The 56,753-nt window shown below is 69.9% G+C and carries 52 protein-coding genes, 1 rRNA gene and 1 pseudogene (1 of these 54 running past the window's edge); 31 read left to right on the plus strand and 23 right to left on the minus strand.

The window, feature by feature from the left end; genetic code table 11:
* The first annotated feature begins 157 nt into the window (after window positions 1-157).
* The 10 genes from rrf (at window position 158) to ABZ845_RS03400 (ending at window position 8,677) form a co-directional block, all read left to right on the plus strand.
* Window positions 158-274: ribosomal RNA gene (rrf, locus tag ABZ845_RS03355) — 5S ribosomal RNA — on the plus strand.
* Between the two features lie 72 nt (window positions 275-346).
* Window positions 347-991, plus strand: a complete 645-nt coding sequence (locus tag ABZ845_RS03360) for an HAD family hydrolase (RefSeq protein WP_360972476.1) — start codon at window positions 347-349, stop codon at window positions 989-991.
* Window positions 992-1,092: 101 nt separating this feature from the next.
* Window positions 1,093-1,788 (plus strand): VC0807 family protein, encoded by a 696-nt coding sequence (locus tag ABZ845_RS03365; protein WP_360972478.1) that lies wholly within the window; start codon window positions 1,093-1,095, stop codon window positions 1,786-1,788.
* Window positions 1,789-1,880: 92 nt separating this feature from the next.
* On the plus strand, window positions 1,881-3,101 hold the full coding sequence (locus ABZ845_RS03370) for an MFS transporter (RefSeq protein WP_360972480.1): 1,221 nt from the start codon (window positions 1,881-1,883) through the stop codon (window positions 3,099-3,101).
* Complete coding sequence (locus ABZ845_RS03375; RefSeq protein ID WP_360972482.1) at window positions 3,052-4,224, plus strand: acetoin utilization protein AcuC; 1,173 nt, start codon at window positions 3,052-3,054, stop codon at window positions 4,222-4,224. The genes ABZ845_RS03370 and ABZ845_RS03375 overlap by 50 nt, the downstream gene beginning before the upstream one ends.
* A gap of 572 nt (window positions 4,225-4,796) precedes the next feature.
* Window positions 4,797-5,612: a phosphatase gene (locus tag ABZ845_RS03380; protein WP_360972484.1), complete on the plus strand. Its 816-nt coding sequence runs from the start codon at window positions 4,797-4,799 to the stop codon at window positions 5,610-5,612.
* Between the two features lie 129 nt (window positions 5,613-5,741).
* On the plus strand, window positions 5,742-5,954 hold the full coding sequence (locus ABZ845_RS03385) for a helix-turn-helix domain-containing protein (RefSeq protein WP_015658719.1): 213 nt from the start codon (window positions 5,742-5,744) through the stop codon (window positions 5,952-5,954).
* Window positions 5,955-6,109: 155 nt separating this feature from the next.
* Entirely contained in the window at window positions 6,110-6,208 is a 99-nt protein-coding gene (locus tag ABZ845_RS03390; protein WP_003948845.1) for an AURKAIP1/COX24 domain-containing protein, read from the plus strand.
* A gap of 331 nt (window positions 6,209-6,539) precedes the next feature.
* The gene (locus ABZ845_RS03395) at window positions 6,540-7,601 is read left to right on the plus strand and encodes an NAD-dependent epimerase/dehydratase family protein (protein WP_360972486.1); all 1,062 of its coding nucleotides are present in this window, start codon (window positions 6,540-6,542) and stop codon (window positions 7,599-7,601) included.
* 14 nt (window positions 7,602-7,615) lie between these two features.
* On the plus strand, window positions 7,616-8,677 hold the full coding sequence (locus ABZ845_RS03400; RefSeq protein WP_360972488.1) for a lysophospholipid acyltransferase family protein: 1,062 nt from the start codon (window positions 7,616-7,618) through the stop codon (window positions 8,675-8,677).
* A gap of 91 nt (window positions 8,678-8,768) precedes the next feature.
* Here the strand turns inward: ABZ845_RS03400 and ABZ845_RS03405 are convergent, their stop codons facing one another.
* The 3 genes from ABZ845_RS03405 to ABZ845_RS03415 all read right to left on the minus strand — a co-directional run bounded on the left by ABZ845_RS03405 (window position 8,769) and on the right by ABZ845_RS03415 (window position 12,639).
* Window positions 8,769-10,013: a DUF5667 domain-containing protein gene (locus ABZ845_RS03405; protein ID WP_360972490.1), complete on the minus strand. Its 1,245-nt coding sequence runs from the start codon at window positions 10,011-10,013 to the stop codon at window positions 8,769-8,771.
* Between the two features lie 239 nt (window positions 10,014-10,252).
* Entirely contained in the window at window positions 10,253-11,029 is a 777-nt protein-coding gene (locus ABZ845_RS03410) for an ECF subfamily RNA polymerase sigma factor, BldN family (protein ID WP_360972492.1), read from the minus strand.
* 668 nt (window positions 11,030-11,697) lie between these two features.
* Window positions 11,698-12,639, minus strand: a complete 942-nt coding sequence (locus tag ABZ845_RS03415) for an HAD-IB family hydrolase (RefSeq protein WP_360972494.1) — start codon at window positions 12,637-12,639, stop codon at window positions 11,698-11,700.
* 320 nt (window positions 12,640-12,959) lie between these two features.
* Between ABZ845_RS03415 and ABZ845_RS03420 the strand changes: the two genes are divergently transcribed.
* From ABZ845_RS03420 to hemB, 6 genes are all read left to right on the plus strand, one after another.
* Window positions 12,960-13,178, plus strand: a complete 219-nt coding sequence (locus tag ABZ845_RS03420) for a glutaredoxin family protein (protein ID WP_360973047.1) — start codon at window positions 12,960-12,962, stop codon at window positions 13,176-13,178.
* 335 nt (window positions 13,179-13,513) lie between these two features.
* Complete coding sequence (locus ABZ845_RS03425; RefSeq protein WP_360972496.1) at window positions 13,514-14,269, plus strand: redox-sensing transcriptional repressor Rex; 756 nt, start codon at window positions 13,514-13,516, stop codon at window positions 14,267-14,269.
* Complete coding sequence (locus tag ABZ845_RS03430) at window positions 14,266-16,170, plus strand: glutamyl-tRNA reductase (protein ID WP_360972498.1); 1,905 nt, start codon at window positions 14,266-14,268, stop codon at window positions 16,168-16,170. Before ABZ845_RS03425 ends, ABZ845_RS03430 begins: the two co-directional genes overlap by 4 nt.
* Complete coding sequence (gene hemC, locus ABZ845_RS03435) at window positions 16,167-17,198, plus strand: hydroxymethylbilane synthase (protein ID WP_360972500.1); 1,032 nt, start codon at window positions 16,167-16,169, stop codon at window positions 17,196-17,198. Before ABZ845_RS03430 ends, hemC begins: the two co-directional genes overlap by 4 nt.
* On the plus strand, window positions 17,195-18,898 hold the full coding sequence (locus ABZ845_RS03440) for a uroporphyrinogen-III synthase (protein WP_360972502.1): 1,704 nt from the start codon (window positions 17,195-17,197) through the stop codon (window positions 18,896-18,898). Before hemC ends, ABZ845_RS03440 begins: the two co-directional genes overlap by 4 nt.
* Before the next feature lie 131 nt (window positions 18,899-19,029).
* The gene (gene hemB, locus ABZ845_RS03445) at window positions 19,030-20,022 is read left to right on the plus strand and encodes a porphobilinogen synthase (RefSeq protein ID WP_360972504.1); all 993 of its coding nucleotides are present in this window, start codon (window positions 19,030-19,032) and stop codon (window positions 20,020-20,022) included.
* A gap of 102 nt (window positions 20,023-20,124) precedes the next feature.
* On the opposite strand, the gene ABZ845_RS03450 is transcribed toward hemB, so the two are convergent.
* The 6 genes from ABZ845_RS03450 to lysS form a co-directional block, all read right to left on the minus strand.
* Window positions 20,125-21,057 (minus strand): aminoglycoside phosphotransferase family protein, encoded by a 933-nt coding sequence (locus tag ABZ845_RS03450; protein ID WP_360972506.1) that lies wholly within the window; start codon window positions 21,055-21,057, stop codon window positions 20,125-20,127.
* Between the two features lie 76 nt (window positions 21,058-21,133).
* Entirely contained in the window at window positions 21,134-21,952 is an 819-nt protein-coding gene (locus ABZ845_RS03455) for a DUF4253 domain-containing protein (RefSeq protein ID WP_360972508.1), read from the minus strand.
* A 137-nt stretch (window positions 21,953-22,089) separates the two neighbouring features.
* Window positions 22,090-22,620, minus strand: coding sequence for a hypothetical protein (locus ABZ845_RS03460; protein WP_360973049.1), 531 nt, complete (start codon window positions 22,618-22,620; stop codon window positions 22,090-22,092).
* A gap of 23 nt (window positions 22,621-22,643) precedes the next feature.
* The gene (locus ABZ845_RS03465; protein ID WP_360972510.1) at window positions 22,644-24,452 is read right to left on the minus strand and encodes an alpha/beta hydrolase; all 1,809 of its coding nucleotides are present in this window, start codon (window positions 24,450-24,452) and stop codon (window positions 22,644-22,646) included.
* The gene (locus ABZ845_RS03470; RefSeq protein WP_360972512.1) at window positions 24,449-24,934 is read right to left on the minus strand and encodes a hypothetical protein; all 486 of its coding nucleotides are present in this window, start codon (window positions 24,932-24,934) and stop codon (window positions 24,449-24,451) included. The genes ABZ845_RS03465 and ABZ845_RS03470 overlap by 4 nt, the downstream gene beginning before the upstream one ends.
* A gap of 290 nt (window positions 24,935-25,224) precedes the next feature.
* Window positions 25,225-26,967, minus strand: coding sequence for a lysine--tRNA ligase (gene lysS / locus ABZ845_RS03475; protein WP_360972514.1), 1,743 nt, complete (start codon window positions 26,965-26,967; stop codon window positions 25,225-25,227).
* A gap of 241 nt (window positions 26,968-27,208) precedes the next feature.
* Between lysS and argS the strand changes: the two genes are divergently transcribed.
* The 3 genes and pseudogenes from argS to ABZ845_RS03490 all read left to right on the plus strand — a co-directional run bounded on the left by argS (window position 27,209) and on the right by ABZ845_RS03490 (window position 30,049).
* Entirely contained in the window at window positions 27,209-28,972 is a 1,764-nt protein-coding gene (gene argS, locus ABZ845_RS03480; protein ID WP_360973051.1) for an arginine--tRNA ligase, read from the plus strand.
* Window positions 28,973-29,075: 103 nt separating this feature from the next.
* A pseudogene (locus ABZ845_RS03485) lies at window positions 29,076-29,186 on the plus strand (carboxymuconolactone decarboxylase family protein); the annotation flags it as partial.
* Window positions 29,183-30,049: an RNA polymerase sigma-70 factor gene (locus ABZ845_RS03490; protein WP_360972516.1), complete on the plus strand. Its 867-nt coding sequence runs from the start codon at window positions 29,183-29,185 to the stop codon at window positions 30,047-30,049. The pseudogene ABZ845_RS03485 and the gene ABZ845_RS03490, both read left to right, overlap by 4 nt.
* A gap of 2 nt (window positions 30,050-30,051) precedes the next feature.
* Here ABZ845_RS03490 and ABZ845_RS03495 read toward each other — a convergent pair whose 3' ends face one another.
* The gene (locus ABZ845_RS03495) at window positions 30,052-31,404 is read right to left on the minus strand and encodes a helix-turn-helix transcriptional regulator (protein WP_360972518.1); all 1,353 of its coding nucleotides are present in this window, start codon (window positions 31,402-31,404) and stop codon (window positions 30,052-30,054) included.
* A gap of 216 nt (window positions 31,405-31,620) precedes the next feature.
* On the opposite strand from ABZ845_RS03495, the gene ABZ845_RS03500 reads away from it, so the two are divergent.
* Window positions 31,621-32,352: a DUF4232 domain-containing protein gene (locus tag ABZ845_RS03500; protein ID WP_360972520.1), complete on the plus strand. Its 732-nt coding sequence runs from the start codon at window positions 31,621-31,623 to the stop codon at window positions 32,350-32,352.
* Here ABZ845_RS03500 and ABZ845_RS03505 read toward each other — a convergent pair.
* Window positions 32,342-32,770, minus strand: coding sequence for an ATP-binding protein (locus ABZ845_RS03505; protein ID WP_360972522.1), 429 nt, complete (start codon window positions 32,768-32,770; stop codon window positions 32,342-32,344). The two genes, ABZ845_RS03500 and ABZ845_RS03505, sit on opposite strands and share 11 nt — an antisense overlap.
* A 132-nt stretch (window positions 32,771-32,902) precedes the next feature.
* Between ABZ845_RS03505 and ABZ845_RS03510 the strand changes: the two genes are divergently transcribed.
* Window positions 32,903-33,730, plus strand: coding sequence for a helix-turn-helix transcriptional regulator (locus ABZ845_RS03510; protein WP_360972524.1), 828 nt, complete (start codon window positions 32,903-32,905; stop codon window positions 33,728-33,730).
* Window positions 33,727-33,969, plus strand: a complete 243-nt coding sequence (locus tag ABZ845_RS03515) for a DUF397 domain-containing protein (RefSeq protein WP_360972526.1) — start codon at window positions 33,727-33,729, stop codon at window positions 33,967-33,969. The genes ABZ845_RS03510 and ABZ845_RS03515 overlap by 4 nt, the downstream gene beginning before the upstream one ends.
* 102 nt (window positions 33,970-34,071) lie before the next feature.
* Here ABZ845_RS03515 and ABZ845_RS03520 read toward each other — a convergent pair whose 3' ends face one another.
* From ABZ845_RS03520 to ABZ845_RS03535, 4 genes are all read right to left on the minus strand, one after another.
* Window positions 34,072-35,568, minus strand: coding sequence for an IMP dehydrogenase (locus ABZ845_RS03520; protein ID WP_360972528.1), 1,497 nt, complete (start codon window positions 35,566-35,568; stop codon window positions 34,072-34,074).
* 248 nt (window positions 35,569-35,816) lie between these two features.
* Window positions 35,817-37,094 (minus strand): DUF2637 domain-containing protein, encoded by a 1,278-nt coding sequence (locus ABZ845_RS03525; RefSeq protein ID WP_360972530.1) that lies wholly within the window; start codon window positions 37,092-37,094, stop codon window positions 35,817-35,819.
* A 187-nt stretch (window positions 37,095-37,281) separates the two neighbouring features.
* A complete protein-coding gene (locus ABZ845_RS03530; protein ID WP_360972532.1) occupies window positions 37,282-38,190 on the minus strand; it encodes a DUF3558 domain-containing protein in 909 nt (302 codons plus the stop codon).
* Between the two features lie 125 nt (window positions 38,191-38,315).
* On the minus strand, window positions 38,316-39,167 hold the full coding sequence (locus tag ABZ845_RS03535) for a DUF3558 domain-containing protein (protein WP_360973053.1): 852 nt from the start codon (window positions 39,165-39,167) through the stop codon (window positions 38,316-38,318).
* 212 nt (window positions 39,168-39,379) lie between these two features.
* On the opposite strand from ABZ845_RS03535, the gene ABZ845_RS03540 reads away from it, so the two are divergent.
* Complete coding sequence (locus ABZ845_RS03540; RefSeq protein ID WP_360972534.1) at window positions 39,380-40,573, plus strand: RtcB family protein; 1,194 nt, start codon at window positions 39,380-39,382, stop codon at window positions 40,571-40,573.
* 40 nt (window positions 40,574-40,613) lie between these two features.
* On the opposite strand, the gene ABZ845_RS03545 is transcribed toward ABZ845_RS03540, so the two are convergent.
* From ABZ845_RS03545 to ABZ845_RS03555, 3 genes are all read right to left on the minus strand, one after another.
* Window positions 40,614-40,769 (minus strand): hypothetical protein, encoded by a 156-nt coding sequence (locus tag ABZ845_RS03545; RefSeq protein ID WP_360972536.1) that lies wholly within the window; start codon window positions 40,767-40,769, stop codon window positions 40,614-40,616.
* Complete coding sequence (locus tag ABZ845_RS03550; protein WP_360972538.1) at window positions 40,766-41,542, minus strand: SDR family NAD(P)-dependent oxidoreductase; 777 nt, start codon at window positions 41,540-41,542, stop codon at window positions 40,766-40,768. Before ABZ845_RS03550 ends, ABZ845_RS03545 begins: the two co-directional genes overlap by 4 nt.
* Window positions 41,543-41,684: 142 nt before the next feature.
* On the minus strand, window positions 41,685-42,020 hold the full coding sequence (locus ABZ845_RS03555) for a YnfA family protein (RefSeq protein ID WP_360972540.1): 336 nt from the start codon (window positions 42,018-42,020) through the stop codon (window positions 41,685-41,687).
* Window positions 42,021-42,129: 109 nt separating this feature from the next.
* On the opposite strand from ABZ845_RS03555, the gene ABZ845_RS03560 reads away from it, so the two are divergent.
* Complete coding sequence (locus tag ABZ845_RS03560) at window positions 42,130-42,630, plus strand: hypothetical protein (RefSeq protein ID WP_360973055.1); 501 nt, start codon at window positions 42,130-42,132, stop codon at window positions 42,628-42,630.
* Window positions 42,631-42,660: 30 nt separating this feature from the next.
* Here the strand turns inward: ABZ845_RS03560 and ABZ845_RS03565 are convergent, their stop codons facing one another.
* The gene (locus ABZ845_RS03565; protein WP_360972542.1) at window positions 42,661-43,467 is read right to left on the minus strand and encodes a helix-turn-helix domain-containing protein; all 807 of its coding nucleotides are present in this window, start codon (window positions 43,465-43,467) and stop codon (window positions 42,661-42,663) included.
* 132 nt (window positions 43,468-43,599) lie between these two features.
* On the opposite strand from ABZ845_RS03565, the gene ABZ845_RS03570 reads away from it, so the two are divergent.
* From ABZ845_RS03570 to ABZ845_RS03585, 4 genes are all read left to right on the plus strand, one after another.
* Window positions 43,600-44,703: an LLM class flavin-dependent oxidoreductase gene (locus tag ABZ845_RS03570; protein WP_360972544.1), complete on the plus strand. Its 1,104-nt coding sequence runs from the start codon at window positions 43,600-43,602 to the stop codon at window positions 44,701-44,703.
* Window positions 44,700-45,335: an FMN reductase gene (locus ABZ845_RS03575; protein ID WP_360972546.1), complete on the plus strand. Its 636-nt coding sequence runs from the start codon at window positions 44,700-44,702 to the stop codon at window positions 45,333-45,335. The genes ABZ845_RS03570 and ABZ845_RS03575 overlap by 4 nt, the downstream gene beginning before the upstream one ends.
* Window positions 45,336-45,460: 125 nt before the next feature.
* Entirely contained in the window at window positions 45,461-46,171 is a 711-nt protein-coding gene (locus tag ABZ845_RS03580) for a response regulator transcription factor (protein ID WP_360972548.1), read from the plus strand.
* 50 nt (window positions 46,172-46,221) lie between these two features.
* Window positions 46,222-47,721 (plus strand): HAMP domain-containing sensor histidine kinase, encoded by a 1,500-nt coding sequence (locus tag ABZ845_RS03585; protein ID WP_360973057.1) that lies wholly within the window; start codon window positions 46,222-46,224, stop codon window positions 47,719-47,721.
* Between the two features lie 20 nt (window positions 47,722-47,741).
* Here the strand turns inward: ABZ845_RS03585 and ABZ845_RS03590 are convergent, their stop codons facing one another.
* Together ABZ845_RS03590 and ABZ845_RS03595 are read right to left on the minus strand one after the other, a co-directional pair.
* Window positions 47,742-49,718 carry an amino acid transporter gene (locus tag ABZ845_RS03590; protein ID WP_360972550.1) on the minus strand — a complete coding sequence of 659 codons (1,977 nt, stop codon included), beginning with the start codon at window positions 49,716-49,718 and terminating at the stop codon, window positions 47,742-47,744.
* A gap of 146 nt (window positions 49,719-49,864) precedes the next feature.
* Complete coding sequence (locus ABZ845_RS03595) at window positions 49,865-51,889, minus strand: APC family permease (protein ID WP_360972552.1); 2,025 nt, start codon at window positions 51,887-51,889, stop codon at window positions 49,865-49,867.
* Window positions 51,890-52,203: 314 nt separating this feature from the next.
* Here ABZ845_RS03595 and ABZ845_RS03600 point away from each other — a divergent pair, with 314 nt between their 5' ends.
* On the plus strand, window positions 52,204-52,695 hold the full coding sequence (locus ABZ845_RS03600; RefSeq protein ID WP_360972554.1) for a hypothetical protein: 492 nt from the start codon (window positions 52,204-52,206) through the stop codon (window positions 52,693-52,695).
* Window positions 52,696-52,768: 73 nt separating this feature from the next.
* Here ABZ845_RS03600 and ABZ845_RS03605 read toward each other — a convergent pair whose 3' ends face one another.
* Window positions 52,769-53,245: a hypothetical protein gene (locus tag ABZ845_RS03605; RefSeq protein WP_360972556.1), complete on the minus strand. Its 477-nt coding sequence runs from the start codon at window positions 53,243-53,245 to the stop codon at window positions 52,769-52,771.
* Between the two features lie 77 nt (window positions 53,246-53,322).
* Between ABZ845_RS03605 and ABZ845_RS03610 the strand changes: the two genes are divergently transcribed.
* A complete protein-coding gene (locus ABZ845_RS03610; RefSeq protein WP_360972558.1) occupies window positions 53,323-54,720 on the plus strand; it encodes an FAD-binding oxidoreductase in 1,398 nt (465 codons plus the stop codon).
* A 54-nt stretch (window positions 54,721-54,774) separates the two neighbouring features.
* On the opposite strand, the gene ABZ845_RS03615 is transcribed toward ABZ845_RS03610, so the two are convergent.
* Window positions 54,775-55,374 (minus strand): GNAT family N-acetyltransferase, encoded by a 600-nt coding sequence (locus tag ABZ845_RS03615; RefSeq protein WP_360972560.1) that lies wholly within the window; start codon window positions 55,372-55,374, stop codon window positions 54,775-54,777.
* 148 nt (window positions 55,375-55,522) lie between these two features.
* Between ABZ845_RS03615 and ABZ845_RS03620 the strand changes: the two genes are divergently transcribed.
* Window positions 55,523-56,753, plus strand: the 5' portion of a protein-coding gene (locus ABZ845_RS03620; protein WP_360972562.1) for an APC family permease. 44 nt of this gene lie beyond the right edge of the window; 1,231 of the gene's 1,275 nt are visible here — the first part of the coding sequence; it begins with the start codon at window positions 55,523-55,525; its stop codon lies off the right edge, out of view.

The following is a 56,753-nucleotide window of genomic DNA, read 5'->3' on the forward strand; positions in this document are numbered from 1 at the left end:
GTTGATAGGCCAGATCTGGAAGCCCGGTGACGGGTGGAGGTGACTGGTACTAATAGGCCGAGGGCTTGTCCTCAGTTGCTCGCGTCCACTGTGTTGGTTCTGAAACCACGAACAACGCCATGTGCCACACATGGTCCGGTTGTCTGTTTCATAGTGTTTCGGTGGTCATAGCGTGAGGGAAACGCCCGGTTACATACCGAACCCGGAAGCTAAGCCTCACAGCGCCGATGGTACTGCAGGGGGGACCCTGTGGGAGAGTAGGACGCCGCCGAACAAATTTTGAGGGAAACCCCGCACCATACGGTGCGGGGTTTCCTGCGTTGTGGGGTCATCTAGGATCCCACTCATGCGCTACGACCTCGTCATATTCGACAACGACGGTGTGCTCGTCGACAGCGAGCCCATCTCCAACCGGGTGCTGGCCGCCTACCTCACCGAGCTCGGACACCCGACGACGTACGAGGAGTCGATCCGGGACTACATGGGGTCCGCCATGCACCGGATCCATGAACTCATCCAGGAGCGCACGGGTCGGCGGCTGCCCGAGGACTTCGACGACGTCTTCCACGCGCGCGTCTTCGCCGCCTTCGAGCGGGAGTTGAAGCCCGTGGCCGGTGTCGCTGACGTCCTGGAGAAGCTGTCCGCCGACGGAGTCCCGTACTGTGTGGCGTCATCCGGCAGCCATGAGCGGATCCGGGTGGGGCACCGTACGACCGGGCTCGACCGATGGTTCGAAGACGAGCGGATCTTCAGCTCGCAGGACGTAGGGAAGGGCAAGCCGGCACCGGATCTGTTTCTCCACGCGGCGGAGCGGATGGAGGTCGCGCCGGAGCGGTGCGTCGTAGTCGAGGACAGCCCGCTGGGCGTGCAGGCCGCCGTCGCCGCCGGGATGGACGTGTACGGGTTCACCGCGATGACGCCCGCGTCCAGGCTCGCGGGCGCCTCCCAACTGTTCACCGCTATGAGTGGGTTGGTGGACCGTCTGTTCTGACATCGCCCATGGCCGGGGCCACCGGGTGCTGACATTTGTCATGATGAGCTCCGGACGTTCGTTTCTACTGGCGGACCCCCTTCGGCGGCGAAGCTGAGGGCATGACGACGAACACGGTGTCTCAGGGCCGGACCAAGAAGAACGCCTTCGCTCCGCTGATCGTGGATGTGGCCCTTCCCCTCGGGGCGTACTACCTGTGCAAGGACGCCCTCGGGATGAGCACCTTCGCGGCGCTCGCCTGGAGCAGCGTTGTCCCGGCCGTTCGGACCGTCTGGAGCGCGGCGGTGGAGCGGAAGATCAACGCACTCGCCGGCCTCATCCTCGCCGTGAACACCGTCGGACTGCTCCTCGGCTTCGTCTCAGGTGACCCGCGGCTGATGCTCATCAAGGACAGCGCGGTCAGCAGCACGGTGGGTATCGGGATCCTGGTCTCCGTGGCGCTCGGGAAGCCGATGATGACCGAGGGTATGAAGCCCTTCCTGGTGAAGGGCGAGGCTGCCAAGGAGGCCGCGTGGGAGCGGCTGATGGCAGGGTCGCCGTCCTTCCGCCGCTCGGAGCGGCTCTTCTCCCTCGTGTGGGGTGTGGTGCTGCTCGGCGAGTGTGTGGTGCGGATCGTCGGCGCCTACACGCTGCCGGTGGACACGATGGTCTGGCTCGGCACGGTCATCATGATCGGAGCGATGGCGCTCGGGTTCGTGGTCGGCGGTGCCCTCGGCGCAGGTCCCATGCTGGGCCAGCTCGCCGCCGAGCTGAACGTCGCCGACGCCAAGGTGCCCGCCCTCGCGGTCGCCCGGTGAGGCCGGGCCGCCGGTCTCGGCAGCAGAGTTGAGCAGAATTCATCTTCTACTGGATCTACCCAGCAGTAGACCGGGGCCCTACGCTCGCCGCCATGACAGATGTGCTGCGGCGCGGCAGGGCCTCGCTGGCGTTCAGCTTCTTCGCGCAGGGCGCGACCTTTGCCCTGCTGGTGACCCGGATCCCGGCCATCCAGGACCGGTACGGGATATCCGACGCGCTGCTGCCCGTCTTCCTCGCCGCGGTGCCGATCCTGGCGGGCGTCGGCAGCGTCACGACCGAGCAGCTCGTCAAGCGCGTACGCCCCAGTCGGCTGCTGCGCTGGTCGCAGCCCGTCGTCCTGCTCGCCCTCCTAGGGGCGGGAGCCGGGGCGCAGATGATGGGACTCGCCGTCGCGCTGGCCGCGTTCGGACTGACCGTCGGTGCTCTCGACGCCTCCATGAACATGCTGGGAGTGAGCCTCCAGCGCACGTACGGGCGCAGCATCATGCTGGGTTTCCACGCCGCTTACAGCCTCGGCGGGATCGTGGGTGCCTCGCTCGCCTGGGTGGGTGCGCACTGGCATCTGGCGCTGTGGGTGTCGTATCTGCCGGTGGTCGCGGTCCTGCTCCCGGCCACCCTCATAGGCAGCCGGTGGTACGTCGACGGGAGCGCGGCCGTTCCTGGGGCCGAGGAAGCCCAGGGGGCCGAGGCGGGGCCGGTGATATTCCGACTGCTCCTGCCGCTGTGCCTGGTGATGACCTTCGCGTACATCGGGGACTCGACCGTCTCCAACTGGAGCGCCAAGTACCTTCAGGACACTCTCGGCAGCTCGGAGCAGCTCGCCACGGTTCCGTACAACGTCTATATGGTCACCACGCTGCTCGGACGGTCCCTCGGTGACTTCGGTGTACGGCGGTTCGGGGCCGCGGCCGTAGTACGGCTCGGCGCGCTGCTGGCGGCGCTCGGGTTCGCGGTGGTGGCGGGGGCGCCGGAGCCATGGGTCGGGATGCTCGGGTTCACCCTGCTGGGTCTGGGGCTGTGTGTCCTCGTACCGCAGACGTTCGCCGCCGCGGGTCGGCTGTTCCCGGGGTCTTCGGACACGGCCATCGCGCGCCTGAACATCTTCAACTATGTGGGTTTCCTGATCGGTTCGCCGCTCGTGGGCGCGCTCGGGGACGCCTGGAGCTACCGGGGCGCCATGCTGGTGCCGATGGTGTTGGTGCTGGTGACGCTGGTGTATGCCCGTTCGTTCGCGGCCGGAGCCGACCGATACGGTGACGGGCATGAGCGGCCGCGCACAGTTGATGTGGGACGAGGCAGTAACGGGCTATGACTTCGGTTCGGACCATCCGATGGATCCGGTCCGGCTCGCGCTGACCAGGAAACTCGTCGAAGCCTTCGGGCTGGACCGGGACCTTGAGGTGGTCGCGGCGAAACCCGCGGGTGACTCGACGCTGCGGCTGGTGCACCGCGAGGACTACGTCCAGGCCGTGAAGGCGGCGTCCGCGGACCCCGCCTCGGCCGACGGGGCGTACGGGCTCGGGACCGTGGACGATCCCGCGTTCGCCGGGATGCACGAGGTGTCCGCGCTGATCGCGGGCCAGTCGGTGGGGGCGGCGGAGTCGGTGTGGCGGGGGGACGCCCTGCACGCCGTGAACTTCGCGGGCGGGCTGCACCATGCGATGCCGGGCGGAGCCGCGGGGTTCTGCATCTACAACGACGCCGCGCTCGCCATCGCCCGGCTGCTGGAGCTGGGGGCCGAGCGGGTCGCCTATGTCGACGTGGACGTGCACCACGGGGACGGGGTGCAGGCGGCGTTCTGGGACGACCCGCGGGTCCTGACCATCTCGCTGCACGAGGATCCGCGCACGCTTTTCCCGGGGACCGGATGGCCGCAGGAGACGGGCGATCCGGGCGCGGAGGGCAGCGCGGTGAACGTGGCGCTGCCGGCCGGCACGGGGGACGCGGGGTGGCTGCGGGCCTTCCATGCCGTCGTGCCGGAGCTGATCGCCGACTTCCGGCCGCAGGTGCTGGTCACCCAGCACGGGGCCGACACCCACTTCGAGGACCCGCTCGCGCATCTCGCCGTGTCGCTGGACGCGCAGCGGGCCGTGCAACTGGCGTGCCATGAGCTGGCGCACGAGCATGTCGGTGGGCGCTGGGTGGCGCTGGGCGGGGGCGGGTACGCGGTGGTGGAAGTGGTGCCTAGGTCGTGGACGCATCTGGTCGCCATCGCGGCGGGGCGGCCGGTCGAGCCGACGGCGACGATTCCGGAGAGCTGGCGGCAGGAGGTCTACGCGCGGACGCGGCAGTTGGCGCCGGGGCGGATGACGGATGGGCGGTGGCCGGTTCCTTTCCAGGACTGGGAGTCCGGGTACGACCCCGCTGACCGCGGTGATCAGGCGGTGCTCGCTGCGCGCAAGGCGGTGTTTCCCTTGCGGGGGATGCTGGCCTGACGGTGCGCTGACGGGTGCGGGTGCGTTGTGCGTTTTTGCGCAGTTCCCCGCGCCCCTGTCAATCGGTCCGTCGTCGGCCGCGGGCCCGTTGCGGCTTGTCGCGCAGTTCCCCGCGCCCCTACAGGGGCGCATCCCACCGCGTCGTCACCTGCGGGTGACCCGAAAACCACATTCGACAACGCCCCGCGCGAGCGGACAGAAGCGGGAGCGGACAGGGGCGTGGGGAACTGCGCAAATCCCACCCACGTACCCGCAGTCGCCGATGTACGGACGCGAGTGGATCAGGGGCGCGGGGAACTGCGCAAAGAACCCGCCACGTACCCGCAGTCGCCGATGCACGGGCGCGAGTGGATCAGGGGCGCGGGGAACTGCGCAAAGAACCCGCCACGTACCCGCAGTCGCCGACGCACGGGCGCGAGTGGATAGGGGCGCGGGGAACTGCGCAAAACCCGCCACGCACCCGCAGAGGGCAACGCTCCGCGCCCCATCCACCCCCTGGGCGTTACGCCGACTGTGCGGTGTTTTCCGCGTTCCGGGCGCGAGCCCGAGTCGAGTGGGCCAGCATCGCTGTCGTGTTGAGCACCGGAGCCCTGCGCGCGCATCTGCTGGCTGCCCGGCTGGCCGGACCCGTGGCCACGTCGCGCGAGCGCAGCCTGCGCAGTTATCGGCTCTTCGCCGCCCGCGACCCCCGCGCACTGATCGGACTCGATCCCGAATGGACCTGGGGCCAGCGGGATCTGATCGAGCTGATGGCGGACAAGTGTGGGGTTTCGGCCGATCCTCGATGTGTCACCGGGCATGATGTGATCGACCCGGAGCGCACACTGGAAGGCCTGGACGCCTTCGCCGATCGGATCGGCAGAGCCGCCCGCGAGGGTGCGGCGGTCCTCCTCGGCACCGGACATCCGCACAGGCTGCTCGGCTTCTACGCCGCGTTCGCGGACGCCTTGTCGTCAGCGGGATGTACTGTCCTCACCCCGGCGCAGGGTCGCTGTGTCGACATATTGACCCGGTTCGGACTACGCACGTACAACCTCGACTACGTACGAGGAGTCGCTTTCGTGCGGAGCCCGAAGCCCGGTGGAGCCGGTTGTGAGCCCGGCGCACACACGCACTCACCGCTGCCGGTCCGCACCGCGCTGGCCGGTGCCGCGGAGGCCGGCGGCCCGCTGCCGGATCTGGTGATCGGGGACCATGGCTGGGTCTGCGGGGCAGGTCAGCTGGGGTTCGACGCGATCGGTCTGGCCGATACGGACGACCCCGCGCTCTTCGTCGGGGAGGCGGAGGGGCGCGTGTCGGTCGTCGTGCCCCTGGATGACGCTGTGCGGTCTGATTACTACCGACCGCTTACGCGCTATGTACTCAATCGAGCGTGTCTGCCACAGTAGGCCGCCGATGCCATCCCCTCTTCCCCACTCGCATCACCCGCCCCTACATTGGGGAGTGAGCACGCAACGACGAAGAGTCACCGGAAGGGGAAGCCGGTGGCCGTCGAGTGCGGAAGGTTCAGGTGTGTCATGGGTGCAGCTGGCGAGAGGCCTCTGAACGAGGTTCAGTTCCTGACCGTGGCGGAAGTCGCCTCGGTGATGCGCGTGTCGAAGATGACCGTGTACCGGTTGGTGCACAGCGGTCATCTGCCGGCGATCCGGGTGGGGAGGTCCTTCCGGGTGCCGGAGCAGGCGGTTCACGAGTATCTCCGCGAAAGCTATGTGGGGGTGGAGACGGCCTGACGGAGGCCCGGCGGGGTCCTTTCGGACCTCGCCGAGTCACCTCCGGGTCACCTCGATTACGACCTCAGCTCTCGGGCGGGTAGGCTGACCCCTCGTAGGTCGTATGGGCCCATGGCGCCCAGCACCGAGTGATGAGAAGTGAGCGAGGGTAAGTCGTGGGCTCTGTTATCAAGAAGCGGCGTAAGCGGATGGCCAAGAAGAAGCACCGCAAGCTGCTCAAGCGCACTCGCGTTCAGCGTCGTAACAAGAAGTAGGACGCGGCACGGGACGTCGGACGCGGCCCCTTTCGGGGGCTGCCTCTGCTTCTCCGTGCGTGAATGCGTGCTGTGGCCCCCTACCGTCGGTGGGGGGCCATTGCCTTCTCCGGGTGCCTGGCGCCGGTTGTTGGATGCCGGGTGTCTGTACGCCACATGGCGTGGTCTGGCCGTATGTTCGTGGCTGTGGTCACTTCGTGCATCGGGTGGTCATCACAGCGCAACATCGAACCGCTAAGTTGGCCCCTACGGGGAACGCGGCAGTCTGACGGGCAGAGCCACGTCCACTTGTGGACGGGTACTGGACGGGACGGGAAGAGAGGCGCTGATCTTGGGCAAGGTCGTGCTCGTGACCGGGGTGGCCCGCCGCCTCGGTGGCCGGTTCGTACGACGGATCCAGCGTGACCCGGAGGTCGATCGCGTCATCGCGGTGGATGCGGTGCCTCCCGAGCACCATTTGGGCGGTGCCGACTTCATCCGGGCCGACATCCGCCAGCCCGCGATCGCCCGTGTGCTCGCCGAGCACTCCGTGGACACGGTCGTCCACATGGACGTGACGGGCACCCCGCTGGGCAGCGGCAGCAGGGCCACGGTCAAGGAGACCAACGTCATCGGCACCATGCAGTTGCTCGGCGCGTGCCAGAAGTCCCCGACCGTGAAGCGGCTGGTGGTGAAGTCCAGTACGAACGTGTACGGGTCCGCGCCCCGGGATCCGGCCGTCTTCACCGAGACGACCCCGCCCAAGTCCCTGCCGAGCGGCGGCTTCGCGAAGGACACGGTCGAGGTCGAGGGATACGTGCGGGGCTTCGCGCGGCGCCGCCCCGATGTCGCGGTCTGCGTCCTCAGGTTCGCCAACATCCTCGGCCCTGGTGCCGATTCGCCCCTCGCCTCGTACTTCTCGCTGCCGGTGCTCCCCACTGTCTTCGGCTACGACCCACGGCTGCAGTTCGTGCACGAGGACGATGTGATCGAGGTGCTGCGGATCGCCTCGCACGAGCCTCAGCGCGGCACGCTCAACAGCGGCACGTTCAATGTGGCGGGCGACGGGGTGCTGCTGCTGTCGCAGTGCGCGCGGAGACTGGGGCGGCCCACCGCGCCTCTGCTGCTGCCCGCGGTGACCTGGGTCGGCTCCGCGATGCGCACTCTGGGCATGACGGACTTCTCTCCCGAGCAGATCCGGCTGCTCACCCATGGCCGGGTCGTGGAGACTAAGCAGATGCGGGAGACCCTCGGCTACGAGCCGAAGTGCACGACCGCACAGACGTTCGCGGACTTCGCGCGCAGCCGCGGTCCCGGACTGCTGCCGCCGGAGGCCCTCGCGGGGGCCGTCGACCGGATCGCCGCACTGCCCGTTCTGGGCGGTGGTCACCCCCCGACGCCGAGCGCCAACTGAGGAGCGCATCAACGATGGCGGACGCCAAGGTCATTCCGTTCGACGACGACCGGTCCCGCGGGGCTGCCGTGCAGCGGCCACCGCGCCGCCGGAGCGCGGGGAGCAGGCGTAAGAGCGAGCCCGCGGTGGTCCGCGAGGTCCAGCCCCTGCCCGGCCCGGGGATCACGCAGGACGATGGTCCGGTGACACGTGAGACCACGATGCGGGAGGAAGAGACGCCGGCCGGCTCCCCGGAAGGGGGTCTGGAGCAGCGCGTCGCCGCCGGGCTGGCCTTTCTGCGGCGCCGTCTGACGGGCGACTACGAGGTCGACGAGTTCGGGTACGACGAGGAGCTCACCGACCAGGTCCTGATGTCGCTGCTGCGACCGGTGTACGAGAAATACTTCCGGGTCGAGGTGAAGGGCATCGAGAACATCCCGTCGAAGGGCGGGGCGCTGATCGTCGCCAATCATTCCGGCACCCTGCCGATGGACGGCCTGATGATGCAGGTCGCCGTGCACGACAACCATCCCGCGGGCCGCCATCTGCGGCTGCTGGCGGCCGACTTGGTCTTTGTGCTCCCGGTGGTCAACGAACTGGCCCGCAAGGCCGGTCACACCCTGGCCTGCGCGGAGGACGCCCAGCGCCTGCTGGAGCGCGGCGAAGTGGTCGGGGTGATGCCGGAGGGCTTCAAGGGCATCGGCAAGCCGTTCAGCGAGCGTTACAAGCTCCAGCGCTTCGGACGCGGCGGTTTCGTCTCCACGGCCCTGCGCGCCGGGACGCCGATCATTCCCTGCTCGATCGTCGGGGCGGAGGAGATCTACCCGATGATCGGCAACGCGAAGACCCTCGCCCGGCTGCTGGGATTCCCGTATTTCCCGATCACCCCGACGTTTCCCTGGCTGGGCCCGCTGGGAGCGGTCCCGCTGCCGACGAAGTGGACGATCCAGTTCGGCGAGCCGATCCCCACGGACGGCTATCCGCCGGAGGCGGCCGAGGACCCGATGCTGATGTTCAATTTGACGGACCAGGTCAGGGAGCAGATTCAGCACACGCTGTACAAGCTGCTGGTGCAGCGCCGGTCGGTGTTCTTCTGACCCTGCTCTTCTGGCTTTTGACCCACGAGCACGAGCATGAGCACGAATACGAGGTTGGGGCGCCCCGCTGAGCAGGGGCGCCCCAACCTCGTTATTTGTTCTCCTCGCTGTTGATGCCCAGTCCCGGCAGAAGACCCGGCAGCAACGGCGGCAGCGTCACGTTCGGCCCGGAGGACGGGCTCTTGCTCGTGGACGGGGAGCTACTGGCGCTGTCCTTCGGCGGGTCGAGCAGACCGCCCGTACTGCCGCCGAGCAGGCCGTCGTCCTCGCTCTTGGACGTGGACGGCTGGGGTTCGCCGCTCCCGCTGCCGCTCCGGTCGCCGGTGGCGGAGCCGCCGGTGGCGCTGGGAGCGGGTTCGTTCGTGCCCGCGGAGCCGGTGGCGCCAGGAGTGGAACTCGGGGACCGGTCGGAGCCGCTACGGGACGGGGGTCCCGGAAGCAGCGACTGGAGAGGAGCGACCTCCTGGTCTATGGCATTGAAGACCGACGTCACCTGCTGACTGACGTCGCCGAGCTGGACGGGCAGCCGCTCGCGCAGGGTGCCCCATGCCTCGCGGTGGGACTGGGAGAAGGCGGAGAGGGCCTGGATGGGGGCGAGCGAGCCGTTCTGCTCGTATGCCTCGTGCAGCAGGCGGTGGCCTTCGGACGCGTCGTGCTGCACGCCGGACAGGGTGCGGCGGATCTCACCGAGGGACTCGTGGTCGAGGTGACCGCTGCGCCCGCGTTCCATGAGCCGACGGGCCTCGCTCAGCCGGGTCGACGCCTGGTCGAGGTAGATCTGGCCGCGGTCGTCGTCCCCGTCGGCCATGCCGAGCTTGACGTCCTCGATGCCGCGTTTGAGGCCATAGAGCGAGTCACCGGGCAGGGCACTGGAGCTGGCCGCCGCCACCCCGCCGAAGGAGGCCGCCGCCACGCCGACGCTGAGTCCCCCCGCGGCAAGGCTCTTGGTGAGCCGTGTCCGTGGTCGCAGCTTGCCGAGCGGACTCGCACGGTGAGCGCCGCCCCGGGCCCGGTGGGACCGCTGGCCGGGCACCGAGGGGTCCGCTGCCTCGCCCCCTGCGATGGTGCCCTCCTGCAACATGGCCTCCATCGCGGCCACCAGCCGCGCGCGCTGGACGACCTTCACCTCGGGATCGAGCCCTGGCCTCGGCAGTTCGTCGAGCCGGGTCGCCAGGGCCAGCAGAAGGCCCTGCTCGGTCCGTTCCGCGGCAGCCGGGTCCGGATCCGGTCCTCCGGGTCCGGGCTGCTCGGCCGCCGTGCCCCGGTCGTAGGACTGGTCCTCCAGGGCCTGGGCGAAGGCGTTCGCCCGCCGGTGCGCCGATACGTTCGCGATCACTGGCGGCACCTCCTCTCATCATGACGGTCGACTCCCCAGGGGATCCTGAGGGTTGCACTCCTTGACCGCATCCACACGATCGAGTGGCAGGGGTCGGCCAAGGGTGACCACAGGGAGCCTGTATCCCGCACAACGAGCGGCTCGGCACTTGGGTTACGGACGGCGGATGATCGGACCGCAAACTCAACAGTCATGTACGGAAGGTGAGTTGAAGTAGCAGAGAGTGTGCGCCCCGGGGCTCAGCGGGCGTCTTCGGGCAGGAGTCGGGCCAGGGTGCGGACGGCCCGGTACTGCAGGGTCTTGATCGCGCCCTCGTTCTTGCCCATCACCCGGGCGGTCTCCGCGACGGAGAGCCCCTGGAGGAAGCGGAGCGTCACACACTCCTGCTGCTGGGGGTTGAGCCGTCGTACGGCGTCGAGCAGCGCGGCGTTGGAGAGGGACTCCAGGACGGAGTCCTCCGGGGACCGCTCCACCTCGTTGGCGTCGAGCATCTCGCCTGTGGTGACCTCGAGGCGGAAGCGGCTCGACTTGAAGTGGTCGGCGACGAGGTTGCGGGCGATGGTGACGAGCCAGGCGCCGAAGTCGCGGCCCTGCCAGGTGAAGGTGCCGATCCTGCGCAGGGCGCGCAGAAAGGTCTCGCTGGTGAGGTCCTCGGCGGTCGCCCTGCCCCCCACCCGGTAGTAGATGTAGCGGTAGACGGTGTCGCTGTACTGGTCGTACAGGCGTCCGAAGGCGTCGGCCTCGCCGGCCTGGGCGCGCTCGACCAGTTCCATCATGCGGGCGCTGTCACTGTCTGCGGCCGGCCGGCGCGCGGTGGTGGCGGCCGAGCCGGAGCGCCCCCGACGGCCGCCGACCGCGGCGCGACCGTCGGCCAGTGCGTAGCACGGGCCGACGGGGGCGGCGGTGGCGAAGGCGGGGACGTCGTACGCGGTGGGGACGAAGCCGCGCAGCAGGTCGAGGACCGTTGCGCGCAGCGTAGCCAGGCCCGAGGCGTCAACCCCGACATGTGGGTACACGAGACTCCCAGAGGCAGAGCTTCCATCACGTGCAGTGCGGGACCTTTCACCCGTCGTAGCGACGGAGGGGTACCGGTTTGCGTCTGAGGAGAATAACGCTTAGTACAGGCAGCGATACACCCAGTTGCTCAAATCATCGATTACGACGCCTCTATGGTCGATTGATGCTCGCTCAAGTTCCGCAGAGTGACCGATTGTTGAACGGTTCGTTCCGTGTTCCGTTTGGGTGCGGGGCGTGTTGTGGCCGGGTGGGTGCGGGGTGAGTGGTGGGGAGGGGAAGGGGGTAAGACCCGGAGAATGCGGGCGTACTCCGGGCGGGTTACACGCGGGCACACGAACGGCGCGGCGACGATGAGATCCGGCCGCGGGCGCACGCCGGGAGAACACTGCAGACGGTTACGCAGCGTCACATGAAGAGGGCCACCCCCGACAGAGGCCCAACACGACGAACCCGCAGATACCCACGGACGAGCCCCCTTCGACAGGGGCGCGGGGAACTGCGCAAATCCCACGACGGGCCCGCGGCTGCCCACGGGCGAGAGCCCCCTTCGACAGGGGCGCGGGGAACTGCGCAAATCCCACGACGGGCCCGCAGCTGCCCACAGACGGGACCCACCTCGACAGGGGCGCGGGGAACTGCGCAAAAACCCCGCACCCGGCGGCAGCCCTCAGCGTCGGCGGCGATGCAGCGCGATGGCCGCAGCCGTACCCCCCGCCACCGCGCCCACGCCGGCCGCCGCAGGAAGCCCCACCTTCGCCGCCTTGCGCGCCGTACGGTAGTCACGCAGGCGCCAGTCGTGGGTGCGGGCATGCTTGCGCAGCTTGGCGTCGGGGTTGATGGCGTAAGGGTGGCCCACCAGCGACAGCATCGGGATGTCGTTGTGGGAGTCGCTGTACGCCGCGCAGCGCGCGAGGTCCAGGCCCTCCGCCGTCGTGAGGGCGCGCACCGCCTCCGCCTTGGCCGGGCCGTGCAGCGGCTCGCCCACCAGCCTGCCCGTGTACACGCCGTCGACGGACTCCGCGACCGTGCCGAGGGCCCCGGTCAGGCCCAGCCGGCGCGCGATCACCGTGGCGATCTCCACGGGGGCGGCCGTGACCAGCCACACCCGCTGGCCCGCGTCCAGGTGCGCCTGTGCCAGCGCCCGCGTACCCGGCCAGATCCGCTCGGCCATGTACTCGTCGTAGATCTCCTCACCGATCGACATCAGTTCGGAGACACGGTGGCCCTTCACGATCGACAGCGCCGAGTCCCGCGCGTCCTGCATGTGCTCGGGGTCCTCCACCCCGGCCAGCCGGAACCACGCCTGCTGCCAGGCGAACTTCGCCAGGTCGCGCGTCTCGAAGAACTTCCGCTTGTACAGGCCCCGTCCGAAGTGGAACAGCGCGGCGCCCTGCATGACGGTGTTGTCCAGGTCGAAGAACGCCGCGGCCCTGTCGTCGCCGAGGACCGGGAACTCCGGTTCCTGTCCCTGGACGCCGAGGTCCGTGTCGTCGCGCGGGGCGGTGTCCTGCGAGGACTTGCGCGCAGCCTCCGCCGAGGCCTCGCCTGCCAAAACGCTCAGCGCCGTGGCGGAGCGCCTACGGGGAGTGAGCCATCCGAGAGCGGCCATGTCGTGAGCATAGCCAGTCTGTTCGGTGGTTCCGGAGTCGAGAGGTTTGGTGGCTGTGAACTCTCTGCGACCGTGTCGTTAAACAAGCGGTCCGATCGGCGCGCCGTACGGGCGGGGGCCAGTGGTGCCGGGGTATGGCCGCTCGGTCCCCTCCCAGGTCCGGCGGGGTGAGAATGGCCGACATGAGTCCCATCTTCCGCCGCAAGGCGGCCCCGGAAGCCCACGAAACCCACGAAGCCCACGAAGCCCACGAAGCCCGGGGAACCCGGGAGAACTCGGAAGTCCGGGCTGCCCGGAGCCCCCAGGACCGGCTCGTCACCCTGATCCGCAAGCCGGGGTGTCATCTGTGTGATGACGCACAGACGGTCATCCAGAAGGTATGCGGTGAGCTCGGCGTGCCCTGGGAGCAGAAGGACATCACCCAGGACGAGGAGCTCAACCGCCAGTACTGGGAGCAGATCCCGGTCGTGCTGGTCGACGGGGCGCAGCACACGTTCTGGCGGGTGAACGAGGAACGCCTTCGCAAAGCCCTGAGCTGAGCCGTGCGGGCCGGCGGGCCCGCACGGGCGCCCCGCCGAAATCTGACCGACCAGTACAAGTGGCTGGAAAAGTCGCTTAGGATCGTTGGCGAATGCTCGTGGGGGCGGGGATCGTTAGAGGAGAGTGTGCGGCTTTGCCCCCAGAAGAAGAGGAACGGCGGCGCGGGTGCGCCGGTTCCCGATCAGCGCGACGGGGGTGCGTGACCCCGGTCACGTTGGCCGGGCAAATCGGACACAATCTTTGTGCACGCGTTCACAAAGACATAGCCTGCATTCGACGGGGCGGTCTGGGGACGTGTGACCGCCTGCAGCCCCGCTCTACCCGCAGGAGCACCGTGGCAACTGGCCGAACTCACCGACCGGCGACCCGCAGCCGAGGGATTCCCGAGGCCACCGTCGCCCGGCTTCCGCTGTACCTCCGAGCCCTGACCGCACTGTCGGAGCGCTCGGTGCCCACGGTCTCCTCCGAGGAGCTGGCCGCCGCCGCGGGGGTCAACTCCGCCAAGCTGCGCAAGGACTTCTCCTACCTCGGCTCCTACGGGACGCGGGGCGTGGGCTACGACGTCGAGTATCTCGTGTACCAGATCTCCCGTGAACTGGGCCTCACCCAGGACTGGCCGGTTGTGATCGTCGGTATCGGTAACCTCGGCGCGGCGCTGGCCAACTACGGCGGGTTCGCTTCCCGTGGCTTCAGGGTCGCGGCGCTCATCGACGCCGATCCGGCAATGGCCGGAAAGCCGGTGGCCGGCATCCCCGTCCAGCACACCGATGACCTGGAAAAGATCATCGAGGAGAACGGCGTCTCCATCGGCGTCATCGCCACTCCGGCCGGTGCGGCGCAGCAGGTCTGCGAACGTCTCGTGGCCGCGGGCGTGACCTCCATCCTCAACTTCGCGCCGACCGTGCTGTCCGTCCCGGACGGTGTCGACGTGCGCAAGGTGGATCTCTCCATCGAGCTGCAGATCCTCGCCTTCCACGAGCAGCGCAAGGCCGTGGAGGAAGCCCTGCCCGACGGCATGCCGGCCGCCGCGACGACCACGGAGTCCGACCAGGGGCCCGACGGGGACCTTCCCGCCGTGATGCCGGCATGAGTCTTCTCGTCGTAGGGCTGAGCCATCGCAGCGCTCCCGTCAGCATCCTGGAGCGGGCCGCGCTGGCCGGGGACGCCCAGGGCAAGCTGCTCCAGGACACGGTGGCCGCCGAACCGACCGCCGAGGCCGCGCTGCTCGCCACCTGCAACCGCATCGAGCTGTACGCCGACGTCGACAAGTTCCACGCGGGCGTGGCCGATCTGTCCACCCTCCTCGCCCAGCACAGCGGGGTCGGCCTGGACGAGCTGACCCCCTACCTCTACGTGCACTACGAGGACCGGGCCGTCCACCACCTGTTCTCGGTGGCCTGCGGTCTGGACTCCATGGTCGTCGGCGAGGGACAGATCCTCGGCCAGATCAAGGACTCCCTGGCCACCTCGCAGGAGCAGCACACCGCCGGACGCCTGCTGAACGAGCTGTTCCAGCAGTCGCTGCGGGTCGGCAAGCGCGCCCACTCGGAGACGGGCATCGACCGCGCCGGGCAGTCGCTCGTCACGTTCGGCCTGGAGCAGCTGACGGACGGCGCACCGGTCGAGACCTGGGCCGCGGGCAAGCGCGCCCTGGTGATCGGCGCCGGTTCCATGTCCTCCCTGGCCGCCGCGACCCTCGCGCGCGCCGGAGTCGCCGAGGTCGTGATCGCCAACCGCACGCCGGAGCGTGCCGAGCGTCTCGCGCAGATCCTCAACGAGAACGAGAACGACAACGCGGGTGACGGCGACGGCACGGACGTGCTGGCGCGTGCGGTACCGATGGAGACGGTGCCGGACGAGCTGACACGTGCCGACGTCGTGGTCTCCTGCACGGGTGCGACCGGCCTCGTCCTGAACGCCCAGGCGGTCGCGAAGGCGATCGAGGGACGCGTGGGCGAGCCCCTCGCCTCCACGGCCGCTCACGCCGCGAACGCTTCCGCCGCGACCGCCGCGCCCGCTGAGACCGTACGCATCCCCGAGACCCGTACGCCCGACGCATCGATGGCGGAGGCGGCCGACTCGGCCGACGCGATGGACACGATCGTCGCCGCGCGGGACGAGTCGGCGCCCACCGGCCTCGGCACCGAGGACGACTGCCCGCTCGACCTGTCGGCCGTGCAGGGTGCCACGGGCTTCTCCGTGCTGGGCGAGTCGGCCGTCGCCGGGATGGCCGCCGCCGAACTGGAGCAGCACGCGGCCTGGGTGGACAAGGGCGACAAGGAGCGCAGCGGCCGTCCGGCGGGCAGCGCCGTACTCGACCCCGAGGCGGAGGCCGAGGTCATCACCGCGCTGGCCGTGACCGCGGCCACCGTCGGACGGATTCCCGAGCGCCGCCGCCCCGAACCGGTCGTGCCGGCCCCCCGCCCCGCGCCCGTGCTGTCGATCCTCGACCTCGCGATGCCGAGGGACGTGGACGCCGCCGTGCACCGGCTGCCCGGGGTGCGGCTGGTAGACATCGAGTCGCTTGCCGAGGCCTCCGCCGACGCGCCCATGGCCTCGGACGTCGACCAGGTGCGGCGGATCGTTTCCGACGAGGTCTCCGCGTTCGGCGCCGCCCAGCGCGCGGCGCACATCACGCCGACCGTCGTGGCCCTGCGCACGATGGCCGCCGATGTGGTGGCGAGCGAGATCGCCCGCCTGGAGGGGCGGCTGCCCGGCCTGGACGACAAGCACCGCGCGGAGATCACGCAGACCGTGCGGCGGGTCGTGGACAAGCTGCTGCACGCGCCGACCGTACGGATCAAGCAGCTGGCCGCCGAGCCCGGCGGAGCCGGGTACGCGGACGCGCTGCGCACCCTGTTCGACCTCGACCCCGAGACGGTCGCCTCCGTCTCCCGCGCCGGGGACAGCAAGAACGCGGACAGCAAGAACACCGAGAACGCGGACAACACCGCGAACGGCGAGAACGCCGAGAACCGAGGGCGAGCATGAGTGAGCCACGAGAGCCGAAGGGGAGCGCACCCCGTCAAGAAGGGGCACTGAGGCTCGGAACCAGGCGCAGCAAGCTGGCCATGGCCCAGTCCGGGCAGGTCGCCGAGGCCGTGAGCCGGGTGACGGGTCGGCCCGTGGAGCTCGTGGAGATCACGACGTACGGTGACACCTCCCGCGAGCACCTCGCCCAGATCGGCGGCACGGGTGTGTTCGTGACCGCGCTGCGCGACGCGCTCCTGCGGGGCGAGGTCGACTTCGCGGTGCACTCCCTCAAGGACCTGCCGACCGCGCAGCCCGAAGAGCTGGTGCTGGCCGCCATCCCCGTGCGCGAGGACCCGCGGGACGTGATCGTCGCGCGTGACGCCCTGAAGTTCGCCGACCTGCCGCGCGGCGCACGCGTCGGCACCGGTTCGCCGCGCCGCATGGCGCAGCTGAACGCGTACGCGCGCAGCCACGGCCTCGACATAGAGACGGTCGCGATCCGCGGCAACGTCGACACGCGGATCGGATATGTCCGCGACGGCGAGCTGGACGCGGTCGTCCTCGCCGCCGCCGGACTGAACCGCATCGGCCGGATCGACGAGGTGACCGACTTCCTGTCGGTCGACATGGTTTTGCCCGCCCCCGGCCAGGGGGCACTGGCGATCGAGTGCGCCGCGGACAACGCGGAGCTTGTCGCCGCGCTCGCCGAGCTCGACGACCCGCACACGCGGGCCGCCGTGACCGCCGAGCGGTCCCTGCTCGCCGCCCTGGAGGCCGGTTGCAGCGCCCCCGTGGGCGCGCTGGCCGACCTTCCCCCACTCTCGGCTCCGCTCGAGCGGGGGGACTCCCAGGCCGACGGGCAGATTGTCAAGGAGATGCGCCTGCGTGGCGTCGTCGGTACGGCCGACGGCCACACGCTGGTGCAGCTGTCCACCACCGGTCCCGTGCCCGGGACGCACGAGCAGGCAGTAGCGCTCGGCCGCGAACTCGCCGCCGAGATGCTTGCCAAGGGCGCGGCCGGTCTGATGGGGGAGCGAGCACATTGAGCCCCACCACCCTTCCCGCCGGCCTTGAACACGGGCACGTCACCTTCCTCGGTGCCGGACCCGGGGATCCGGGGCTTCTTACCCTGCGCGCCGTGGAGGCGCTGGCGAACGCGGATGTCGTCGTCGGCGAACACGACGTGCTCGACGTGGTGCGCGCGCACACACGAGCGGGCGTCGCATGGATGAGCACCGACCCGGACCCCTCCACGGGTACGTATCCGGGCGTGGGCACACCTCAGCTGACGGTCGTTGACAGTGAGTCAACAACCGTTGGTGTCCCTGCGTTGAGGGATGTCACACATCTTGTCATGGAGGCTGTGAGGGGCGGCAAGCGGGTCGTCCGTGCCGTCCCCGGGGACCCCGGGCTCGATGCGCACGCGGCCGAGGAGATGCTGGCCTGCGCCGCCGAGGGCGTGCCCTTCGAGGTCGTTCCTGGCGTCGCCACCGCGGTGGGCGTGCCCGCGTACGCGGGTGTGCCGCTGCGGGACGCACAGGGCGTGGACGTGCGGTTCGTCGACGCGCGGACCGCTTCGGACCGCTGCTGGACCGAGGTCGGCGCATCCGACGGCACCGTCGTCGTCTCCACCACCCTGGACTCGGTGGCCGCCGCCGCCGGGGAGCTGGTGGCGGCGGGCCGTAAGCCCGACACCCCGCTGACGGTGACCGTCGCCGGTACGACGACCCGGCAGCGCACCTGGTCCGCGACGCTCGGCTCGATCGCGCAGACGCTGAAGCAGGCCAAGGTGCTGCCGTCGCCGGAGGGCGGTCGGCCGGTGATAGCCGTGGTCGGTGAGCGCTCCGCCGCCGCTCAGCGCGACCAGCTGTCGTGGTTCGAGAACAAGCCGCTGTTCGGCTGGAAGGTTCTCGTCCCGCGTACGAAGGAGCAGGCGGCGTCGCTCTCCGACCAGCTGCGGTCGTACGGGGCCGTGCCGCACGAGGTGCCGACGATCGCCGTCGAGCCGCCGCGCACGCCCCAGCAGATGGAGCGTGCGGTCAAGGGCCTGGTGACGGGCCGTTACGAGTGGATCGCGTTCACGTCGGTCAACGCGGTGAAGGCGGTCCGGGAGAAGTTCGAGGAGTACGGGCTCGACGCGCGGGCCTTCGCGGGCATCAAGGTGGCCGCGGTGGGCGAGCAGACGGCCCGGGCGCTGGTGGAGTTCGGTGTGAAGCCGGACCTGGTCCCGTCGGGCGAGCAGTCCGCGGCGGGCCTGCTGGAGGACTGGCCGCCGTACGACCCGGTGTTCGATCCGATCGACCGTGTGTTCCTGCCGCGTGCCGACATCGCCACGGAGACCCTGGTGGCCGGGCTGATCGAGCTGGGCTGGGAGGTGGACGACGTCACGGCGTACCGGACGGTCCGCGCCTCGCCCCCGCCGGCCGAGACCCGTGAGGCGATCAAGGGCGGCGGCTTCGACGCGGTCCTGTTCACGTCCTCGTCAACGGTCCGGAACCTGGTGGGTATCGCGGGCAAGCCGCACAACGTGACGGTGATCGCCTGTATCGGCCCCGCCACGGCGAAGACGGCGGAGGAGCACGGTCTGCGCGTGGACGTCATGGCGCCCGAGCCGTCCGTCCACAAGCTGGCGGAGGCGCTCGCCGACTTCGGCCTCAAGCGCCGTGCCACGGCCCTGGCGGCCGGGGACCCGGTGACGCGGCCCAGCGAGCGGCGTCCGGGGGCGCGCAGGCGGCGTACGACCTGACGCTGACGAGCGGTACGAGCGGAGGGGTGCCCCGGGCTTCGGGGCACCCCTCCGCTCGTACCGTCCGGGGACCCGGTGGCCCGACGGTCCGTCGGCAAAAGGACCCCCGGGGCGGGCGTAGCGTAGGGAGCATGACGAAGTACGGTTCCTTCCCCGGTACGCGTCCCCGTCGGCTGCGCACCACGCCCGCCATGCGCCGTATGGTCGCCGAGACCCGGCTGCACCCCGCCGACTTCATCCTCCCCGCGTTCGTGCGGGAGGGCGTCAGCGAGCCCGTGCCGATCACCGCGATGCCCGGTGTCGTGCAGCACACCCGCGACAGCCTGAAGAAGGCGGCCGTGGAGGCGGTGGAGGCGGGGGTCTCCGGGATCATGCTCTTCGGCGTGCCGGAGGAGTCCAAGAAGGACGCCGTCGGGACGCCGGGCACCGACCCGGACGGGATCCTCCAGGTGGCCATCCGCGATGTGCGTGCCGAGGTCGGCGACGACCTCCTCGTCATGTCCGACCTGTGCCTGGACGAGACCACCGACCACGGCCACTGCGGAGTGCTGGACGCGAAGGGGCGCGTCGACAACGACGCCACCCTGGAGCGGTACGCGGAGATGGCCCAGGTGCAGGCCGACGCGGGCGCGCATGTCGTCGGGCCCAGCGGCATGATGGACGGCCAGATCGGCGTCGTCCGTGACGCGCTCGACCAGATCGGGCGCGAGGACGTCGCGATCCTCGCCTACACCGCGAAGTACTCGTCCGCGTTCTACGGTCCGTTCCGGGAGGCCGTCGCTTCGTCGCTCCAGGGCGACCGCAAGGCGTACCAGCAGGACCCCGCCAACTGGCGCGAGTCCCTGCGGGAGCTGGCCCTGGACCTTCAGGAGGGCGCCGACATGGTGATGGTCAAGCCGGCCGGGCCCTACCTGGACATTCTCGCGAGGGTCGCGGACGCGGTGGACGTGCCCGTGGCGGCGTACCAGATCTCCGGCGAATACTCGATGATCGAGGCCGCGGCGGAGAAGGGCTGGGTCGACCGCGACCGGGCGATCTTCGAAACCCTGACGGGCATCAAGCGGGCGGGGGCTCGCAACATCCTCACGTACTGGGCGACGGAGGCCGCGCAGAAGCTGGGGTAGCGCTGCGGCTGGGGCGCGGTTCCCCGAGGGCGCGCGGGGGACTGACGCCCGCGTGGCGGGGCCGCATATCGATACGGCCCCGCGCCCCGGGCTGCCGTGTCCCTAACCCTTCGTGCTGAACCAGAGCTCCGCCAGGGCGTCCAGGTGGGGTTCGGGCGGGGTGGGGAGGTCGTGGAGGTAGAGGGGGAGGTCGCTGTACACGTGGAGAAGCGTGTACGCGAGGAGCTGGTACGGGTCGTGGGGGTCACGGCCGTAGGCCTCGTAGAAGCGGCGGAGCTGACGGGGGTCGGCGCGGGTGACGAACAGGCCCACGCTCACGAAGTCGTACGCCGGGTCGCCGATCATCGCCGGTTCGAAGTCGAACAGCCCGGTCAGACGGCGTCCGTCGCGCATGTCGATGGTCAGGTGCTCGCGCATGAACTCGGTGTGCAGCAGAGCCGTTTCGCCGGACGCCGGCAGCGGTACCGAGGCCAGGAAGGCGGGGATGCGGCTCAGCCAGGGCTCGGGCACCCCGCCCGCGGCGTGGAACTGGAGTGCCTGGGCGCGCTGACGGTCCAGGAAGGCACCCCAGTCCGAGGGGCCCGCGATGTCGGACAGCGGCTTGAAGTCCATCGCGTGCAGCGCGGCCAGTGCCTCGGCCGACTCCGTCACGATGCGGTCCCGCTCCACCGCCGTGAGCCGAGGCCATGCCTCGGCCACGCTCAGGCCGGGCAGCCTGGACATCAGGATGAAACGCCAGCCGTTGCCGCACTCGTCCGTGGCGTGCAATCGCGGTGTGGGCAGCGGAAGCTGTCCCCATAGGTGGGCCAACACCCGCGCTTCTCTGATGGCTTCCGTCATCTCGATGCGCGGGTACAGCTTCAGAACCAGGTCCCCGCCCACCGCGTAGACGGGCAGGGTCCCTTCGTCGAAACGGCGCACCGGGAGCCCTACGAGCCCCAGTTGGTCGCATATGTCGAGTACGGCCGGGCGCAGTACCGCCTCGTCCGAGACCATTGCGTCCAACTCGTCGATCGTGTCCACGCTCGGCAGCATGCGCCGCATGCTAGGGGGCCGCGGTGCCGTCCGGAGGGCGAAACCGGTGAGTTCACCGGAACGGTGCTCCTGCGGGTCAGTCCCACCAGAAGGACCAGACGCGTTGCCCCAGGACCTCCTTCTCGGCGTACTCACGCAGGGTCTCGTGGTGCCCCTGGACGATGTTGTCCGGGCAGAACGCGAAGTGCTCGGCGGCCACCGCTTCCGCCTCGTCGGGGGTGGTCGGCGGTGCCGCGACCGAGAGGACCAGCCGGTCGAAGGTGAGCGCGACGACCCGTATGCCGAAGCGGTCCTCCCAGGAGCGGAGCACCGAGCAGAGGACGGCCGTGTCGTTCTCGTAGTTCAGCGGTCCGCCCCAGCCGATCGCCGCCGGGATGTCGGCGGAGCGCCGGGCCGGCACCAGGGCCAGGCGCGGCTCCTTGAACCAGGACCCCTCGTCCAGCAGGCCGTCCACGACCTCGGCGGCACGGGTGTCGGGCTCCGCCTCCAGCTTGGGCGCGGCGGCGAGACCCGGCCAGTCGGGACCGTACGGTGCGAGCGTCTCGTCCCGCTCGTCGTCGGAGGCCTCCTCCTCCCAGAACTCGGCGAGCACCTCGTGCGCGTCGTGGTCCCCCGGGTACGACATGGCGTCCGGCATCAACTGCCAGTCCTCCGGGCCGCCTTCACTCCCGCCCACGTCGAGGAGCACAGGAAGGAGCCCGACCCGCGCGCCACGCGACCCCAGCCGCGCCCAGTTGCCGGACGACGCCGTACGCCCGGCATGCCACAGCAGCGGCTCGTGCCACGGACCCTCGTCCGTGGTGTCGATCAGTCTCCCGGGCGGAAGTTCGAGCCCGAGCCCGCGCCCGCTCGGATCGGCCGCCAACTTGGGCAGCGGATTGGGAAGTGTCGCCATGTCAGGGACTGTAGGCGCCCCCACTGACAGCGGACTCGGCGGGGCGCCTGCGGACCGCACGGGGAGCCGGCCGGACGCCGCTGTCGGCTGCGGCCGTGCCCGATCTCCACGGGCTCTGCGAGCGGAGAGCGTCCGGATCAGTGTGAGACGGGAGTTTCAGCCGACCAGAAGTCGGAGTGGACGTTCGGTGCGGGGGCGAATGTGCGCTTCGAGTAGTCCGGGCCACTGGACAATTTGGCCGGTGGAGCAACGGGGGATTTTTCGACGCACGGGGTGGTGACTCCGAAGTCCGCCTGACCGTTCGTCACGATCGTGACCTCGAGTTGGAAGTTGTCCGGGGTCAAGAAGAAGGCCGAAAGTTTGTCCTCGCTGACGCCGACAAGTTTGTAACCTTTGTTCTTCCAGTGCCGTTCCACCAGACCGAGGAAGCTGCCTCGCCGCTGCGGCGAGATGATCGTCATGACCGAACGCGACCGGTCTACATAGCAGCCCCCAGGCATGTCGTACGTATAAGTCCATTCCACGGGGGGCTTGATGGCGGAGAACGTGTCATCGAGGATGTGATCCGCTCGTTCTGCGGCCTCTTGCATGTTCATGCTCGCGCCCTGTTCTTTGTCGGGTGATGCGGGACCGACTATCCCGCATCCGGTGGCCAGCAGGGAAAGCATGGCCACTGTCAGTAGTTTGCTTTTCAACGCGGCGCCGTCCTTATTACCTTTTCTGTATGGCCGGACACGATGGCTGCGATGTTCTTGGCCGAGATTCGATCCTTGTCCGGTGAGAAATAGTGACTGTGGGCCGAGACATCCGGACTGGTGAGCGAGTCGTGAAACAGCCCCGGTCCGGGCATGGTGACGAATCTGTTGGCCCCGAACGCCTTGCTCGCCGGATCCGTGCCGAACCAGAGTTGGTCGCTGTGCGGGTCGGCGATCTTGTCTCCGATCATGATACCGAGTGGCCCAGCCGGCGCTCCTATGAGTCCATACTCGGCTTCTTTGGGTGAAGGGAGATGGGTGACGATGTCGTTGGCAGCCGCTCCCACCCAGACGTGGTTCTTTCCCACGCCCAGGTCTTCCGCCTTGTCGACGCCGGTGCCGGGGCTGCCGACGAGGATAATGTCATCGGCTCCGGGAATCCCCCCTGGCGCCTGCGTGGCGGCCCCTACCAGTCGGGAACCATATGAATGCCCGATTGCGGTGATATGGGGATCAGGGTTCTCGTTGGTGGCCGAAATTCCACTCATGAAGCTGTCGTATGCGGGGGCCCCGCGTTCGGCGTCGCCCGCGCTCATTACGTCGGCCGACTGCGGGGCGTCATAGCCGAGCCAGACAATGGAAGCCGTCGAGGGGTCTAATTTCCCGGCCCCCTTGGCTGTCTCGAAGGCTCGCTTCACGTCGCCGTCGGCGAAGTCGCCATCCAGTTTGGTGCCCAGTCCCGGTACATAGGCCGACACGTTCCGCGCGGTGTCAGGATTCCCGTAGGAGACGATTGCCCGCCCGTTCCCTTCGAGGCCGACCCCCAGGAGGTACATCGGCGGCTGACTTCCCGCGTCGAGCTTGTTCTGGATGCCTTGCAGCCCGGCCAGCTTGTCCACGGACGCGGCGTCGCGCTTGCCCTCCAACTGTGCGATGAGAAGGGGGAGGTTGGCACGGTTCACTTCGTTTCGGTCAGCGGACGGAACGCCGTCCAGGTTTCCGATGACGTCGGGGAACGCCTCCTTGTACTCCGCGCGCTGCTCGTCGCTGAGGCTCACCCACCAGTCGTGGCGTTCGGCGGCGGACTTGTCCAGCGGCATGTGCTCTGCGAGGTACGGCTTCGCGGCAGTTTCCACGGTTTGGGCGTCGGAGGCCGCGTCGGCCCATACCTTGGACGTGACGTTCAGACTTGTCGGTGCCTGGAGCTTCTCCAGCGCCGCGCTGTACCGATCGTCGATCTCTCCGGCTTCCTGGCACGCGTAGGCTATGTCGTCGGCTATTTCCAGGGCTTTGGGTTCGTTCGGGTTGGCTTTCCCTGCCTGGGCGGCGGAGGCCGTCGCGGCGATCGTGGTCGTGCGGATGGCCGAGAAAAATCCGGTTTCTCCCGTGACCGTGCCGCCGGGGAACGGCCGGCCGGTTTGTGCGTCCTTACCGCCCGCGGGATAGGTGACGGCACCGTTGGCCGTGTTGATGGTGCACCCCAGCAGGTTCGCTTCGTTGAGGGCATTTTTCAGTCGCTGCTGGGGGGCGGTGATCTCGGACGCGAATCCGTCGAGGGCTCCGGTGATCAGGCCGCATTCGACCTGGATGTAGTGAAAGTTTTCCGAAAGCTTCCGCAGCTGCCTCAGTGCGGCGTCCGCGGCCTCACCCGCATTGGCCTGACTCAGGGTCTTGGTGATCTGGTTGTTGATGCGGTCCTTGGCCGAATCGGCCATGTTTTTCGCCGCGCGGTACCCGTCTGCGGTGGTCGTGTAGTCGGCCGGTACGATGCCTAAAAGCGTAGAGAGTTCCATGTCTGCGATCACCCGTCGTTGAGATCGTCGGAGCCGATCGCCTTGTCGTAGTAATCAGCGTTCACTTGAACGATCCCGGCTTTGATGTCCCCGTCGGTCCGTAACTGACCCTTGCCTACCTCTTCCATGACGTCTGCGAGGCCGTGGCACACGCTGGACACGGTGTCGAGGTAGCCCATCCAGGAGGCATGGACAGTGTCCTCGGTCAAAGCGGTCTGACAGCCGAATTGGCCATTCTGGAGCTGCTTCTCATATCCCGTCCGACTCAGATCCATCGGCCCTCTGGACACCTTGTAGATGTTGTCCCCCAACCCGCCGACAGCTGCTCCGGCGCTGCTCCATGCCGCCTTGTCCGACCTCAGGGTGCCGCTGCCGCCGGAAGCGGAAGCCGTGCTCGGGCCCGCGACGCCGTCAGGTAGATGGTTCAGTTGCATCTGTGCACTGTGGCGATCCGCCACCGCCACCTTGATCTGTTCCCATTCGTCCCACGCCATGTGTGGTCCCCCGTTCGCACCTCGTCGCATCCCGGCGAGACGTAGTCCCTTGTGGCACAGCGTTGATGACTGCTCGTCAGGCCGATTGAACTACGGAGGCACTGTAATCCGTTCGTGGCATGTCCACATCCGTACTGTTCACCGCTGTGTCTGAGTACCCGTACTCAGACACAGCCGGTACGAGGGCAGGAGCCGAGACAGACGCCGGTTACGTCGGCACAGGAGCGCAAACGAAAGAGGGACCCTCCGACAAGACGTCGAGAGCCCCTCTTCCTCGTTACTTCCGCGGCCTACGCCCCCAGCAGCGTCCGCACCCGCTCCTGCCCCACCGCCAGGAGCAGCGTGGGCAGCCGCGGGCCGGTGTCACGGCCGACCAGCAGGTGGTACAGCAGCGCGAAGAACGTCCGCTGGGCCGTCTTGATCTCCGGCGGCAGCTCCTTCGGCGTCGCGTCGGCGGAGAACCCGGCCTGCACCTTCGGCACGCCGTAGACGAGGTGGCTGAGCCCGTCCAGCGACCAGTGCTCCGCCAGCCCGTCCAGCAGCAGCCGCAGCGAGCCCCGCGCCTGCTCGTCCAGGGACTTCAGCAGGTCCGCGTCCGGCTCCTCGCGCACAATGGTGCGCTGGTCGGCCGGCACCTGGGTGTTGATCCACGCCTCGGCCCTGTCGTACCGCGGCCGGGCCTCGTCCAGCGAGGCGAGCGGGTCGGCCGGGTCCAGCTCGGACAGGATGCGCAGCGCCTGGTCCTGGTGCCCGGCGGTGATGTCGGCGACGGACGCGAGCGTGCGGTACGGCAGCGGACGCGCGGTGGCGGGCAGCGGACCGGTGGCCGTGCCGGTCGCCCGCGTGTACGCGGCCACGTCACCCGGCAGCGCGGAGCCGTCCTCCACCTTCCCGGCCAGCTTGTCCCACTCGTCGTACAGCCGCTGGATCTCCTGGTCGAAGGCGATCTTGAACGACTGGTTGGGCTTGCGGCGGGCGTAGAGCCAGCGCAGGATCTGCGGCTCCATGATCTTCAGCGCGTCGCCCGGCGTCGGCACGCCGCCCTTGGACGACGACATCTTCGCCATGCCGCTGATGCCCACGAACGCGTACATGGGACCGATGGGCTGCTGCCCGCCGAAGATCCCGACGATCTGCCCGCCCACCTGGAAGCTGGAGCCGGGCGACGAGTGGTCGACACCGCTCGGCTCGAAGACCACGCCCTCGTATGCCCAGCGCATCGGCCAGTCGACCTTCCAGACCAGCTTGCCGCGGTTGAACTCGCTCAGCCGCACGGTCTCGGAGAAACCGCACACCGTGCACGTGTACGACAGCTCGGTGGTCTCGTCGTCGTACGCGGTGACGGTGGTGAAGTCCTTGCCGCACTCGCCGCAGTACGGCTTGTACGGGAAGTACCCGGCGGACCCGGAGCTGCCGTCGTCCTCGGCCGCGGCGCCCGAGCCCTCCGCCGCCTCCAGCTCCGCCTCGTCCAGGGGCTTCTGCTGCTGCTTCTTGGCGGCCTTGGGCTTGGTCCGGTACTGGGCCAGGATGGCGTCGATGTCGCCGCGGTGCTTCATCGCGTGCAGGATCTGCTCGCGGTAGACACCGGAGGTGTACTGCGCCGTCTGGCTGATGCCGTCGAACTCGACGCCGAGTTCGGCGAGCGCGGCGACCATGGCGGCCTTGAAGTGCTCGGCCCAGTTCGCGTACGAGGAGCCCTTCGGGGCCGGCACCGAGGTGAGCGGCTTGCCGATGTGCTCGGCCCAGGACTTGTCCACCCCGTCGACCCCTTCGGGCACCTTCCGGTACCGGTCGAAGTCGTCCCAGGAGATGAGATGGCGAACCTGGTGGCCCCGCCGCCGCACCTCGTCGGCGACGAGGTGCGGGGTCATGACCTCACGCAGGTTCCCCAGGTGGATGGGCCCGGAGGGCGAGAGCCCGGACGCGACGACGACCGGTTTGCCCGGGGCCCGACGCTCCGACTCCTCGATGACCTCATCCGCGAAACGGGAGACCCAGTCGGTGGTCTCGGTGCTCTGAGCCACGATCGGCACGTCCTTCTTCCCTCGAAGCTTTCCTCGAAGCAGCCGGTGCGGTCACACGGCTGACCGCACCATTCTCCCTGCCGCCCCCGCATCTACGAAAACCGCTTTTCAAACCCTTACCGTGATCATGTGACGGCCGGCCGGTCGGCCGGTGGCGCGCCACTCCGCCCGAGTGCGGAAAAACCGGTTTACCCCCCATGGGATACTGGCCGTGTCTATCCGTACGCACGAGGAGAACGGCATCCAACCCATGGCCTCGGTCCAGTCCCTCACCGCTTCCGTCCACCAGCGCCTCGCGAACGCCCTCTCGGCCACCCTGCCGGAGGCCGGCGCGGACCCGCTGCTGCGACGAAGCGACCGGGCCGACTACCAGGCCAACGGGATCCTGGCGCTCGCCAAGAAGGCGAAGGCGAACCCGCGCGAGCTCGCGACCCAGGTCGTGGAGCAGGTAGTCGCCGGTGACCTGATCAAGGACATCGAGGTCTCCGGGCCCGGCTTCCTCAACATCACGGTCACCGACCGGGCGATCACCGAGAACCTCGCCGCCCGCGCCGCCGACCCCGAGGGCCGCCTCGGCGTGCCGTTCGCGGAGCACGCGGGCACGACGGTCATCGACTACGCCCAGCCGAACGTGGCGAAGGAGATGCACGTCGGGCACCTGCGGTCCGCCGTCATCGGCGACTCGGTCGTCAAGCTGCTGGAGTTCACCGGCGAGACCGTCGTGCGCCGGCACCACATCGGCGACTGGGGCACGCAGTTCGGCATGCTCATCCAGTACCTGGACGAGCACCCGCACGAGCTGGACCACAAGGCCGGCCAGGTCAGCGGTGAGGAGGCGATGTCGAACCTCGACCGCCTCTACAAGGCCGCGCGCAAGCTGTTCGACTCCGACGAGGAGTTCAAGACGCGCGCCCGGCGCCGGGTGGTCGACCTCCAGGCCGGCGACCCGCACACCCTCGCCATGTGGCAGAAGTTCGTGGACGAGTCGAAGATCTACTTCTTCTCCGTCTTCGAGAAGCTGGACATGGAGGTCCGCGACCCCGACATCGTCGGCGAGTCGGGCTACAACGACATGCTCCAGGAGACCTGCCGCCTGCTGGAGGAGTCCGGCGTCGCGGTCCGCTCCGAGGGCGCCCTGTGCGTGTTCTTCGAGGACGTCAAGGGCCCGGACGGCAACCCGGTCCCGCTGATCGTGCAGAAGTCCGACGGCGGCTTCGGCTACGCGGCGACCGACCTGTCCGCGATCCGCGACCGCGTCTTCAACCTCAAGGCGACCTCGATCGTCTACGTCGTGGACGCCCGCCAGGCCCTCCACTTCAAGATGGTCTTCGAGACCGCGCGGCGGGCAGGCTGGCTGAACGAGGACGTCAAGGCGTTCCAGCTCGCCTTCGGCACGGTCCTCGGCAAGGACGGCAAGCCGTTCAAGACCCGTGAGGGCGAGACGGTCCGGCTGGTCGACCTCCTGGACGAGGCGATCGACCGCGCCTCCGCCGTCGTACGGGAGAAGGCGCAGGACCTGTCCGAGCAGGAGATCGCCGAGCGCGGTGGTCAGGTGGGCATCGGCGCGGTGAAGTACGCGGACCTGTCGACGTCGGCGAGCCGCGACTACAAGTTCGACCTGGACCAGATGGTTTCGCTGAACGGCGACACCTCGGTCTACCTCCAGTACGCCTACGCCCGTATCCAGTCGATCCTGCGCAAGGCCGGCGAGGTACGCCCCGCCGCCCACCCCGAGCTGCCGCTTGCCGACGCCGAGCGCGCCCTGGGCCTGCACGTGGACCAGTTCGCGGAGACCGTGGCGGAGGCGGCGCGGGAGTACGCCCCGCACAAGCTGGCGTCGTACCTGTACCAGCTGGCGTCGCTCTTCACGTCGTTCTACGACAAGTGCCCGGTGATCAAGCCGGCGCCGCCGAAGGACGTCGCGGAGAACCGTCTGTTCCTGTCCGACGTCACGGCCCGCACCCTCCACGAGGGCATGGCCCTGCTGGGCATCAGGACGCCTGAGCGGCTCTGATCCCCTACGACACGACATGCGGCCGCCCGCACCGGGGACCCGGTGCGGGCGGCCACATGTCACATTCCGGCGGGCCGCCCTGTCTCCAGGGCATGCCGAGCGTGAACTCACCGCGATGGTCGCCGTGGAGAACCTGCGCTCCCGGATGAACAGCCCCTTCGGCCTGACCGGCCAGGGGTTCTCGGACCGCTGCGCGGTAACGTCACACGCGTGACCGCACTTGAGCTCTTCGAGGAACACCGACCGGTGATGTTCGGCATCGCCTACCGGATGCTGGGCAGCGTCGCGGACGCCGAGGACATCCTCCAGGACGCCTGGCTCAAGTGGAGCGCCGTCGACGTCGAGTCGGTCACTCACCCCCGCGCGTACCTCTGCCGGACCGTCACCAACCTCTCGATCAACCGCACGCGGTCGGCCGCCGTCCAGCGCGAGTCGTACGTCGGCCCGTGGCTGCCGGAGCCGCTGGTGACCGCGCCGGACGCCGGCGGCGGGATCGAGCAGGCGGAGGCGATCTCACTGGCGATGCTGGTGGTGCTGGAGACGCTGTCGCCGCTGGAGCGGGCGGTGTTCATCCTCAAGGAGGTGTTCGGCTTCGGGTATCCCGAGATCGCCGGGATGCTGGAGCGCACCGAGGCGTCGGTGCGCCAGGTCGGCAGCCGGGCCCGCGCCCATGTGCGGGACCGGCGGCCCCGCTACGACGCGCCCGACGAGGTACGGCGCAGGGTCACCGCAGAGTTCCATGCGGCGTGCCTCGGTGGTGACCTCAACCGGGTGATGGCCATGCTCGCCCCCGACGTGACCGCGTGGACCGACGGCGGCGGAAAGATCCGTGCCGCGCTCCGCCCGATCGCCGGCGCCGACAAGGTCGCCCGCTGGCTCCTCGGGGTCCTCTCCACCCCGGTCCCGGATCCCGGCGTGCGCGAGGTGCTGGTCAACGGGCGCCCGGGGTTTCTCTTCACCTCGGGCACCCGTCCCGACTCGGTGGCCTGCGTGGAGGTCGCGGAGGACGGCACCATCAGCGCCATCCGGCTGATCCGCAACCCCGACAAGCTGACCCACGTCAGGCTCACCGGCTGACGTCAGCGGTTCTCGCTCGCGTGGTCGATCCACTCGTTGCCGCCGAGCGGGAAGTCGTAGCTCGGGCGTCCCGCGTTGCCGCTCGTCCGGAACGGCTCGCCGTGGTCGTCGATCCGCACGGTGCCGTGCCGTGCGCCGCTCGACCAGTTCAGTTCGAGGTACCAGCTCACGTCGTGCGCGGCGGTGTCGGCACGGATGTGGAAGACCTCCGGGTCGGTCTCGCTCACCTTGAACGGGAAGTCGCGCTGCCCCCCGGCGGGCGCCACGGCGGGACGGCCCGCGTCCAGGTCGACGTTGAACGCCTCGTCGGGCACGCCACCGCCGCAGCCGTCGCCCATGCCGTAGTCGTTCCAGGCCAGCGGCGCGTTCGACGAGACCACCCGGACCTGGAGGTCTTCCAGGACCACGGTGTCCTTGCCGGTGCCCTGCACCGCGAGCGCGACGTACTGCTCCCCCGACGACACCGCGCCGAACGCCGACACCCAGCCCGGCGCGTCCTGTTCGGCGGGCGGCGGTGACACCCGCTGTGCGGGACGGTCGATCAGGTAGTGCTGGCTGCACGGGCCTTCCCAGGCGTACGGGCGGGTGTTGACCGTCAGGGGCACGGCGGCGACCGAGCCGGCGGGACCGGTGGCCGTCGCGCCCGTGCTCGGGGAGTCGTCTCCCGGCCCGGGACTGCGCATCCCTCCGGCTTGCTTGCCCGTGCCGGTGGCCTTGGCGGGCCCTGACGGCGAGCGGGCACCCGAGCCCGCCGCCCCGCCCCCGTGCGCGGCCGTCCCCACGGCCGAGGACTCCCTCGTGGGGTCTCCCGCGGGGTGCCCTCCGAACCCGACGGAGGACTGCCAGGCCAGTACGACCGCACCCAGGCCTGCGAACGCGGCGGCGGAGACGAGCACCGAGGGGCGGCGCAGGCGTCGGCGGGCGACGGGCGGCTCGGGAGCGAGGGGCTCGGGAGCGTCGGGCTTGGGCTCTTCGGGCTCGGGTTCCGAGAGGACTGCGGCCTTCGAAGCTTCCGGAATGCCAGGGCCTTCCGGCTGGGGTTCGGGCTGGGGCCGGGGTTCGGGCGCCGCCTCCCGTACGGCAGCGGTCCCCTTGCCCTTCCTCTCCCGCACCGCGTCGGCCAGCACCCAGCGGCGGTGCAGCTCGACCAGTTCCTCGGGCGACGCCTTGCAGAGCCGGGCCAGCCGTTCCACGGGCGCGTAGTCCGTCGGTACGACGTCCCCGTTGCAGTACCGGTGGAGCGTCGACGTGCTCATGTGCAGCCGCTTGGCCAGCACCCCGTAACTCAGCCCGGAACGGTCCTTCAGTTCCCGCAGCAACTGCCCGAACTCGTCCGAAGCATCCACCCCCGACACCCTTCCTCCCCTCCCCGTGTCCCGGCCCGGCGTCCCAGGGACACATCGTTCTCCCAGCTCAGAGCCGTCGCAGGCGTTCCATCGTCCCTGTCTGGCCGCCGGTGCTGGCGGCTGGGACGGATCGCCCCGCAAGCTCCTTGCCATCCAAGCACGCCGCCCCCACTCACTGACCAGGCGGCTCGCACCCACCCACCGCACGAACGGGGAGTTCGCACCATGAGCACCATCCGCACCGCCCGCGCCGCCACCCGCACCGCACTGCTCGCCACCGCCGCGCTCGCCGCCCTGACCCTGACGGCGTGCGAGGACGGCACCGGCACGAAGGACGAGGGCAAGGCGTCGGCATCCGCCTCGCAGAGCGCCTCCGGGCAGGGCTCCGGAACCGCCACTCCCGGTACGAACTCCGCGTCCCAGGCCGGGGGCTCCACCAAGGGCACCGGCACCAGGACCGGCAAGGGCTCCTCCGGCTCCAGCTCCGGCACCTCCGCCTCCGGCAAGGGCAAGGGTTCGACGTCATCGGACCCGGTCATCTGCAACGGCGCCAACACCAAGGTCACCGCGCAGCTGGTGTCCCGCCCCGTCAACCACATGCTGCTCACCGTCAAGAACACCGGCTCCAAGCCGTGCGACCTGACCTACTTCCCCTACCTGCGCTTCGACGAGATGCAGTGGGCCCCGGGTGCGTTCCAGGAGAGCATGCCCCAGTCCGTCACCACCCTCGAGCCCGGCGCCTCCGGGTACGCGGGCGTGCGCCTCTCCGCCCCCGACGGCAGCGGAGAGAACGGAACCACGGGCCACAAGCTGACCGTCATCTTCCAGGGACGCACTCCGCGCAGCGACGCGGGCGCCACGGCCAGCGTGGCCCTGCCGGCCAAGGGCGTGTACTACGACAGCAAGCTGACCTCGACGTACTGGCAGTCGAGCGCCACCGACGCCCTCAACTGGTGAGGCCCCGGTGTGGTGCGAAGGCGAACTCGCACCACACCACCTTGCCGAGTTCGCGCTCGCCGACACCCCATTTGTCGGCGAGCGCGGACACCAGCAGCAGCCCGCGCCCGCGCTCGTTCTCGTCGGCCTGATCGGCGACGCGCGGGGTGCCGGGCCCGCTGTCGTGCACCTCCACGCGCAGCACCCTGCCGTCGTACCGCAGGAACACCCTGAACTGCCGCCCCGGCGGCACCCCGTGCAGCAGCGCGTTGGTCGCCAGCTCGCTGACGCACAGCAGGACGTCGTCGCCGCGCTCGGCTTCAGCGAGCCCCCAGCCGGTCAGGGTCTCGCGGGCGAACAGCCGCGCGGCGGGAACGGAACGGCGCTCGCGCAGGAAGAACCTCTCGCGGAGGGGTGGGAGGTGGGTTGTCTCGATCACGAGTCGAGTGTCGCCAAGAGTGATTACAGTGAGGCAGTGAGTGATCCCGTACATGGATTTTGTACGGGTTCCCCAGGTTCTGTACGGGCTCCCAGAGCGTTTCGCTCGGGCGACATGGGGAGTTGAGCCGGCATGACACCGAGGAAGCCGCCGGGGAAGAAGAACTCCTCGGCCATGAGGATGCTGGGTCGCCAACTCGGCAGGGCGCGACGGGCGGCGGGCCTGACCCAACGGGAACTCGGCAGGCTGGTCGGGGCCGAAGAGGAGACTGTCGCGTCGTACGAACAGGGCCGGAGGAACATCCCCCTGGACGTGGCCGCCTCGATGGACGAGGTCCTGGACACCAAGGGGATGCTGACGGCCGGGGTGGAGGAACTGCCGGAGATCGATCTGTTTCCCGTGTACGCGGAGGAGTACATCGGTCAGGAACGCGAGGCCATCGCTCTCTCCCTGTACGCCAACCAGGCTCTGCCTGGCCTACTGCAGAACGAGTCGTACGCGCGTGCCGTCCTGCGAGAGCGGGTTCCGGCGTACAACGAGGATGAGATCGAGGCAAAGACAGCCGCCCGCGTAGGCCGCAAGGAAATTCTGCACGTCGAGGTGCCGCCAACGGTCAGCTTTGTGATCTGGGAACCGGTGCTGCACCTCGAGATCGGGGGCTCGGAGGTGCACCGCGAACAACTGCGTCATCTTCGCGAGTACGCCGACCTACCGCACCTGTCCGTGCAGTTCCTGCCACTCGACAGCCAATCTCACGCAGGGCTGGACGGCCCCTTCGTGCTCCTGGAAACACCGGACCACCAGCACCTGGCCTACGTCGAAGGTCAGCGTGGTAGCCAGTGGGTCTCCGACCCAGACGAGGTGTCCATCCTGGCGCGCAAACATGCGATGCTGCGGGCACAGGCGCTTACCCCTCAGTACTCAAAGCGCCTGCTCGACGGTCTGCTAGGAGATTCATGAACACCGAAGCCCTTCAGTGGTTCAAGTCGAGCTACAGCGGTAGCGAAGGCGGCGAATGCCTCGAAGTCGCCTACACCTGGCGCAAGTCCAGCTACAGCGGCAGCGAGGGCGGCCAGTGCGTCGAGGTCGCCACCTGCCCCCACACCGTCGCCATCCGCGACTCCAAGAGCCCGAGGGGCCCCATCCTCCAGGTGGAGCCCGCCACTTGGGAGTCCTTCACGGCGTACGCCACCCGCTGAGGCTCGGCTCAGACTCAGGTGCAGTTCCCGTCGGGGACGGTGTCCAGCGCGAGAGGACCCCGCACGTTGCCGTACGGGGTCCTCTCGTCGCGTGGCCCTCGCCTACGCGAAGGTCGCCGGGGCGTCCCGCAGCGTGACGTTGGCGTGGCTCTCCTGGAAGCTCTGGTCCGAAACGAGGGTCAGCCGGGCCGTGGACTGGAACTCCGGCAGGGTCGTGGAGCCGCAGGAGACCATCGTGGTCTTGAGCTTGGCGACGGTCAGGGCGAGCCCTTCGTTGAGGTCGCCCGCGTAGGGGACGTAGCCGTCCACGCCCTCCTCGAAGACCAGCTCCTGGCCGCCCTGGCCGTAGCGCTGCCAGTTGCGGGCCCGGTTCGAGCCCTCACCCCAGTACTCCTTCACAAAGCCGTCGCGGGTGGGCAGCTTCGCGCCGGCCGCCTGGTCGAAGCGCGCGAAGTAGCGCCCCATCATGACGAAGTCGGCTCCCATCGCCAGCGCCAGGGCCACGTGGTAGTCGTGCACCAGCCCGCCGTCGGAGCAGATCGGCACGTACTCACCGGTGCGTTCCCGGAAGGCGTCCCGGGCTGCCGCGACGTCCAGAACGGCGCTGGCCTGGCCGCGGCCGATGCCCTTCTGGTCCCGGGTGATGCAGATGGAGCCGCCGCCCACCCCGACCTTGACGAAGTCCGCCCCCGCCTCGGCGAGGAAGGTGAACGCTTCGCCGTCGACCACGTTGCCGCCGCCGACCGGGATCTCCGGGTGGTGCTTCTTCACCCAGGTCAGAGCCTGCGCCTGCCAGTCGCTGTAGCCGTCGGACGAGTCGAAGCACAGCGCGTCCACGCCCGCTTCCAGCAGGGCGGGGACGCGCTCTTGATAGTCGTGGGTGTTGATACCCGCGCCCACGCGCAGACGCTTGGCGGCGTTCACGAGCTGGTTCGGGAAGCGCTTGTTGTCCGAGTAGTCGGAACGGAACACCAGATGCTGAAGGCGGCCCTCGGTGTCCAGTACCGGCAGGCAGTCCAGCCGTTCGTCCCAGAGCCGCGCGTTGGCCTCGGAAAGCGTGATGTCGGGCCCGGCGTGGGCCAGGTCGGCGACAGCGGTCATCCGGCCGCTGACCGGTCCGTCCAGGCCATGGCGCTGGGGGTGGAAGTCCCGGGAGGTCACCAGGCCGAGCAGGCGGCCGGTGGCGGTCCCGTCATGGGTGACCGCGGCGGTGCTGTGACCGGTGCGGCGCATGACGTCGGCCAGGAGGCTCAGGCTGTCGTCGGGACGGACGTTGGTGTCGCTGGTGACGAATCCGGCCTTGAAGTTCTTCACCTGGCGGACCGCCGCGGCCTGGTCCTGGATCGGCTGGTTGTGGTGCAGGAAGCTGAGACCACCGTTGCGCGCGAGCGCGATCGCGAGATCGGGTGTGCTGACGGCCTGCATGATCGCGGATGTGAACGGGGACTGCAGCTCGATCGCCGACGCCTCGCCCGCGATGTGCCGCACCAGGGGTGTGCGCAGGTCAACGGTCGCGGCAGAGCAGTCGGTCCGAGTCCGGTTCGGCAGGAGCAGAAACTCGTTGAACGTCCGTGAGACCTCGGCGATGATCTGTGCCACTCGTTCCTCCTGACCCGTCGGCCGGGCCCGACTGCCCCGCCGTGAGGATCGCCCCCCGTGTCCCGGGGCCTGGGCAGGCAGGGATCAGCACGCCGGCCGTGGCGGTGCCACCGACCGCGGCGGAGCCCTGACCGGCCCGTGGATCGAACGGGGTGCGGTCGTGACACGGCACCTTATCGATCAACTCGGCCGCGGCACGAATCGTGGCTCTCACCGGCAGCCGGCAGCCCGGGTGGTCGCTCCGGGCACTATGCGATGTGGTCTTCCATCAGCTCACTGTTGAGGCGCGCGCTGAACTGCTCCATGTACTGGTTCAGCTCCCGGGACTGGAGGCGCAGTCCCGAGGCGGCCTCGACGTTCGCGGCGAAGGCGCCGGGCGTGGGCATGCCCTCGCCCTCGATCGAGTGCCGGAAGACCTGGTACAGCTCCTCGTCCGAGGGCATCGTCTCCTGCACGCCCTCGCCGAGGGGGCGCATCCCGCCGGCCCCGTTCGGCACCTGGAACTGCGGCTCCTGTTCCTGGGGCTGGGCCTGGGCCTGGGCCTGGGCCGGCTGAGGGTCGGGTTCCGGCGAGCGGGGCCCCGGTACGGGGATGTGCTGCGGCTGCCCGTCGTACCAGGACTGGTGCTGCTGCTCCGGTTCGAACGTGGGCGGCTCGAAGGCGGGGTCGTATCCGCCCCGGTACTGCACATTCTGCGGTGTGGTGAACCACTGGCTCTGCGCCTCTTCGGCGGTGAGGGCCGGCTGCGCGGGCTGGGTGGCCTGGATGGGCTGGGCGGGCTGGGTGGTCCTGGACTCCAGCTCGGGTGCTGCGGGCGCGGCCGGGATCAGCTGCGGCTCGATGCCCGCCGCGGCGAGGCCCGCGGGGGCCGTTTCCGCCAGGGGGACGCCGTAGCGCGCGAGGCGCAGCGGCATCAGGGACTCCACCGGAGCCTTGCGGCGCCAGGCGCGCCCGAAACGGGAACGCAGCCGGGCCTGGTAGACGAGGCGTTCCTGCTCCAGCTTGATCACCTGGTCGTAGGAGCGCAGCTCCCACAGCTTCATACGGCGCCAGAGCAGGAATGTGGGCACGGGGGAGAGCAGCCAGCGCGTCATGCGCACGCCCTCCATGTGCTTGTCCGCCGTGATGTCCGCGATCCGGCCGATCGCGTGCCTGGCCGCCTCGACCGCGACCACGAACAGCACCGGGATCACCGCGTGCATGCCCACGCCCAGCGGGTCCGGCCAGGCCGCCGCGCCGTTGAACGCGATCGTCGCCGCCGTGAGCACCCACGCGGTCTGGCGCAGGAGGGGGAAGGGTATACGGATCCAGGTCAGCAGCAGGTCGAGCGCGAGCAGGACACAGATGCCCGCGTCGATGCCGATCGGGAAGACATAGCTGAAGTCGCCGAAGCCCTTCTTGAAGGCCAGGGCGCGGACGGCGGCGTAGGAACCGGTGAAGCCGATTCCGGCGATGACGACGGCACCGGTGACGACCACGCCTATGAGAACGCGGTGCATCCGAGTCAACTGCAGTGGCGCGGCCACCTGCACTCCCCTCCCATTGCGTGTTGTTGCGCGCAACAGGGTGGCACACCCCCGCGGCGCGCGGGTGGCCGGTGCGGGCAGAGCCCGGTCCGCGAGGGGACCGGGCCCGGGTGACTGCCCAGGTGGCGGCACGGATAACGGATCGGCCACATCCGTTTGCCTGTCCGGTTTCCCGGACCCGCTCCGGTCAGTTCGTCTTGCCGGCCGAAGCCGAGGCGGATGGCGACGCGCCCTTCGCGGAGCCCTTCGAGGCGCTCGGGTTCGCGGACGGGGACTTCGACGCCCCCTGCGACGGAGCGGTGCTCGCGCCGCCGCGGTTCGCCGCCGTCACCGCGGACACGGCCTCCTTGGTGGCCTTCACCGCAGCCTCGGCGAGGTCGTCGGCGTCCGGCGCCTTGTCGCCGGCCAGGCCCGCGCCGTTGTAGTCGAGGGTGATGACGACGTTCTCCACGCGCGCCACGATCGTCTGCTGCTTGAAGGTGCCTTCCTTCTTCTGCAGGTCGTAGCGCACCGTCGTCGCCTGGTCGCCCACTCCGGTGGCAGGCTGCGCCTTGGTGTTCTTCGCGCCGGCCGTTGACTGGGCGTCCTTGACCTGACTCGTGAAGTACTCCTGCGCCCGCTCGTTGCCGTCGCCGCGTGTGGCGTCCGAGTCGAAGCGCAGCAGGGATATGTTCAGCCAGCGGAACTGGGAGCCCTTGACGCCGTTGTTCTGCAGGCTGGTCCACGAGCAGCTGGCACGCTTCGACGGTTCGTCCGTGGAACCCTTCTTGCCGGACTTGGCGCCGTTCGGCACGAGATCGCCCAAGGTCTTGCCGGACAGCGCGGAGCAGGAGTCGGGAAGCTTCGCATACGCGGCAGGCTTCACCGTGGGCGCTGACGAGGTGCTCTTCGAGGGCTGCGCCTCGGAGCTCTGCTGCTTGGCGTCGCCGCCCGAGGTCGAACCGGAGTCCGAGGAGGAGCAGCCGGCGGCGACGAGCACGGCCGGAACGGCCGCCGCGCAGACGAGGAGGCGGCGAAGGCGGGAGCCCCGGCGGCCCGGCTGGCGCTCGCCCTGATCGTGGTGATCTCGCTGGTCTCGCTGTGCAGGTCGGTGCATGGTTCCTTCACTCAATGACGCTCGTGGATCGTGCGGTCGGATCGGGTCCGAGGGGCCACGGTACGCGGTGGGGACGCATGCGGTGCGCGATTCGGTTCCCCGGCCGGCACCGGCCAGGGGGCCCGTCAGCCGAGCGAACCGTCCAGCTGCTCAGCCAGTTTTCGGGCCTTGTCCTGCATCTCCTTGCTGTCCGGGGCGGTCGCGGTGGTGGCCGGCTGCTCGTCGTACTGGATGGTCACGATCACATTGGACGTGCGGAACACCACAGTCACGGTGCGCTGCTGGGCGGTGCTCAGCTGGTCGTCGAGGAACGCCTCGTCGCCGAGGTCGTCCAGCGCCCGCGGCAGGAGATCCGCCGGGGTCCCGGAGACGGAGGCGCCCGTGGACGGTGTCGCGGGCGTGGAGGACGCGGAGGCGGTCGAGGACGGGGACGGGGGCGGGGCCGAGGGCGGGGAGGCGGACCCGGACGGGGAGGCGTTGGTGTCCGCCGTGCCGCTGCCGCCCGGGGCACCGGAACTCGCGCCGGCGTCGGGGATGTTCGCGGCCTTCTCCTTGGCCGCGTACACCTCTTGGGCGCGGTCGTCGTCGGAGACCGTGTTGTCGTACGACACCACGCGCTCGAAGTCGACGGACAGATGGTCCGTGGCGCTGGCCGACTCGGCCTTCCAGCGGCAGGCGGACCGGCGGTCGTTGTTGTACGTGGGCACGGCGTCGCCCTCGTAGGCCCGCTCGCGCTGCTCCTCGTCCGCTGTCTGCTTGATGCCCGGCAGAAGCGAGTCGAGGGTGTCGTGCTTCACCGCGTCGCAGGCGTCGGAGAGGCTGCGGTACTTGCCGGGCTGGGCCGCCGGAGCGCTCGCGGTGGAGCCCTCGGCCTTGCCGGAGTCCTGCGTCGCGCCGCCGCCGGAACCGCCGGTGCAGGCGGCCAGCAGGGCGGTGAGGAGCGCGACGGCGCCCGGTACGTACGCCTTCCGCTGCACAGTGAGGCTCCTCTCGACGGTTCTGCGGGTGTGTCTGCCGGTCATCGGGGGTGTGTCCGCTGGTTAATCGGTTGCCGCCCGGGGCGGACCCCTGGAGACAATGTGTATCGCACGCACTGCCGTGGATGCCGGTCCGTCGTCCGTTACGTCGACCTCTGCTCCGGTTTTTGCGATATCAGACTTTTGATAGTTGTCGGGGGAATGAGGGTGAAATGTCGTACGTAGAGGTGTCGGGGGCGAAGGTTCCGATCCGCATGTGGACGGATCCGGGGACGATCGAGGACGCCGCGATGCGGCAGTTGCACAACGTGGCGACGCTCCCGTGGATCAAGGGCCTCGCGGTCATGCCGGACGTCCACTACGGCAAGGGGGCCACGGTCGGCTCGGTCATCGCCATGCGGGGCGCGGTGTGCCCCGCGGCGGTGGGCGTGGACATCGGCTGCGGCATGTCCGCGGTGCGCACCTCGCTCACGGCGAACGACCTGCCGGGTGATCTGTCGCGGCTGCGCTCCAAGATCGAGCAGGCCATCCCGGTCGGCCGGGGGATGCACGACGACCCGGTCGACCCCGGCGGGTTCCACGGGCTGGCCACGTCCGGCTGGGACGACTTCTGGGGCCGGTTCGACGGGGTGGCCGAGGCGGTCAAGTTCCGTGCGGAGCGCGCCACCAAGCAGATGGGCACGCTCGGTTCGGGCAACCACTTCATCGAGGTCTGCACGGACACGACCGGCGCCGTGTGGCTGATGCTCCACTCCGGGTCCCGCAACATCGGCAAGGAACTCGCCGAGCACCACATCGGCGTGGCCCAGAAGCTCCCGCACAACCAGGGCCTGGTCGACCGCGACCTCGCCGTCTTCGTGGCGGACACCCCGCAGATGGCGGCGTACCGCAACGACCTGTACTGGGCGCAGGAGTACGCGAAGCACAACCGCACGCTGATGATGGCGCTCCTGAAGGACGTGATCCGCAAGGAGTTCAAGAAGGCGAAGCCGACCTTCGAGCCGGAGATCTCCTGCCACCACAACTATGTGGCGGAGGAGCGGTACGAGGGCATGGACCTGCTGGTGACCCGCAAGGGCGCGATCCGCGCGGGCTCCGGCGAGTACGGGATCATCCCGGGCTCCATGGGCACGGGCTCGTACATCGTGAAGGGTCTGGGCAACGAGAAGTCGTTCAACTCGGCGTCGCACGGCGCGGGCCGGCGCATGAGCCGCAACGCGGCGAAGCGCCGTTTCACGGCGAAGGACCTGGAGGACCAGACGCGGGGCGTGGAGTGCCGCAAGGACTCCGGCGTGGTGGACGAGATCCCCGGCGCGTACAAGCCGATCGAGCAGGTCATCGAGCAGCAGCGCGATCTCGTGGAGGTCGTGGCGCAGCTCAAGCAGGTCGTCTGCGTGAAGGGCTGACATTCGCCGTCCCCCGGGGCGACCCGGGGGACGGCGAATGCTACTTCGCGTGTCGCACGGCGTAGATCATCACGAACGCCACGATGTGGATGCCGAACAGGAAGTACCCGAGGACGTACCAGACGTAGCGTTCGCGCTTCTTCTCCAGGGCCAGACGGTCCCGCTCCGCCGTGTCCCCGGTGGTCTCGGTGCTCACAGGTCCCGGTGGACCTTCGTGTTCGACGCCTGCGCCCGCGGGCGGACCACCATGAGGTCGACGTTGACATGGCTGGGGCGGGTGACCGCCCAGGTGATCGTGTCCGCGACGTCGTCGGCCGTCAGCGGCTCGGCGATGCCCGCGTACACCTTCGCCGCCTTCTCCTTGTCGCCGCCGAAGCGGGTCAGCGCGAACTCCTCCGTCTTCACCAGGCCGGGGGCTATCTCGATCACCCGGACCGGGGTGCCCACGATCTCCAGCCGGAGGGTCTCGGCGAGGATGTGCTCGCCGTGCTTGGCGGCCACATAACCGGCGCCGCCCTCGTAGGTGCCGTGACCGGCCGTGGAGGAGACGATCACCACCGTGCCGTCGCCGCTCGACGTCAGGGCGGGGAGCAGGGCCTGGGTGACGTTCAGGGTGCCCAGGACGTTCGTCTCGTACATCCGGCGCCAGTCCTGGGGGTCACCGGTGGCGACCGGGTCGGCGCCGAGCGCGCCGCCCGCGTTGTTCACCAGGACGCCGATGGTCCGGAACGCCGAGGCGAACTCGTCGACCGCCGCGCGGTCCGTGACGTCCAGCGCGTACGCCGTCGCCGAGTGCCCGGCCGCGGTCAGCTCCTCCTCCAGCGCCTCGATACGGTCCTTGCGGCGGGCGGTGAGGACGACGCGGTAGCCCGCCTCGGCGAGTTGCCGGGCCGTCGCGGCGCCGATGCCGCTGCTCGCGCCGGTGACGACGGCGATGCGGGAGGCGGTGGAGGGGGCGGCGGCAGTCATGGGCGACTCCTCGGACGGCGGGCTCGTACTGCGGTCGTACGGCCGTATGTATGGTCATACGGTCGTTCTATGGACCTCTGATCAGCATAGGTGGCGGGGGCGCGGAGCGGCGGGTGCACCCGGGTTCCCCGGCCGGAGGCGGTCAGTGGCCGCGCGGTACCCACATGATCAGGGCCACCCCGACGAGGCAGACCGCCGCGCCGGTCACATCCCAGCGGTCCGGGCGGTAGCCGTCCGCGACCATGCCCCAGGCCAGCGAGCCGGCCACGAAGATGCCTCCGTACGCGGCGAGGATGCGGCCGAAGTGCGCGTCCGGCTGGAGGGTGGCGACGAAGCCGTAGGCGCCGAGCGCGATGATGCCCGCGCCGATCCACACCCAGCCGCGGTGTTCGCGCACCCCCTGCCATACGAGCCAGGCGCCGCCGATCTCGAACAGGGCGGCGACGACGAAGAGGGCGATGGAGCGCAGGACCAGCATGCGGTCACCTTCGCACGCGGTCACCTGCCCGGCGGCGCCTGCCCTGCCGGTCGCGTGGCATACATGCGGTGAGGTCAGGTCGGATGCGGAGGAAGTGACGGCAGTGGCGATGAGGAAGTGGACGTCCGGCCCGGTGGGCGTGGCCGTGGCGGCGGCGGGGGTGGTGGCGGGGGCGGTGGCGGCCGGCCCCGCCGCGCCGGCCGTGGCCGTCGGCGGCGGGACCGGGCTCGCGCTCGCCTACCACGGGTATGTGGACATGGGGCGCGGCGAGGTCAACGTACGGCTCACCCCGTGGAACAACGCGGCCGTGCCCGTCGCGGACGCCACGGTACGGCTGCGCTGGTCCACACCGCTGGACGGCGAACAGCGGCTGCCGGCCGGCTGTCAGCGATACAGCACCACGAGCGTGGTGCTGTGCCGCACCGGCGCGATCGCCGCGCACGGCAGGGGCGCGGAGATCCATGTGCGGGTGCGCCTCGCCGACGCGACGGCCGAGGAGGTGGCCATGGAGATCGACTCCCTGGCGGCCGGCGACCCGGCCGACCGCGACCCGGGCAGTGACCGACAGCAGGTGATGGTCCTGGAGACCGGGGACCGGTACTCCTTCTGAGGCCCTCCGCCCGTACCGCCGCCGCGCCCCTCAGGGGGCGCGGTGCTGGACATAGGCCGCCGGAGGCACCCCGACCGTGGCGGTGAAGTCCCTGACCAGGTGGGCCTGGTCCGCGTAGCCGAGGTCCGCCGCCAGGCCCGCCCAGTCCACCGCCCGCTCGGTCTGCGCGCGCTCCAGCGCCTCATGGATGCGGTAGCGCAGGATGACCCACTTCGGGCCGACGCCCACGTACGCCGCGAAGAGGCGCTGCATGACCCGTACCGACATGCCCTCCGACCGGGCGAACTCGGCGACGCGGCGGATGGAGCGGTCCGTGCGGATGCGGTCGACCAGGGCCGTCGCCAGGTCTGCCTCCGGGTCCGGACGCGGGCCGAGGCCCAGCAGGAACGCGTCCAGGGCGGCCACGCGGTCGTGCTCGTCGCCGGGGGAGAGGACCGCGTCGAGCTCGGCCTCGGGGAACACCTCGTGCAGAGGGACGCGGCGGCCCGTCCAGTCCGCCACCGGGTGCGCGGGAGCGAAGGGGCGGAAGCCGCCCGGGCGGAACTGGATCCCGCACACCCGGCCCCTGCCCTCCAGCTTCTGCGTGAACAGGTCCAGGCCGATGCCCGCCAGCTCGGCGAAGGGCGGATGGTCGCCGTAGCGCTGGAAGACGATGTTCACCGACGGGTGTGGGACGACGTGGCTCGCGTACGGCTCCGGCAGGTCCCAGTCGATCAGCCAGTAGTGCTCCAGATACGGGCGCAGGGGCGCGGCCGGGGTGTGGCGGCGGAAAGCGACGCGCGAGAAGAGCTCCGCTGCGTCGACGATGCCTCGTGTGTCACGGCGAGGGGCGGCCATGCCGGGATCGTACGGGCGGGTGCCGACAACGGGCGGTGTCATCGGGCGTGGACCGGGTCCGGAATAACGCGAAGGGCGGTGCGGTTCAGGGGTGTAGTTGAATCATCAACCATCTAGAGGGTGTGAGCGGACATGCAGTTCGGGATCTTCAGCGTCGGAGACGTCACCATGGACCCGACCACGGGACGGACGCCGACCGAGCGCGAGCGGATCAAGGCCATGGTCGCCATCGCGCTGAAGGCCGAGGAGGTCGGCCTCGACGTCTTCGCGACCGGCGAGCACCACAACCCGCCGTTCGTGCCCTCCTCGCCGACCACGATGCTCGGCTACATAGCGGCGAAGACGCAGAAGCTGGTCCTCTCCACCTCCACCACGCTCATCACCACCAATGACCCGGTGAAGATCGCCGAGGACTATGCGATGCTGCAGCAGCTCGCGGACGGCCGGGTCGACCTGATGATGGGGCGCGGCAACACCGGCCCGGTCTACCCCTGGTTCGGGCAGGACATCCGCCAGGGCATCAACCTGGCAGTCGAGAACTACGCCCTGCTGCACCGGCTGTGGCGCGAGGACGTGGTGAACTGGAAGGGCCGTTTCCGGGGCCCGCTCCAGGGCTTCACCTCCACGCCGCGCCCGCTGGACGACGTGCCGCCGTTCGTCTGGCACGGCTCCATCCGCTCCCCGGAGATCGCCGAGCAGGCCGCGTACTACGGCGACGGCTTCTTCCACAACAACATCTTCTGGCCCGCCGATCACACCAAGGCCATGGTCGAGCTGTACCGCGAGCGTTACGCGCACTACGGGCACGGCACCCCGGAGCAGGCGATCGTGGGCCTCGGCGGACAGGTGTTCATGCGCAAGAACTCTCAGGACGCGGTGCGCGAGTTCCGGCCCTACTTCGACAACGCGCCGGTGTACGGGCACGGGCCGTCCCTCGAGGACTTCACCGACCAGACCCCGCTGACGGTGGGCTCCCCGCAACAGGTGATCGAGAGGACGCTGGGCTTCCGCGAGTACGCGGGCGACTACCAGCGCCAGCTGTTCCTGATGGACCACGCGGGGCTGCCGCTGAAGACCGTGCTTGAGCAGCTCGACATGCTCGGCGAGCAGGTCGTGCCGGTGCTGCGCGAGGAGTTCGCGAAGGGCCGCCCGGCGAACGTGCCGGACGCGCCGACGCACCAGTCGCTGCTGGCCGCCAAGAGCTCTTCGGGCTCGTCCGAGGAGGTGGCCGCATGAAGCTCGTCGTCGTCTCGGCGGGGCTGAGCGTCCCGTCCTCCACGCGGCTGCTGGCCGACCGGCTGGCCGCCGCCGCGGCGGAGCGTGCCGCCGTCGACATCAGGGTGGTCGAGCTGCGCGACCTCGCCGTGGAGATCGCGCACAACTTCACCAACGGCTTCCCCGGGCGTGCCCTGGGCGAGGCGCTGGACGCGGTGACGCGGGCGGACGGGCTGATCGTCGTGACACCGGTGTTCTCCGCGTCGTACAGCGGGTTGTTCAAGTCCTTCTTCGACGTGCTCGACAACGACGCGCTGGAGGGCAAGCCGGTACTGATCGCGGCGACCGGCGGCACCGCCCGCCACTCGCTGGTCCTGGACCACGCCCTGCGGCCGCTGTTCTCCTACCTGCGGGCCGTCGTCGTCCCCACCGGCGTGTACGCGGCCTCCGAGGACTGGGGAGCCGAGGGGCTGCCCGAGCGGATCGAACGGGCGGCGCAGGAACTGGTACGGCTGATGGGGGCGGCGCCGCCCCCTCCGGCGGGGGAGCCCGCTCCGGAGGAGAGCGGCACGCACGGCTTCCGGGTGGTGCCGTTCGAACAGCAACTGGCAGCGGTGACGCTCCGCCCGGGGCGCGGAGCCACTGGTGTGTGACGCAGTCGACACGGTCTCCTCGCAGGTAAGCCGCCCCGCGCCCCGCGGTGAGATACGGGTAAGAAGCGAGCCCGCTGCCTGATCCACTTGGTGGTGCATCGCCGTGGCCTTGGCAGACTGGTGTGGTGACCCAGACAGTGCTGCTCGCCGAGGACGACCGCGCCATCCGTCATGCCCTGGAGCGCGCGCTGACGCTGGAGGGTTACGAGGTGAATGCGGTGGCCGACGGGGTGGAAGCCCTCGCACAGGCCCATCGCACCCAGCCTGACGTGCTCGTTCTCGATGTGATGATGCCCGGTATCGACGGCCTCCAGGTCTGCCGTGTGCTGCGCGCCGAGGGCGACCGCACCCCGATCCTGATGCTCACCGCCCTGGTGGAGACCGCAGACCGGATCGCGGGCCTGGACGCGGGCGCCGACGACTACGTCGTGAAGCCGTTCGACGTCGAAGAGGTGTTCGCCCGACTGCGGGCCTTGCTGCGGCGCACCAACGGCGCTCCCGCGGACGAACCCAAGGAGGAGGAGAAGATCCCCACCGGGCAGGTGTCCGTCGCCGGGCTGCGCATGGATGTGCAGGCACGACGCGCCTGGCGGGGCGAGCGCGAGCTCGAACTGACCCGGACCGAGTTCGATCTGCTGGAGCTGCTCGCCCGGAACGCCGGCATCGTCCTCGACCACGCCACCATCTACGACCGCATCTGGGGCTACGACTTCGGCCCCGGGTCCAAGAACCTCGCCGTCTACGTCGGCTACCTGCGACGCAAGCTCGATGAGCCGGACGCCCCCGCGCTCATCCACACGGTGCGTGGCGTGGGGTACGTACTGAGGGAGGACTAGTGCCTCCACCATCATCCCCGGACGCCCGCGACACCGGCCCTGGACCCTGGATGCGCCTGTGGCGGCGTCTGCCGCGCGGGCTGCGGGCCAGGCTGCGGCTGCGGGCCCGGCTGCGGCAGGTGTCGTCGCTGCGGACCACCTTCACCGTGTCGTTCGCGGCCGTGGCCGCCGGCGTCACCGTCCTGGTCGGCTTTCTGAGCTACGACGCCGCCGCCCGCCTCGTACGGGTGGACCAGCAGACCGTCTTCGCGCAGGTCGTCGCCGATCTGCGCGACCAGGTCGGCCAGAAGCAGCTGATGCCGGACGACTTCGCCATCTCCGACAGGGACCACGACACGCCGCGTGACGACATCATCAGGCCCGCTCGCACGGTCGTGCAGGTGCTCGGCCCGGGCGGCTCGGTCGTGGACCACTCCAACCCGGCGCTGCCCGTCGTCCGCGACGACATGCGGATCGCAGAGTCCGCCAAGGCGGGCAAGCTGGTCGAACACAGCAGCGTCAACGTGGACGGGGACGTCTACCGGGTCGCGACCGTCGCGCTCGGCCACGGCCAGGGCGCGGTGCAGGTCGCCCAGGAGCTGAGCAGCACGGAGGACCTGCTGCGCAGCCTGCAGCAGCGGACGGCCCTGCTGATGGGCGCGGTGGTGATCGCGGCCGGTCTGTTCGGCTGGTGGCTCGCGCGGCGCATCACCGGGCGGCTGGTGCGGCTGGCCGGGGCCGCCGAGGACGTGGCGCGCACCCGGCGCCTCGGCATCCAGGTGCCGGTCACCGGGAACGACGAGGTGGCCCGGCTGGGCCGTTCCTTCGACCATATGCTCGGGCGCCTGGCCCAGTCCGAGGAGGACCAGCGGCGCCTGGTCCAGGACGCCGGGCACGAGCTCCGCACACCCCTGACCTCCCTGCGGACCAACATCTCCCTGCTGCGCCGGATCGACGAGCTGCCGCCGGCCACCCGTGAGGAGCTGGTCGCCGACCTGGCGCTGGAGTCCCGCGAGCTGACCGACCTGGTCAACGAGCTGGTGGACCTGGCGGCCGGGCAGTCCGACACGGAACCCGTACAGCGGCTGTCGCTCGCCGGCCTCGCGGAGGAGGCGGCGACGATCGTCCGCCGCCGCACCGGACGCGACATCGTCGTCCGGACCACGGGTGACACGACGGTCGACGGACGGACCACGAGCCTGCAGCGCGCGGTGTCGAACCTGCTGGAGAACGCGGCGAAGTTCGACCGCGGCGGCGAGGCACCGATCGAGATCGTCGTCACGGGTCCCCAGCACCCGCCCCAGCTGGAGGACTCCGACGCGCCGGAGAGCGGGCCGCCGCTGGGCAGCGTGCGCGTGGAGGTCCTCGACCGCGGGCCCGGCATCGAGGAGACCGACCTCCTGCGCGTCTTCGACCGCTTCTACCGTGCGGCGGACGCGCGCAGCCTGCCCGGTTCGGGCCTCGGCCTCTCGATCGTGCAGGACGTGGCGACCTCGCACGGCGGAGCCGCGTTCGCCTCCCGGCGCGAGGGCGGCGGAGCGATCCTCGGCTTCACGGTGGGCGGGACGTAGACCGAGTCCGCTGAAGGGATTCAGCCGACGTGGACGCGGGGCCGGCGCCCCCGGTCCGGTTCCGCCTCGCGCAGTACCTCTCGTGTCACGGGGGCCACCTCGCCCTGGCCGAAGAGGAAGAAGCGCAGGAAGTTGGTGAAGGGGCTGCCCTCGGTCCATTCGAAGTAGATGTGCGGGATGCAGCCCGTCTCGTCGCGCACGTACAGCATGAACGCGGCCAGGGCGTTCGGGATCGAGGCCGACTCCAGGGTGAGGACGCGGTAGCGGTCGTGGAGCACCTCGCCCCGTACCGTGAGGCAGCTCTCGAACTCGGAGGGGTCGCCGATGGTGACCTCCACGAAGACCAGGTCGTCCTGGGGGGTGAGGTCGTTGTCCGCCCGTATCTGCTCGATCTTGGCGCGGTACTCGGCGGCGTCCCTGTTGTCGGGCTCGTTGGCGATGAACCGGATACGGCGGCTGGCGATGTCGCGGACGAACCGTTCGGCCATGGTGTCGAGGGACACGCTGGTGACACGGGGTTCGAACGCACGGACGAGTCGGGAGAAGAGCGAGACGAGGATGATTCCGGCGATGAAGCAGGCGCCGATCTTGACGCCGTCGGGGCGTTCGATGACGTTGACGACGGTGGTGTAGAGGAAGACGGCGGAGATGACGGCGAAGGCGATCGTCCATTTGCGCTGTCCGGCCTTGCGGGCGGCGATGGTCACGGCGATGGCGGCGGAGCTGATGAGGACGAGGACGCCGGTGGCGTAGGCGCCGCCCTGGGCGTCGACGTTCGCGTCGAAGATCCAGGTGACGAGGAAGGCGATCAGGGTGAAGACGATGACCATGGGTCGTACGGCGCGGGCCCAGTGGGGTGCCATGCCGTAGCGGGGCAGGTAGCGGGGCATCAGGTTGAGCAGGCCGGCCATGGCGGAGGCGCCCGCGAACCACAGGATCGCGATGGTCGAGACGTCGTAGACGGTGCCGAAGGCGCCGCCCAGGTACTGGTGCGCGAGGTAGGCCAGGGCGCGGCCGTTGGCCGGCCCGCCCGGCTGGAACTCCTTCTCCGGGATCAGCAGCGTGGTGATGAAGCTGGTGGTGATCAGGAAGCCGCTCATGATGACGGCGGCCGTGGTCAGCAGCTTCTTCGTGTCCCGGATTCGGCCGGTGGGCCGCTCCTCGGTGTCGCCGGGGTCGCCCTGCACATGCGGCATGACCGCGACACCCGTCTCGAAACCGGACAGGCCGAGCGCCAGCTTCGGGAACACGATCAGCGCCACGCCGACCATGACGAGGACATTGCCGTGCTCGGCGGTCAGCGCGCTGCCCCAGTCGGTGATCACGTGCTCGGCGGTGGCCACATGCCACAGGCCGACCGCGACCACGACGACGTTGAGCGCCAGGTAGATGCCGACCAGGGCGAAGGCGACGCCGATGGCCTCAAGGAAGCCCTTGAGGAAGACCGCGCCGAGCAGGGCCACCAGGAAGAGGGTGATGGCCATCTGGTGGCCCTGGAGGGTGCTGGTGAGGTGGGGGTTCTCGACCAGGTGGGTGGAGGCGTCGGCGGCGGAGAGGGTGATGGTGATCAGGAAGTCGGTGGCGGCGAAGCCGAGCAGGGTGAGGACGAAGAGCTTGCCCTGCCAGAAGGACAGCAGCCGCTCCAGCATCGCGATCGAGCCCTCGCCGTGGGGGCTCTCCTCGGCGACGCGCCGGTAGACGGGCAGGGCGCCGGCGAGGGTGACGATCACCAGCACGATGGTGGCGACGGGAGAGAGCAGCCCGGCGGCGAGGGCAGCGATGCCTGGCTGGTAGCCGAGGGTGGAGAAGTAGTCGACGCCGGTCAGGCACATCACCCGCCACCAGCGCTGCCCTTGATGCCCGGTCCCGGTCCCCTCCCTGCCTTCGTCGTGGCCAGGGTGCTGATCGCCATGGTGGGCGTCCTTGGCCATGTCGGACAGCCCCTCCAGCATCCACGCCCGCAATCGGCCCGGGCGGTTGTGCTCCGAAGCGGCCATCGGCGTGCTCTCCCGGCATACGGCGCTGCGCACGGCTGTGGTCAATCTCCGGCCAACGAAAGGACCGCCCTACCAGCCTAGGCAGAGACCGCCTCGTCGCCACCGGACGATGCCGCACGGGCCACCTGGTCCGCCGGTGCAGGCGCTCAGCGGCGTCCCGCCACCCGGTTCCTCGGCTCGCCCCTGCGCACCGATCCCGGAGCCCGGGCGGCAGGCCGGGCCGCCGCCCGGACCGAGGACGTCAGCTGCCATGGGACGCTGATCACCATCACGCCCGGTGTGAACATCAGTCGGCTCTTGAGCCACAGCGCCGACTGGTTGTGCAGCAGGTTCTCCCACCAGTGGCCGACGACGTACTCCGGGATGAAGACGGCGACCACGTCACGCGGGCTCTCACGGCGGATCGAGCGCACATACTCCAGGACCGGCCGGGTCACCTCGCGGTACGGGGAGTCGAGGACCTTCAGCTGTACGCCGATGCCGTACTCCTCCCAGCGCCGCTCCAGCTCCGCCGCCTCCCCCCTGTCGACCGCGACCGTCAGTGCCTCCAGCCGGTCCGGCTTGAAGGCCCGCGCGTACGCCAGCGCCCGCAGTGTCGGCTTGTGCACCCGGGACACCAGGACGAGCGCCAGCACCCGGGACGGCAGGGTCAGCTCGCCCTTCGGGTCGGTCACCGCGAGTTCCGCGGCCGTGGTGTCGTAGTGCCGGCGGATGCCGCGCATCGTCACCCACAGCACGACCGCCGCCAGCACCGCGAGCCAGGCGCCCTGTGTGAACTTCGTGGCGAGCACGATCACCAGGACCAGCCCGGTGACGACCGAGCCGACGGCGTTGACGGCCCGCGCCCGGTGGTGACGGCGGCGCACCGCCGCGCCGTCCTCCGCGCGCAGCTCGCGGTTCCAGTGCCGGACCATGCCCAGCTGGGAGAGCGTGAACGCGGCGAACACGCCGAGGATGTAGAGGTGGATGAGGCTGGTGACGTTCGCCTTGAAGCCCCACAGCAGCAGCCCGGCGACGACCGCGAGGGCCAGAATGCCGTTGGAGAAGGCGAGCCGGTCGCCCCGGTTGTGCAACTGGCGTGGCAGATAGCGGTGTTGGGCGAGGATGGAGGCCAGCAGCGGGAAGCCGTTGAAGGCCGTGTTCGCGGCGAGGACGAGCACCAGCGCGGTGGCCGCCTGGATGAAGTAGAAGCCGAAGCTCCGCTCACCGCCGAAGACCGCCGCCGCGATCTGCGCGATCACCGTGCGCTGGGTGTAGGCGTGGCAGTTGCCGGGCAGTCCGGTCAGCCGGCAGGCGTCGGTGGTGATGCGTACGTGCGCGATCAGTGCCAGCGCGGTGACACCGGCGAACATGGTGATGGCGATGGCGCCCATCGCGGCGAGCGTCGCCGCCGCGTTGCGGGACTTCGGTCTGCGGAAGGCGGGAACGCCGTTGGAGATCGCCTCCACGCCGGTCAGCGCCGTACAGCCGGAGGAGAACGCCCGCAGCACCAGCATCACCAGGGCCGCTCCGGCGAGATCCGCGGTGCCGGGCTCGGGGGTGACACCGTAGTGCGCGGTCTGCGCGAGGGGCGCGTTTCCGAGGGCGTACTGGACCATGCCCGTGGTCACCATGATCAGCACGCCGCCGGTGAAGAGGTAGGTCGGCGCCGCGAAGGTCCGCCCCGACTCCCGTACGCCGCGCAGGTTCATCGCGGTCAGCAGCGCGACGAAGGCCAGCGCCAACAGCACGCGGTGCTCGGCGAGTCGGGGAAGTGCCGAGATGACGTTGTCCACTCCGGAGGCGATCGACACGGCAACCGTCATGACGTAGTCGACGAGCAGCGAGGCGGCGACGACGAGCCCCGCGGACGGGCCGAGGTTCGTGGACACCACCTCGTACGAGCCGCCGCCCGTCGGGTAGGCGTGCACGACCTGACGGTACGACAGCACGACCACCGCCAGCAGCACCACCACCGCGAGGGCGATCCACGGCGTGAACCGCAGATACGCCAGCCCGCCGAGGGTGAGGACGAGCAGGATCTCCTGGGTCGCGTACGCCACCGACGACAGCGGGTCGGAGGCGAAGATCGGCAGGGCGAGGCGCTTGGGCAGCAGCGTCTCGTGCAACTCCTCGCTGCGCTTGGCCCGGCCGATCACCAGCCGTTTGAGGATCTCCGTGATGGTGGGCACGGGCGGAGCGTAAGCCGGGAGGCGGGGGCGGGGCGGCAGCGACCCGCGCGACCGGGGCGACCCGCACGGCCGGGAGCGCCGGAGCGAACCGCCCGGATCGCAGGGCGAAAAATGAGGTAAAGGTAAGAAATTCCGACGTGTTGGTCACGCATCCACCAGGAGACATGACGCTCGGTAGCCGTTCCTGGGCCGTTCTCCGTCGCAGTGCGTGACGATACGGGTCGCCACCCGTTCGGTTCCATGGAAGCCTCGAAGGAGCGCGCGCCGGGGGAGTCCGTCAGTGGGGGATCTGTCGCAGGACAGGAGAGAACACTGTGAAATCCTCACTTCGCACCCGTTCCAGCCGTGCGTTCGCCGTTGGCGCCGTCTCGGTCGCGCTGGTCGCCTCCGGAGCGACCGCGGCGTTCGCCGTCGACCCGGTCGTGCCCAACACGAACTCGACCGCGAATTCGTCCGCGAACCCGAACTCGAACTCGACCACGGGCACGTCGTCCGACACCGGCTCGCTGGTGACGGACCCCGGTAAGGCGCTGGCGGCGGCGATCGTCATCAGGGCCGACCGGACGCAGGTCAAGTCCGGTCAGGTCGTGACCTTCTCGGGCACCACCAGGGGCCTGAAGATCGGCAGCACCGTGGTGCTTCAGCACCACAACGGCACCAAGTGGGTCAACATGCCCGAGCACACGCTGGTGAAGCAGGGCTCGACCTACATCCTGGCCTTCAAGCCCACCTTCAAGGGCAAGCAGCTGTACAGGGTGAGCGTCGGCCGGACGATGTCGCTCCCGGTGACCATCACGGTGATGTGACGTCACGGTGAAGTGACACCGCGAGGTCGAGGGGTGCCCCGGTTCCGGGGCACCCCTTCCGTCCGCGCCGCTGCTAGTCGGTCTTGCCGCAGAACGTCTTGGCGGCGAGGGCCGCTCCGTCGTTGAAGCCCTTCTCATAGTTCGGGTCCACCGCGGTCAGGCCCTGCGGGAGCTTGCCCGCGCAGTTCTTCCTGATCGTCGCGAACTCGTCGGAGAAGCCCTTCTTGTACTGCTTCTTGGCGTCCTTCTTCTCGCCCGTGCCGGTCTTGGCGCCAGGCGTCCTGCCGCACTTGACGGTGCCGTCCTTGTCGCCCGTGATCGTGTAGCTGCCTGGGCCGAGGTTGCTGAAGGAGATGGCACCGTTCGTGACCTTCGAGAAGCCTCCGCTGTTGCCGCCGGAGAAGTCGAGGGGTAGTGCGAGGCGCTGGCGGCCGGGCCTCCGCCGGAGCCCGGCGGCCGACGTGCGGGACGTGGGGGACGGCCGGACAATATTGCCGGTGGGGTATCGCGTTCTGCCCTCATCACAGGCGCATACGGATCCGCGTCTCACGCCCTCGCAGCCCGCCCGGACGGCCCGCCCCCGCGTGGGTCCGCGCGCCGCCCGCGTGAACGGAAGGGTGCTCGGCCATGGGCGGTATCAACGGACCGGCTCTCGAGAGTCTGCGTGACGCGCTGCGGGGACCCGTCCTCGCTCCGGGAGATCCCGGCTACGACGAGGCCCGCAGCATCTACAACGCCATGATCGACCGGCGTCCGGCGGCGATCGCCGGGTGCGTCGACGTGGCGGACGTACGGACCGTGCTCTCCTTCGCCCAGGACACCGGGCTGGAGCTGGCGGTGCGCGGCGGCGGGCACAGCGGTCCGGGGCTGTGCCTTGTCGACGACGCGCTGATGCTCGACCTGACGCCGATGCGCTGGGTGGACGTCGACCCGCAGGCGAGCACCGCGCGCGTGGGCGGTGGAAGCCAGTTGGGCGACCTCGACCACGCCGCGCACACCTTCGGTCTGGCCACTCCGGGCGGGATCGTGTCGACCACCGGAGTCGGCGGTCTCACCCTCGGCGGCGGGCACGGGCATCTGACCCGCAGGTACGGCTTGACCATCGACAACCTGCTGTCCGCCGACGTGGTCCTCGCGGACGGCTCGTTCGTCACCGCGTCGGAGGACGACCACTCGGACCTGTTCTGGGCTCTGCGGGGCGGCGGCGGCAACTTCGGCGTGGTCACGTCGTTCACCTTCCGGCTGCACCCTGTGGACGCCGTCGGCCTCGGGGTGACCGTCTGGCCCGTCGACCGCACCCGCGAAGTGCTCCAGTGGTACCGGGAGTTCCTGCCCGCCGCGCCCGAGGAGCTCAGCGGCTTCTTCGCGCTGCTGACGGTGCCGCCCGCGCCGCCCTTCCCGGAGCCGGTCCACGGGCTGAAGGTGTGCGGTGTGGTGTGGTGCTACACAGCCGACCTGGAAGGGGACCGCCTGGAGAAGGCGTTGACCGTAGTGAACGCGCCCGCGCCGCCGGTGTTCCACTTCGCCGGCCCCGTGCCCTACCCCGTCCTGCAGGGCATGTTCGACGGGCTGATGCCGAAGGGGCTGCAGTGGTACTGGCGCGGCGACTTCTTCGACGCCGTCCCCGACGACGCCATCGCCGTACACGAGAAGTACGGCCACAACCTCCCCACCGGCCTGTCCACGATGCACCTGTACCCGATCGACGGCGCCACCCGCCGGGTCGACGCCGACGACACGGCCTGGGCCTACCGGCACGCCACATGGTCCGGCGTCATCGCGGGCATCGACCCCGAGCCCGCCAACGCCGGCCTGGTCCGCCAGTGGTGCGTCGACTACTGGAGCGATCTGCACCCCTACTCCATGGGCGGCGGCTACATCAACTTCCTTGGCGAGGAGGAGAGCGCCGGCCGGGTCCGGGATACGTTCGGCGGACACTACGACCGGCTCGCAGCGATCAAAAGCGCCTACGACCCGGACAACTTCTTCCACGCCAACCAGAACATCCCACCCGCCACCTCGTGACCGGCCGGGCCGCGGCGCTCAACCCGCCTTCCGCACCCGGCGAGTGGCGTCCCGTCATCCGCTCGTCCCCGCGTCGCCCCGTATGCGGGCGTGGAGGTGTTCGTCGTGCCACCCGTCCGCGTGCAGCAGGGCGCTTCGCATGGTGCCCTCCAGGGCGAACCCGGCCCTCGTCGCGACCCGGCAGGACGACGCGTTGGCCACGGAATGGGTGAGGCGCAGCCGGTGCAGGCCCAGGTCGTCCATCGCCCAGCGGCTGAGGCGAACGACGGCGTCGGCCATGACGCCACCGCCGCGACCGGCGGGCAGCAGCCAGTAGAGGATCTCTGCGCTGCCGCCCCTGAGGTCGATGTCGCCCCAGCCGATCAGGCCCACCGGCAGCTGACCGGGCCGTGCGATGGCCCAGACCGCCGACCGCTCGGACGTCCAGCGCTCATGCCAGCGATCGATCTTCTCCTGCGCGTCCCGCAGTGACACCGCACGCCCTGGACGGTTCCACTGCTGAATATCGGGGTCCAGGCAGGCATCCACGACGGCCTGGGCATCGTCGCGCCGCCACGGGCGCAGTTCCGCGTTCCCGGTGCCGAGCCGGAACACCGGTTGTTCGCTCCGGCGCATCCGGCCCGCGGGGACCACGGCAGGTGTCGAAGGGATCATCGCGGCATCATGCCATCCCGCCGCTGTCGCTCAGTGATCATGTGGGGTCGCGGTGAGGCGGGTGAGCGTGATGCCGGCCCCGGCCAGGAGAGCACCCGCGAGCCTCCCGCCGCCCCGAACCGCGCGACGGGTACGAGAGAGTGGGGACATGAACCTGCAGTCGCACGACGGGGAAGCGGCCGTGCTGAAACGGCGGCTCGGGGTTTTCGACGCCGTGGTGATCGGGCTCGGCTCGATGATCGGGGCGGGGATCTTCGCCGCTCTGGCGCCGGCGGCGCGGGCGGCCGGTTCCGGGCTGCTGCCCGGGCTCGCTGTCGCGGCCGTGGTCGCGTACTGCAATGCCACGTCCTCGGCCCGGCTGGCCGCGCTCTACCCGCAGTCCGGCGGGACCTATGTGTACGGGCGCGAGCGGCTGGGCGGGTTCTGGGGCTATCTCGCCGGCTGGGCGTTCGTGGTCGGCAAGACGGCGTCCTGTGCGGCGATGGCTCTGACCGTGGGGGCGTACGTATGGCCGGGCCATGTCCACGTCGTCGCGGTGGCCGCCGTGGCGGCGCTGACGGCGGTCGACTACGTAGGCGTCCAGAAGGCGGCGTGGCTGACACGGCTGATCGTCGCCGTGGTGCTCGCGGTGCTCGCGGCCGTGGTGGTGGCGTGTCTGTCCTCGGGCGCGGCGCGGGCCGAGCGGCTCGACGTGGGGGCGGACGCGTCCGTGACCGGGGTGCTTCAGGCGGCCGGACTGCTGTTCTTCGCCTTCGCCGGGTACGCCCGGATCGCGACGCTCGGCGAGGAGGTCCGCGATCCCGCGCGGACGATCCCGCGGGCGATTCCCCTCGCGCTCGGGATCACTCTCGTCGTCTACGCGGCCGTCGCGGTGGCGGTGCTGGCCGTCCTCGGGCCGAAGGGGCTGGCGGGCGACGCGGCTCCGTTGGCGGAGGCGGTGCGCCGGGCCGGAGTGCCGGGGCTCGCCCCGGTGGTGCGCGCGGGGGCGGCGGTCGCCGCGCTCGGCTCGCTGCTCGCCCTGATCCTCGGTGTCTCGCGCACGACGCTGGCGATGTCCCGCGACCGGCATCTGCCGCACGCCCTGTCCGCCGTCCATCCGCGCCACGGCGTCCCGCACCGGGCCGAGCTGCTGGTGGGGGCCCTGGTGGCGGTGCTGGCCGCGACAGTCGATGTGCGTGGCGCGATCGGGTTCTCCTCGTTCGGGGTCCTCGCCTACTACGCCGTCGCCAACGCCTCCGCATGGACGCTGACCGCGCGGGAGAACCGTCCGCCACGGATCGTCCCAGGGATCGGGCTGGCCGGTTGTCTGGTGCTGGCCTTCACCCTGCCCGCCTCGTCGGTGGCTTGGGGCGCTGCGGTGCTGGCCGTGGGAGCCGCGG

This window comes from Streptomyces sp. NPDC047022 (assembly GCF_040644155.1).
Lineage (GTDB): Bacteria > Actinomycetota > Actinomycetes > Streptomycetales > Streptomycetaceae > Streptomyces.

What these genes read in the sequence shown, in the direction of transcription:
- ABZ845_RS03455 (WP_360972508.1), bottom strand. Translation starts at nt 21,952, where the DNA reads ATGGCGACACTTCCCAATCCGCTGCCCAAGTTGGCGGCCGATCCGAGC.
- hemB (WP_360972504.1), top strand. Translation starts at nt 19,030, where the DNA reads ATGACGAAGTACGGTTCCTTCCCCGGTACGCGTCCCCGTCGGCTGCGC.
- ABZ845_RS03460 (WP_360973049.1), bottom strand. Translation starts at nt 22,620, where the DNA reads ATGCTTTCCCTGCTGGCCACCGGATGCGGGATAGTCGGTCCCGCATCA.
- ABZ845_RS03510 (WP_360972524.1), top strand. Translation starts at nt 32,903, where the DNA reads ATGACACCGAGGAAGCCGCCGGGGAAGAAGAACTCCTCGGCCATGAGG.
- ABZ845_RS03430 (WP_360972498.1), top strand. Translation starts at nt 14,266, where the DNA reads ATGAGTCTTCTCGTCGTAGGGCTGAGCCATCGCAGCGCTCCCGTCAGC.
- ABZ845_RS03550 (WP_360972538.1), bottom strand. Translation starts at nt 41,542, where the DNA reads ATGACTGCCGCCGCCCCCTCCACCGCCTCCCGCATCGCCGTCGTCACC.
- ABZ845_RS03400 (WP_360972488.1), top strand. Translation starts at nt 7,616, where the DNA reads ATGGCGGACGCCAAGGTCATTCCGTTCGACGACGACCGGTCCCGCGGG.
- ABZ845_RS03585 (WP_360973057.1), top strand. Translation starts at nt 46,222, where the DNA reads ATGCGCCTGTGGCGGCGTCTGCCGCGCGGGCTGCGGGCCAGGCTGCGG.
- ABZ845_RS03450 (WP_360972506.1), bottom strand. Translation starts at nt 21,057, where the DNA reads ATGCTGCCGAGCGTGGACACGATCGACGAGTTGGACGCAATGGTCTCG.
- ABZ845_RS03560 (WP_360973055.1), top strand. Translation starts at nt 42,130, where the DNA reads ATGAGGAAGTGGACGTCCGGCCCGGTGGGCGTGGCCGTGGCGGCGGCG.
- ABZ845_RS03610 (WP_360972558.1), top strand. Translation starts at nt 53,323, where the DNA reads ATGGGCGGTATCAACGGACCGGCTCTCGAGAGTCTGCGTGACGCGCTG.
- ABZ845_RS03365 (WP_360972478.1), top strand. Translation starts at nt 1,093, where the DNA reads ATGACGACGAACACGGTGTCTCAGGGCCGGACCAAGAAGAACGCCTTC.
- ABZ845_RS03555 (WP_360972540.1), bottom strand. Translation starts at nt 42,020, where the DNA reads ATGCTGGTCCTGCGCTCCATCGCCCTCTTCGTCGTCGCCGCCCTGTTC.
- ABZ845_RS03530 (WP_360972532.1), bottom strand. Translation starts at nt 38,190, where the DNA reads ATGCACCGACCTGCACAGCGAGACCAGCGAGATCACCACGATCAGGGC.
- ABZ845_RS03515 (WP_360972526.1), top strand. Translation starts at nt 33,727, where the DNA reads ATGAACACCGAAGCCCTTCAGTGGTTCAAGTCGAGCTACAGCGGTAGC.
- ABZ845_RS03575 (WP_360972546.1), top strand. Translation starts at nt 44,700, where the DNA reads ATGAAGCTCGTCGTCGTCTCGGCGGGGCTGAGCGTCCCGTCCTCCACG.
- ABZ845_RS03370 (WP_360972480.1), top strand. Translation starts at nt 1,881, where the DNA reads ATGACAGATGTGCTGCGGCGCGGCAGGGCCTCGCTGGCGTTCAGCTTC.
- ABZ845_RS03540 (WP_360972534.1), top strand. Translation starts at nt 39,380, where the DNA reads ATGTCGTACGTAGAGGTGTCGGGGGCGAAGGTTCCGATCCGCATGTGG.
- ABZ845_RS03470 (WP_360972512.1), bottom strand. Translation starts at nt 24,934, where the DNA reads ATGGCGTGGGACGAATGGGAACAGATCAAGGTGGCGGTGGCGGATCGC.
- ABZ845_RS03500 (WP_360972520.1), top strand. Translation starts at nt 31,621, where the DNA reads ATGAGCACCATCCGCACCGCCCGCGCCGCCACCCGCACCGCACTGCTC.
- ABZ845_RS03565 (WP_360972542.1), bottom strand. Translation starts at nt 43,467, where the DNA reads ATGGCCGCCCCTCGCCGTGACACACGAGGCATCGTCGACGCAGCGGAG.
- ABZ845_RS03385 (WP_015658719.1), top strand. Translation starts at nt 5,742, where the DNA reads ATGGGTGCAGCTGGCGAGAGGCCTCTGAACGAGGTTCAGTTCCTGACC.
- ABZ845_RS03360 (WP_360972476.1), top strand. Translation starts at nt 347, where the DNA reads ATGCGCTACGACCTCGTCATATTCGACAACGACGGTGTGCTCGTCGAC.
- ABZ845_RS03415 (WP_360972494.1), bottom strand. Translation starts at nt 12,639, where the DNA reads ATGGCCGCTCTCGGATGGCTCACTCCCCGTAGGCGCTCCGCCACGGCG.
- ABZ845_RS03570 (WP_360972544.1), top strand. Translation starts at nt 43,600, where the DNA reads ATGCAGTTCGGGATCTTCAGCGTCGGAGACGTCACCATGGACCCGACC.
- hemC (WP_360972500.1), top strand. Translation starts at nt 16,167, where the DNA reads ATGAGTGAGCCACGAGAGCCGAAGGGGAGCGCACCCCGTCAAGAAGGG.
- argS (WP_360973051.1), top strand. Translation starts at nt 27,209, where the DNA reads ATGGCCTCGGTCCAGTCCCTCACCGCTTCCGTCCACCAGCGCCTCGCG.
- ABZ845_RS03375 (WP_360972482.1), top strand. Translation starts at nt 3,052, where the DNA reads ATGAGCGGCCGCGCACAGTTGATGTGGGACGAGGCAGTAACGGGCTAT.
- ABZ845_RS03615 (WP_360972560.1), bottom strand. Translation starts at nt 55,374, where the DNA reads ATGATCCCTTCGACACCTGCCGTGGTCCCCGCGGGCCGGATGCGCCGG.
- ABZ845_RS03590 (WP_360972550.1), bottom strand. Translation starts at nt 49,718, where the DNA reads ATGGCCGCTTCGGAGCACAACCGCCCGGGCCGATTGCGGGCGTGGATG.